The organism is Variovorax beijingensis, from assembly GCF_003951285.1.
Classification (GTDB): domain Bacteria; phylum Pseudomonadota; class Gammaproteobacteria; order Burkholderiales; family Burkholderiaceae_C; genus Variovorax; species Variovorax beijingensis.
Window position 1 is genome coordinate 1 of sequence record NZ_RXFQ01000003.1, and the last position, 55,675, is coordinate 55,675.

53 protein-coding genes, 1 pseudogene and 2 riboswitches (1 of these 56 cut by a window edge) are annotated in these 55,675 nt (G+C 68.4%); of the genes and pseudogenes, 35 read left to right on the forward strand and 19 right to left on the reverse strand.

What is annotated here, in order from left to right; all coding sequences use genetic code 11:
• The 6 genes and pseudogenes from EJO66_RS33450 to EJO66_RS05470 form a co-directional block, all read left to right on the forward strand.
• Nucleotides 1–322: pseudogene (locus EJO66_RS33450) on the forward strand (hypothetical protein); the annotation flags it as partial.
• Between the two features lie 274 nt (nt 323–596).
• The gene (locus EJO66_RS05450) at nt 597–1,100 is read left to right on the forward strand and encodes a pentapeptide repeat-containing protein (RefSeq protein WP_124958297.1); all 504 of its coding nucleotides are present in this window, start codon (nt 597–599) and stop codon (nt 1,098–1,100) included.
• Between the two features lie 196 nt (nt 1,101–1,296).
• Nucleotides 1,297–2,301, forward strand: coding sequence for a sugar ABC transporter substrate-binding protein (locus EJO66_RS05455; protein ID WP_125964732.1), 1,005 nt, complete (start codon nt 1,297–1,299; stop codon nt 2,299–2,301).
• 19 nt (nt 2,302–2,320) lie between these two features.
• Nucleotides 2,321–3,280, forward strand: coding sequence for an ABC transporter permease (locus tag EJO66_RS05460; protein ID WP_124958295.1), 960 nt, complete (start codon nt 2,321–2,323; stop codon nt 3,278–3,280).
• Nucleotides 3,280–4,077 carry an ATP-binding cassette domain-containing protein gene (locus tag EJO66_RS05465; protein ID WP_124958294.1) on the forward strand — a complete coding sequence of 266 codons (798 nt, stop codon included), beginning with the start codon at nt 3,280–3,282 and terminating at the stop codon, nt 4,075–4,077. Before EJO66_RS05460 ends, EJO66_RS05465 begins: the two co-directional genes overlap by 1 nt.
• Nucleotides 4,070–5,299, forward strand: coding sequence for an ROK family transcriptional regulator (locus EJO66_RS05470; protein WP_124958293.1), 1,230 nt, complete (start codon nt 4,070–4,072; stop codon nt 5,297–5,299). Before EJO66_RS05465 ends, EJO66_RS05470 begins: the two co-directional genes overlap by 8 nt.
• A gap of 35 nt (nt 5,300–5,334) precedes the next feature.
• On the opposite strand, the gene EJO66_RS05475 is transcribed toward EJO66_RS05470, so the two are convergent.
• Together EJO66_RS05475 and EJO66_RS05480 are read right to left on the reverse strand one after the other, a co-directional pair.
• The gene (locus EJO66_RS05475; protein ID WP_125964733.1) at nt 5,335–5,781 is read right to left on the reverse strand and encodes a hypothetical protein; all 447 of its coding nucleotides are present in this window, start codon (nt 5,779–5,781) and stop codon (nt 5,335–5,337) included.
• Nucleotides 5,766–6,023 carry a hypothetical protein gene (locus tag EJO66_RS05480; RefSeq protein ID WP_124958291.1) on the reverse strand — a complete coding sequence of 86 codons (258 nt, stop codon included), beginning with the start codon at nt 6,021–6,023 and terminating at the stop codon, nt 5,766–5,768. Before EJO66_RS05480 ends, EJO66_RS05475 begins: the two co-directional genes overlap by 16 nt.
• Before the next feature lie 172 nt (nt 6,024–6,195).
• Between EJO66_RS05480 and EJO66_RS05485 the strand changes: the two genes are divergently transcribed.
• A complete protein-coding gene (locus EJO66_RS05485; RefSeq protein WP_124958290.1) occupies nt 6,196–6,846 on the forward strand; it encodes a hypothetical protein in 651 nt (216 codons plus the stop codon).
• A 27-nt stretch (nt 6,847–6,873) separates the two neighbouring features.
• On the opposite strand, the gene EJO66_RS05490 is transcribed toward EJO66_RS05485, so the two are convergent.
• From EJO66_RS05490 to EJO66_RS05515, 6 genes are all read right to left on the reverse strand, one after another.
• Nucleotides 6,874–7,278 (reverse strand): DUF6194 family protein, encoded by a 405-nt coding sequence (locus tag EJO66_RS05490; protein WP_124958289.1) that lies wholly within the window; start codon nt 7,276–7,278, stop codon nt 6,874–6,876.
• Between the two features lie 17 nt (nt 7,279–7,295).
• Entirely contained in the window at nt 7,296–8,315 is a 1,020-nt protein-coding gene (locus tag EJO66_RS05495) for a tripartite tricarboxylate transporter substrate binding protein (protein WP_125964734.1), read from the reverse strand.
• A gap of 27 nt (nt 8,316–8,342) precedes the next feature.
• A complete protein-coding gene (locus tag EJO66_RS05500; RefSeq protein WP_125964735.1) occupies nt 8,343–9,752 on the reverse strand; it encodes a sensor histidine kinase in 1,410 nt (469 codons plus the stop codon).
• A gap of 9 nt (nt 9,753–9,761) precedes the next feature.
• Nucleotides 9,762–10,427 (reverse strand): response regulator, encoded by a 666-nt coding sequence (locus EJO66_RS05505; RefSeq protein ID WP_124958286.1) that lies wholly within the window; start codon nt 10,425–10,427, stop codon nt 9,762–9,764.
• 25 nt (nt 10,428–10,452) lie between these two features.
• The gene (locus tag EJO66_RS05510; RefSeq protein WP_125964736.1) at nt 10,453–11,460 is read right to left on the reverse strand and encodes a Bug family tripartite tricarboxylate transporter substrate binding protein; all 1,008 of its coding nucleotides are present in this window, start codon (nt 11,458–11,460) and stop codon (nt 10,453–10,455) included.
• 71 nt (nt 11,461–11,531) lie between these two features.
• On the reverse strand, nt 11,532–12,326 hold the full coding sequence (locus EJO66_RS05515) for an IclR family transcriptional regulator domain-containing protein (RefSeq protein ID WP_124958284.1): 795 nt from the start codon (nt 12,324–12,326) through the stop codon (nt 11,532–11,534).
• Between the two features lie 200 nt (nt 12,327–12,526).
• Between EJO66_RS05515 and EJO66_RS05520 the strand changes: the two genes are divergently transcribed.
• The 21 genes from EJO66_RS05520 (at nt 12,527) to EJO66_RS05620 (ending at nt 33,207) form a co-directional block, all read left to right on the forward strand.
• Nucleotides 12,527–13,450 (forward strand): shikimate dehydrogenase family protein, encoded by a 924-nt coding sequence (locus EJO66_RS05520; RefSeq protein WP_124958283.1) that lies wholly within the window; start codon nt 12,527–12,529, stop codon nt 13,448–13,450.
• Between the two features lie 76 nt (nt 13,451–13,526).
• Nucleotides 13,527–14,087: a TRAP transporter small permease gene (locus EJO66_RS05525; RefSeq protein WP_124958282.1), complete on the forward strand. Its 561-nt coding sequence runs from the start codon at nt 13,527–13,529 to the stop codon at nt 14,085–14,087.
• A 15-nt stretch (nt 14,088–14,102) separates the two neighbouring features.
• Entirely contained in the window at nt 14,103–15,383 is a 1,281-nt protein-coding gene (locus EJO66_RS05530) for a TRAP transporter large permease subunit (protein WP_124958281.1), read from the forward strand.
• Between the two features lie 51 nt (nt 15,384–15,434).
• Nucleotides 15,435–16,445, forward strand: coding sequence for a TRAP transporter substrate-binding protein (locus tag EJO66_RS05535; RefSeq protein ID WP_124958280.1), 1,011 nt, complete (start codon nt 15,435–15,437; stop codon nt 16,443–16,445).
• Nucleotides 16,446–16,472: 27 nt separating this feature from the next.
• A complete protein-coding gene (locus EJO66_RS05540) occupies nt 16,473–17,306 on the forward strand; it encodes a shikimate dehydrogenase family protein (protein WP_124958323.1) in 834 nt (277 codons plus the stop codon).
• A 100-nt stretch (nt 17,307–17,406) separates the two neighbouring features.
• Nucleotides 17,407–18,615, forward strand: coding sequence for a 3-carboxy-cis,cis-muconate cycloisomerase (pcaB, locus tag EJO66_RS05545; RefSeq protein ID WP_124958279.1), 1,209 nt, complete (start codon nt 17,407–17,409; stop codon nt 18,613–18,615).
• Nucleotides 18,615–19,043 (forward strand): carboxymuconolactone decarboxylase family protein, encoded by a 429-nt coding sequence (locus EJO66_RS05550; RefSeq protein WP_124958278.1) that lies wholly within the window; start codon nt 18,615–18,617, stop codon nt 19,041–19,043. Before pcaB ends, EJO66_RS05550 begins: the two co-directional genes overlap by 1 nt.
• A complete protein-coding gene (locus EJO66_RS05555; protein WP_124958277.1) occupies nt 19,040–20,260 on the forward strand; it encodes a multidrug effflux MFS transporter in 1,221 nt (406 codons plus the stop codon). The genes EJO66_RS05550 and EJO66_RS05555 overlap by 4 nt, the downstream gene beginning before the upstream one ends.
• Complete coding sequence (locus EJO66_RS05560) at nt 20,257–21,021, forward strand: alpha/beta fold hydrolase (protein WP_124958276.1); 765 nt, start codon at nt 20,257–20,259, stop codon at nt 21,019–21,021. Before EJO66_RS05555 ends, EJO66_RS05560 begins: the two co-directional genes overlap by 4 nt.
• 143 nt (nt 21,022–21,164) lie before the next feature.
• A complete protein-coding gene (locus EJO66_RS05565) occupies nt 21,165–23,057 on the forward strand; it encodes a bifunctional sugar phosphate isomerase/epimerase/4-hydroxyphenylpyruvate dioxygenase family protein (protein WP_124958275.1) in 1,893 nt (630 codons plus the stop codon).
• A gap of 30 nt (nt 23,058–23,087) precedes the next feature.
• Nucleotides 23,088–24,497 carry an MFS transporter gene (locus EJO66_RS05570; RefSeq protein ID WP_124958274.1) on the forward strand — a complete coding sequence of 470 codons (1,410 nt, stop codon included), beginning with the start codon at nt 23,088–23,090 and terminating at the stop codon, nt 24,495–24,497.
• 38 nt (nt 24,498–24,535) lie between these two features.
• A complete protein-coding gene (locus EJO66_RS05575) occupies nt 24,536–25,219 on the forward strand; it encodes a DsbA family oxidoreductase (RefSeq protein WP_124958273.1) in 684 nt (227 codons plus the stop codon).
• A 122-nt stretch (nt 25,220–25,341) separates the two neighbouring features.
• On the forward strand, nt 25,342–25,587 hold the full coding sequence (locus tag EJO66_RS05580; protein ID WP_223262245.1) for a hypothetical protein: 246 nt from the start codon (nt 25,342–25,344) through the stop codon (nt 25,585–25,587).
• A 53-nt stretch (nt 25,588–25,640) separates the two neighbouring features.
• Nucleotides 25,641–27,170 (forward strand): DUF1800 domain-containing protein, encoded by a 1,530-nt coding sequence (locus tag EJO66_RS05585; protein WP_125964845.1) that lies wholly within the window; start codon nt 25,641–25,643, stop codon nt 27,168–27,170.
• A gap of 23 nt (nt 27,171–27,193) precedes the next feature.
• Nucleotides 27,194–28,405, forward strand: a complete 1,212-nt coding sequence (locus EJO66_RS05590) for a DUF1501 domain-containing protein (RefSeq protein WP_124958272.1) — start codon at nt 27,194–27,196, stop codon at nt 28,403–28,405.
• 54 nt (nt 28,406–28,459) lie between these two features.
• Complete coding sequence (locus EJO66_RS05595; protein WP_124958271.1) at nt 28,460–29,206, forward strand: tRNA-uridine aminocarboxypropyltransferase; 747 nt, start codon at nt 28,460–28,462, stop codon at nt 29,204–29,206.
• A 99-nt stretch (nt 29,207–29,305) separates the two neighbouring features.
• Complete coding sequence (locus EJO66_RS05600; RefSeq protein WP_124958270.1) at nt 29,306–29,989, forward strand: Pr6Pr family membrane protein; 684 nt, start codon at nt 29,306–29,308, stop codon at nt 29,987–29,989.
• 71 nt (nt 29,990–30,060) lie between these two features.
• Complete coding sequence (locus EJO66_RS05605) at nt 30,061–31,119, forward strand: NAD(P)H-dependent flavin oxidoreductase (RefSeq protein ID WP_124958269.1); 1,059 nt, start codon at nt 30,061–30,063, stop codon at nt 31,117–31,119.
• A 4-nt stretch (nt 31,120–31,123) separates the two neighbouring features.
• Nucleotides 31,124–31,801 carry an alpha/beta hydrolase gene (locus EJO66_RS05610; protein ID WP_125964737.1) on the forward strand — a complete coding sequence of 226 codons (678 nt, stop codon included), beginning with the start codon at nt 31,124–31,126 and terminating at the stop codon, nt 31,799–31,801.
• A gap of 126 nt (nt 31,802–31,927) precedes the next feature.
• Nucleotides 31,928–32,869: a DUF3014 domain-containing protein gene (locus EJO66_RS05615; RefSeq protein ID WP_124958267.1), complete on the forward strand. Its 942-nt coding sequence runs from the start codon at nt 31,928–31,930 to the stop codon at nt 32,867–32,869.
• Nucleotides 32,870–32,958: 89 nt separating this feature from the next.
• Nucleotides 32,959–33,207, forward strand: coding sequence for a hypothetical protein (locus EJO66_RS05620; protein ID WP_125964738.1), 249 nt, complete (start codon nt 32,959–32,961; stop codon nt 33,205–33,207).
• A gap of 10 nt (nt 33,208–33,217) precedes the next feature.
• Here the strand turns inward: EJO66_RS05620 and gcvP are convergent, their stop codons facing one another.
• From gcvP to denD, 8 genes are all read right to left on the reverse strand, one after another.
• Nucleotides 33,218–36,124 (reverse strand): aminomethyl-transferring glycine dehydrogenase, encoded by a 2,907-nt coding sequence (gcvP, locus tag EJO66_RS05625; RefSeq protein ID WP_125964739.1) that lies wholly within the window; start codon nt 36,122–36,124, stop codon nt 33,218–33,220.
• Nucleotides 36,125–36,174: 50 nt separating this feature from the next.
• Nucleotides 36,175–36,546: a glycine cleavage system protein GcvH gene (gene gcvH / locus EJO66_RS05630; RefSeq protein WP_018905600.1), complete on the reverse strand. Its 372-nt coding sequence runs from the start codon at nt 36,544–36,546 to the stop codon at nt 36,175–36,177.
• A 44-nt stretch (nt 36,547–36,590) separates the two neighbouring features.
• A complete protein-coding gene (gene gcvT / locus EJO66_RS05635; protein WP_124958264.1) occupies nt 36,591–37,769 on the reverse strand; it encodes a glycine cleavage system aminomethyltransferase GcvT in 1,179 nt (392 codons plus the stop codon).
• Nucleotides 37,770–37,814: 45 nt separating this feature from the next.
• Nucleotides 37,815–37,927: riboswitch (glycine riboswitch) on the reverse strand.
• A gap of 12 nt (nt 37,928–37,939) precedes the next feature.
• Nucleotides 37,940–38,030: riboswitch (glycine riboswitch) on the reverse strand.
• A 33-nt stretch (nt 38,031–38,063) separates the two neighbouring features.
• A complete protein-coding gene (locus EJO66_RS05640; RefSeq protein ID WP_124958263.1) occupies nt 38,064–38,612 on the reverse strand; it encodes a hypothetical protein in 549 nt (182 codons plus the stop codon).
• 149 nt (nt 38,613–38,761) lie between these two features.
• On the reverse strand, nt 38,762–40,039 hold the full coding sequence (locus EJO66_RS05645; protein ID WP_124958262.1) for a TRAP transporter large permease: 1,278 nt from the start codon (nt 40,037–40,039) through the stop codon (nt 38,762–38,764).
• Nucleotides 40,036–40,530 carry a TRAP transporter small permease gene (locus EJO66_RS05650; RefSeq protein WP_124958261.1) on the reverse strand — a complete coding sequence of 165 codons (495 nt, stop codon included), beginning with the start codon at nt 40,528–40,530 and terminating at the stop codon, nt 40,036–40,038. Before EJO66_RS05650 ends, EJO66_RS05645 begins: the two co-directional genes overlap by 4 nt.
• Before the next feature lie 86 nt (nt 40,531–40,616).
• Nucleotides 40,617–41,588: a TRAP transporter substrate-binding protein gene (locus EJO66_RS05655; RefSeq protein ID WP_124958260.1), complete on the reverse strand. Its 972-nt coding sequence runs from the start codon at nt 41,586–41,588 to the stop codon at nt 40,617–40,619.
• A gap of 63 nt (nt 41,589–41,651) precedes the next feature.
• A complete protein-coding gene (gene denD / locus EJO66_RS05660) occupies nt 41,652–42,668 on the reverse strand; it encodes a D-erythronate dehydrogenase (protein WP_164547772.1) in 1,017 nt (338 codons plus the stop codon).
• A 68-nt stretch (nt 42,669–42,736) separates the two neighbouring features.
• Between denD and EJO66_RS05665 the strand changes: the two genes are divergently transcribed.
• The 4 genes from EJO66_RS05665 to EJO66_RS05680 all read left to right on the forward strand — a co-directional run bounded on the left by EJO66_RS05665 (nt 42,737) and on the right by EJO66_RS05680 (nt 49,584).
• A complete protein-coding gene (locus EJO66_RS05665; protein ID WP_124958258.1) occupies nt 42,737–43,642 on the forward strand; it encodes a LysR family transcriptional regulator in 906 nt (301 codons plus the stop codon).
• A gap of 91 nt (nt 43,643–43,733) precedes the next feature.
• Nucleotides 43,734–44,549 carry a putative hydro-lyase gene (locus EJO66_RS05670; RefSeq protein ID WP_124958257.1) on the forward strand — a complete coding sequence of 272 codons (816 nt, stop codon included), beginning with the start codon at nt 43,734–43,736 and terminating at the stop codon, nt 44,547–44,549.
• Nucleotides 44,550–44,592: 43 nt separating this feature from the next.
• Nucleotides 44,593–45,885 (forward strand): MFS transporter, encoded by a 1,293-nt coding sequence (locus EJO66_RS05675; protein ID WP_125964740.1) that lies wholly within the window; start codon nt 44,593–44,595, stop codon nt 45,883–45,885.
• Between the two features lie 42 nt (nt 45,886–45,927).
• On the forward strand, nt 45,928–49,584 hold the full coding sequence (locus EJO66_RS05680) for a hydantoinase B/oxoprolinase family protein (RefSeq protein WP_125964741.1): 3,657 nt from the start codon (nt 45,928–45,930) through the stop codon (nt 49,582–49,584).
• A 349-nt stretch (nt 49,585–49,933) separates the two neighbouring features.
• On the opposite strand, the gene EJO66_RS05685 is transcribed toward EJO66_RS05680, so the two are convergent.
• Nucleotides 49,934–51,637, reverse strand: coding sequence for an electron transfer flavoprotein-ubiquinone oxidoreductase (locus EJO66_RS05685; RefSeq protein ID WP_124958254.1), 1,704 nt, complete (start codon nt 51,635–51,637; stop codon nt 49,934–49,936).
• A gap of 117 nt (nt 51,638–51,754) precedes the next feature.
• On the opposite strand from EJO66_RS05685, the gene EJO66_RS05690 reads away from it, so the two are divergent.
• A complete protein-coding gene (locus tag EJO66_RS05690) occupies nt 51,755–52,537 on the forward strand; it encodes an SDR family oxidoreductase (RefSeq protein ID WP_125964742.1) in 783 nt (260 codons plus the stop codon).
• Nucleotides 52,538–52,559: 22 nt separating this feature from the next.
• Entirely contained in the window at nt 52,560–52,982 is a 423-nt protein-coding gene (locus EJO66_RS05695) for an acyl-CoA thioesterase (protein WP_124958252.1), read from the forward strand.
• 9 nt (nt 52,983–52,991) lie between these two features.
• Here the strand turns inward: EJO66_RS05695 and EJO66_RS05700 are convergent, their stop codons facing one another.
• Nucleotides 52,992–54,341 carry a sensor histidine kinase gene (locus EJO66_RS05700; protein ID WP_125964743.1) on the reverse strand — a complete coding sequence of 450 codons (1,350 nt, stop codon included), beginning with the start codon at nt 54,339–54,341 and terminating at the stop codon, nt 52,992–52,994.
• Complete coding sequence (locus tag EJO66_RS05705; protein ID WP_125964744.1) at nt 54,338–55,012, reverse strand: response regulator; 675 nt, start codon at nt 55,010–55,012, stop codon at nt 54,338–54,340. The genes EJO66_RS05700 and EJO66_RS05705 overlap by 4 nt, the downstream gene beginning before the upstream one ends.
• Before the next feature lie 149 nt (nt 55,013–55,161).
• On the opposite strand from EJO66_RS05705, the gene EJO66_RS05710 reads away from it, so the two are divergent.
• Nucleotides 55,162–55,675 carry the 5' portion of a phosphatase PAP2 family protein gene (locus tag EJO66_RS05710; RefSeq protein WP_124958249.1) on the forward strand. The gene runs 212 nt beyond the window's last position, so only the first 514 of its 726 coding nucleotides appear in the window; it begins with the start codon at nt 55,162–55,164; its stop codon lies off the right edge, out of view.

Below are 55,675 nucleotides of genomic sequence, written 5' to 3' on the forward strand. Positions count from 1 at the left end.
GCAGCAGATCTCGCAGACCAGGCCGGGCGCTGTCGAGGCCGTGGGCATCCGCCGCAGCTATGCCTACGACAAGGCCGGCCAGTTGACGGCCATCGGCGACAGCCGCCGCGGCAACCTGAGCTACCGCTACGACCCCGTGGGGCGCCTGCTGGAAGCCCACAGCCGCCTGGGGCGCGAGACCTTCGCGTTCGATCCGGCGGGCAACATCGGCCACCCGTCCGACGACACCGGTGCCAACGCGCAGCCCGCCGGCCGCGTCACCACCCGCGTCGCGGTGCGCCTGGGCGGTGATGGCCGCAGCATGGCCGGCCGGCTGATGGATACCCGGGCATCATCGAACTTGCGAACGATCAAATCATTCAGGGAGTGCAATGCAAGAAGGGGAATCTGGCCAAATTCGAGGTTCCTCCAGATCCTCTTGATGCGATCGCCGAGTTTGGAAAGGAAGCGCCGGACGGCCCCAAAGCGAACTTCTGGCCCAGCCAATGGCGCTTCGTCGGTTGCGCAGACGGCGATCCCATTTTGGAATCGAAGCGTTGATCGGTTGCCGAATGCGACGCGTGCCCAGTGGAAAAAGACTCTACCCGCCATAAACAATGACCGCCCAACAAATCATCCTCGACCACGACAAATGGCGAAAAGGCCTCGGCGGTGCACCCGCGGGCCTGGCCGGCCAAAGCGACGCCAATGCCTACGCGGGGCTCGACCTGGAAACGGCGCAGTTCGCCGCGTCGTCCTTCTCGGGCAGCAGCTTCACGGACACGGTCTTCCGGCGCGCCGGCTGGACCGCCTGCCAGCTCGACGGCTGCAGCTTCACGCGCTGCAATTTCGAGCGCGTCGCCATGGCGGATTGCGTGTTCACGCGCTGCGCCTTCGACCAGGCGCAATTCAGCCAGAGCTCGCTTCGCGGCTGCCGTTTTGTCCAGTGCACCTGGAACGGCATGAATTTCGACGGCAGCGACTGGCGGAACGTGCAGGTGCTGGAGTGCAAGGGAACGGACGTGCATGCCAAAAATCTGCGCGGCGAGCAGGTCGACTTCACGAGCAGCTATTTCGAGCAGCTCGAATTCGAAGGCGCCGTGCTCAACAACAGCCGGTGAAGGGGCAAGGACGGGGACGCGATGCGAGCCCCTTCAACCCCGGGTTTTCGATAACTAAAACCACTTGATTTAGTCGCTCCCCTCATCGATAGTCTCCCTGCGTCCGGCCGCCGCTCCCTTGCACACGGGGCACGCGGCCGGTTATCCAGCCCTGCGGGCGCCTGCCGCCCGCCAAACGAACGTACGGAGACAACCCATGCTCAGCTCCCGCTCCATCCTGGCCATGGCGGCCATGTCCCTGGCTGCATCGTCCGCCGCCTTCGCCGCCGACCAGCCCGTCATCGGTCTGGTCACCAAGACCGAAACCAACCCCTTCTTCGTCAAGATGAAGGAGGGCGCGCAGGAAGAGGCCAAGAGGCTCGGCGCCAAGCTGCTTTCCGGCTCGGGCAAGGCCGACGGCGACAACGCGGGCCAGATCACCGCCATGGAAAACATGATTGCCGCGGGTGCCAAGACCATCCTGATCACGCCGAGCGACGCCAAGGCGATCGTGCCGGCCATCAAGAAGGCGCGCGACAAGGGCGTGATGGTGATCGCGCTCGACAGCCCGGCCGATCCGCCGGATGCGACCGACGCGCTCTTTGCCACCAACAACTACACGGCCGGCGTGCTGATCGGCGAATACGCCAAGGCCGCGATGGCCGGCAAGCCGGCCAAGATCGTCGCGCTGGACCTGCTGCCGGGCCATCCGGTGGGGGCGCAGCGGCACAACGGCTTCATGAAGGGCTTCGGCCTGCCGGCGAACGACGCCAAGTCGAACGAATTGTCGAAGGCGCCCGAGATCGTCTGCATGGCGGACAGCTTCGGCGACCAGGCCAAGGCGCAGACCGCGATGGAAAACTGCCTGCAGAAGGCGCCCGAGGTGAACCTGGTCTACACCATCAACGAGCCCGCCGCGGCCGGTGCCTACAACGCACTGAAGCGCGCTGGCAAGGAGAAGGGCGTTCTGATCGTCTCGGTGGACGGCGGCTGCCAGGGCATCAAGGACACCAACGCCGGCATCATTGCCGCCACGTCGCAGCAGTACCCGCTCAAGATGGCCGCCATGGGCGTGGCAGCGGGCGTGGAGTTTGCCAAGACGGGCAAGAAGGCTTCGGGCTACGTCGATACGGGCGTGACCCTGATCGCGGGCAAGAGCGTGGCCGGCGTCGACAGCAAGGACACCAAGACCGGTGCCGAGCTGTGCTGGGGCAAGAAGTAAGAAAGCCCGGAGCTTGCTGATGGCGAAATCTCCAACGCACCACATTCCGTGGGGCGCCCTGGGGCCGTGGCTGGCCCTGCTTGGCGCATGCATCTTCTTTGCGACCCAGTCCGACCGTTTTCTCACGGGGGACAACCTCTCGCTGATCCTGCAGCAGGTGATGGTGGTCGGCGTGATCGCCATCGGCCAGACGCTGATCATCCTCACGGCGGGCATCGACCTGTCGTGCGGCATGGTGATGGCGCTGGGCGGCATCATCATGAGCAAGTTCGCGACCGAGCTCGGGCTGCCGGTGCCGGTGGCCATTCTTTGCGGCGTGGGCGTGACGACGCTGTTCGGGCTGGTCAACGGCCTGCTGGTCACGCGCATCAAGCTGCCGCCCTTCATCGTGACCTTGGGCACGCTGAACATCGCGTTCGCGATCACGCAGCTGTATTCGTCCTCGCAGACCATCACGGACCTGCCCGCCGGCCTCACGGGGCTGGGCACCACCTTTGCCGTCGGCGGTGCCGCGGTGGCCTGGGGCGCGGTGCTGATGCTGGTGCTCTATGCGCTCGCCTGGTTCGTGCTGCGCGAGACGGCCGCGGGGCGGCACATCTACGCGGTGGGCAACAACGCCGAGGCCACGCGCCTGGTGGGCATTCCGACGCAGCGCGTGCTGCTGGGCGTGTACGTGGCGGCGGGCGCGCTCTACGGCATTGCCTCGCTGCTGTCGGTGGCGCGCACCGGCGTGGGCGACCCGAACGCGGGGCAGACCGAGAACCTCGACGCCATCACGGCCGTGGTGCTCGGCGGCACCAGCCTGTTCGGCGGCCGCGGCGTGGTGCTGGGCTCGCTGATCGGCGTGCTGATCGTGGGCGTGTTCCGCAACGGCCTCACGCTGATGGGCGTGTCGTCGATCTACCAGGTGCTGGTGACGGGCGTGCTCGTGATCCTGGCGGTGGCGGCCGATCAACTCTCGCGCCGGGGAGCCCGCTGATGAACACCGCCGCAAATCCAAAGATCGTGATGCAGGCCAAGGGCCTGGTGAAGCGCTACGGCCAGGTCACGGCGCTCGACGGTGTCGACTTCGAACTGCGCGAAGGGGAAATCCTCGCGGTGATCGGCGACAACGGCGCGGGCAAGTCGTCGCTGATCAAGGCGCTGTCGGGTGCCATCGTGCCGGACGAGGGCGAGATCCTGCTCGACGGCGAGCCGGTGCACTTCCGCAATCCGCTCGACGCGCGGCGCGCGGGCATCGAGACGGTCTACCAGGACCTGGCCGTGGCACCGGCCATGACGATCTACGAGAACCTCTTTCTCGGCCGCGAGCTGCGCCGCCCCGGCTTCCTGGGCAACATGCTGCGCATGCTCGACAAGAAGAAGATGCTGCACGAGAGCGCGGCCCGCATGGCGGACCTGAAAGTCGGCATCCAGTCGATGACGCAGGCCGTGGAAACGCTCTCGGGCGGCCAGCGCCAGTGCGTGGCGGTGGCGCGCAGCGCGGCCTTCGCGCGGCACGTGGTCATCATGGACGAGCCGACCGCGGCGCTGGGCGTGAAGGAGGGCAACATGGTGCTCGAGCTGATCCGCCGCGTGCGCGATCGCGGCCTGCCCGTGGTGCTCATCAGCCACAACATGCCGCATGTGTTCGAGGTGGCCGACCGCATCCACGTGGCGCGCCTGGGCAAGCGCGCGGCGGTGCTCAACCCCAAGAAGATCAGCATGAGCGACACGGTGGCCGTGATGACCGGCGCCATGACCGCCGACCAGCTGCCCGCGGAGGCGCATGCCTGATGCAGAAGCCGCTGCGCGCTCGCCCGACCTGTTGCGCCCGCGCGGCTCCAACCAGGTCGGCATGCGCCAGTTCAACGAGCGCGTGGTGCTGCAGGCGCTGCGCGTTCACACCAGCCTGCCCAAGGCCGACCTCGCGCGGCTCACCGGGCTGAGTGCGCAGACCATCGGGCTCATCACCGCGCGGCTCGAGGAAGACCAGCTGATCGTGAAGCAGAGCCGGGTGCGCGGCCGCGTCGGGCAGCCCTCGGTGCCGCTGGCGCTCAACCCGGACGGCGCCTTTGCGATCGGCATCAAGGTGGGCCGGCGCGGCGCCGAATGGCTGCTGATCGACTTCACGGCGCAGGTGCGCGAGCGCCATGCCATCAGCTACGACTTTCCGGATGCGGACGAACTGCTGCCCGCGATCGCCCGGCACATCCACCGGCTGCGCGACGGACTGGGGCCGCTGGCCGCGCGCAATGTCGGCGCCGGCCTGGCCGCGCCGTTCCTGCTTGGCGGCTGGCACCGCACGCTGGGCTTGTCGAAGGCGCAGTCGGATCTCTGGAACCAGATGAACCTGCTGGACGAGGTCAAGGCGCGCACCGATGTGCCGGTGAGCTTTGCGCGCGACACAGTGGCGGCCTGCGTGGCCGAGCTGGTCGGCGGGCGCGGCCATGACCTCAAGAGCTTTCTCTACATCTTCGTCGACACCTTCGTGGGGGGCGGGCTGGTCATCGATTCGCACCTGCACACCGGCGCGCACGGCAATGCGGGCGCGCTGGCCTCGCTGCCGATGCAGCCGGCGCAGGCCGGCCGGGGCGCGGCACTGCCGCCGCAGGTGATGGCCGAGGCCTCGCTGTGGGAGTTGGAGCAGCGCCTGCAAGGCGAGGGGCTCGACCCCACTGCCGCCTACGACGACCGCGCCCTGCAGGCGCCGTTCGCCGCCGCGACGCAGGCCTGGCTCGGCTCCGCATCGCTGGCGCTGGCGCACGCCATCGTCAGCAGCACGGCGGTGCTCGACCTCGCCGACGTGGTGATGGATGGATCGATGTCGCGCTCGCTGCTGCAAGCCTTGCTCGAGCAGACCCGCGCCGCGCTGGCCCGGTGCAACTGGGAAGGCCTGTGGCCGCCGCAGCTGCATGGGGGCAGGGTGGGTGCGCAGGCCTGCGCGCTCGGTGGTGCGATGCTGCCGCTGCACGCCAACTTCGCGCCGGACCACGACGTGTTCCTGAAGGCAGCCTGAGGGGCCGCCCGGGTGCGCCGACCGACTTCAGGCGCTCACGGCCTCGCCGCTGCGTGCAGGTTGCGCGGCAATCGCAGCGTGCTCGCGCTTGCGCCCTCGGGGCAGGGCCCATCGGAATAGACAGCATCGCCTTCGGGCATGACGCACTTTTGCACCTCGACGAAGGCTGGCGCGGCCTTTGCGGGCGGCTCTGCCGGGGCCGCCACGGGGGCGATCGCCGGGGCCTCGGAAGTTGCGTTCGCCGGCGGCGCGACGGGTTCTTCGGACGCGCGTGCCGTCGCACGCGGGGCCTCGACGGAGGCTGGCATGACCGCAGGGGGCAAGGCGGGCGCGCGCGCCGCGCTCTCGTGCACGAGGTCATTCAATGTCACGTAGAAGAGAGACACCGCCAGCAGCGCCACGCCAAGACACGGCGCCCAGTACCGTTCGGAGCCGGAACTGGATCGGGGCGCGGCGGCCCGCGACTTCAGCGCCGCAGCCATGACCAGCCCCCGGCTTGCAGTGTCCCGGCGAGCTTCGCGATGCCACCGGTGCCGCTCGCAGCCCGCGCGATCAGCGCGCCGCCGGCCGCGCCGGCAGCGATGCGCATGAGGAACGAGCGGCTGCGGCCCGCCGCCAGCAGAAGCAGCACGCCGGCGCCGAGCACGACGAGGTGCTCCCCGGGGTAGTCGGCGCGCGCGGCATCCACTTGCTTGAACTTGTCGATCGTCTGTTCCAGGCTCATGACCGAAACTCCTGGTTGGTGTCCGGCCATTCTTGGTGGCAGGCGCCGGGCATCGCTGTAGGCCTGCGCCATGTGCCGTGACGGAATCCGCCTCGAAAACGCCGCGGATAGAACCGCGCCTTGGGGGCAGGTGTCTCGATAATGCGTTCCCCTTGTCGAGAACCGGGAAAAAATGAGTGCCGCAGATTTCCTTTTCGCCCCCGAGGTGCAAAAGCTCTTGAGGGTCGCCTACGCGGCGCCCGACCAACCGTTTTCTTCCAGCGAGCTGGCCCGGCGATCGAAGCTCGCCCCCGACGACGTGGCGCGCACCCTGGAGCACCTGGTCGGCAGCGGCATCCTGAAGCGGCAAAAGCCGAAGGCGGACCAGGCCGATACCGTCTCTGTCGACCGCACGTTCATCTTTCACGACGAACTGCGCAGCATCGCGCTGAAGTCGTTCGCCGCCGCCGAACCGGTGCGCTCGATGCTGCGCACCAAGTTCAAGGATTCGGTCCTGCGCGCCTTCGTCCTGGGAGAGGACCAGGACGGCACCGTGGAGCTCCTCGTCGTGCACGGCCAGCTGACGCCCGACGAAGCCGCCATGACGGCCGCCTGTCAGAAACTGTCGAAGAGCATCCACCGCCACCTGAAGATGCACGTCATCTCGAACGCCAGGTTCAACAGCCTGACGCCGCGCGACCCGCTCGCGTCGAAGCTTGCGGCGCCCTCCGCGCTGGAGATCATTGCGCTCGGGGATACGAAGGCCCGACCGCCCGTCGAAAGGGCCGGCCTCCTGCAAAGCGCGAAGAAGAAGCTGGCCGCTCTGTCCCGCCCATCGGCGTGAGCGCGCCCCGGCCAGGCGGCCGCCGGGCTACTTGCCCTTGTCTCTCGCGGCCGCAAGGCCGCGGGCTTCGGCGATCAGCGGCTTCACGGTCTCGAAGGTCCTGTCGCCCGGGTTGATCACGCTGACCCAATACATCTTTGCGTACACCGGATGCGGCATCAGCCTGTCGATCGCGGTGAAGTCGACGCCGGCCGTCTCCTGCTCGCCGAACAGCGCGCGGAAGGTCTCCTTGCCGACGCCCACGTTGAGGCGGAAGACGCCGGGGCGATCGAGCTTCGAGGCGCTGTCGAACGCGCTGTCTTTCGTGACGATGGTGGCGAAGGGAAACTTGTTGTCCGCGCCGTGAAAGAAGAAGGTGTTGTCGTCGGCCACTTCGAAATGGCCGCCGCCGAGCGAGTCGATGATGTGTTGGGTGATGTCGTCTTCGGTCATGGAGATGCTTCGTGTGCTCAGGGCTTCCAGCGGCGCAGGCCGAGCTCGTCCGCGAGCGCCTGGTAGGTCTTGATGCGGGCCTGCACGTAGTCGTCGAGCGCAGCGCCGGTCAGCGCGAAAGGATAAAGGCTGTGCCGTTCGCGCAGTGCCGCGTAGCCGGGTGCGGCCGTGGCTTCGGCGAATGCGACGGTCCATGCGCGCACGGCCGCCTCGGGCACGCTGGCGCTGAGGTACAGGCCGCGCACGGTGGGCCAGACGATGTCCACGCCTTGCTCGCGCGCGGTCGGCACGCCGGCGAGCGCGCCGCCCAGCCTCGCCTCCGACAGCACCGCCAGCAGCCGCACCGCCGCGCCGCCCGCGATGGCCTGCAGCGCCTCGGCCGCATCGCCGGGGAACACGTCCACGTGCTTGCCCTGCAGCGCGCCGAGTGCATCGCCGCCGCCTTCGAAGGACACGAAGCGCATCGCCTTGTGATCGCGCCCCGCGGCGCGCACCAGCAGCGCGGCCTTCACCCAGTCCTGGCTGCCGACCGTGCCGCCCGCGCCGAAGGCCACGCGCGAGGGGCCTTGCCGCAGGACGGCGATCAGGTCCTGCAGCTGCCTGTAGGGCGAGTCGCGGTGTACGGCGATCACGCCGTAGTCGGTGCCGAGCGTGGCGATCCAGCGCACGGCCGACGGCGGATGGGGCCCGAAGCGGCCCTGTGCCAGGTTGAGCAACGAGCCGCTCGAGAACGCCACCAGCGTGCCCGGCCCGCCGAGCCGCCCGGTGGCGATGCGGTCGAAGGCCACGGCACCGATGCCGCCCGGCAGGTAGCGCTGGCCGAGCGGCGGGCGCGCCGGGCGCACCGCCTGCAGCGCGTCGCGCGCGAGGGCGCAGGTGAGGTCGAAGCCTCCGCCCGCCTTGGCGGGAATGATGCAGTCCGCCGCTGCTTCGGACGGATCGCCGGCGGATGCCTCGGCGGCGCGAAGGCTTGCGAGCAGCAGCAATGCCGACAATGCGCGAAGCGCATGGCGGCGGGTGGCAGTGGGGATCGGCATGGGCTGTGTGCGCAACGCGGGCAGTGGCTAGCCGGCGGCCGGCCGGGGCCACCAGATGATCGCATGCAGGCCCGTGCCCGCCTCGCGTGCTTCGAGCCGCAACTCGCCCCGGTGCCGCTGCGCGATGGAGCGCGCAATGGCCAGCCCCAGGCCGAAGCCGCCCTTGCCGGCGCGCGCGCCGCGGCGAAAGCGCTGGCCCAGCGCGGTGCGTTCTTCTTCGCTCAGGCCGGGGCCGTCGTCCTCGACGTTGAGGCTCCATCCGGCTGCGTCGCCCGCGGCAAAGAGCGTGATCGTTCCCTCGGCAGGGGTGTAGGCGATGGCGTTCGCCACCAGGTTGCCCAGCGCCTCGCGCATGAGCCCCCGGTCCGCGACCGCGAAGAACTCTGGCGCCGGCGCATGAATGCCCAGGTCGATGCGCTTGGCGCGCGCCAGCGGCAGCAGGTCGACGGCCACTTCGCGCAGCAGCGCCGCGAGGTCGAACTCGGCGGGCTCGACCGCCACGGTGTCGCTGCGGCCCAGCGCGAGCAGCTGCTGCGCGCTGCGCGTCGCGCGGCCGATCTCGGTGCCGAGGGCGTCGAGCGCGGCCTGTACCTGCACCGGGTCCTGTTCGCGCTTCGCGTAGTCGGCCTGCATCTGCAGCGTGGTCAGGTGGGTGCGCAGTTGGTGCGAGGCGTCGTCGAGAAACTGGCGCTGCTGCGTCACCAGGTCTTGCGTGCGCGACATCTGCTGGTTGACCGCAGCGACGAGCGGGCGCACTTCGGCCGGCAGGTCGGTCTCCGCGATGCGCGTCAGGTCGTCGGGCGTGCGGGCCTGCACCTCGCGCGCGAGCCGCGACAGCGGGCGCAGCGCCGCGGCGAGCGCGATCGCGGTGCCGCACAGCAGCAACGCGAGCACCAACCCGTCGCGCAACGCGGCGCTGCGCACGAAGCGCGCGCTGAACTCCTGCCGCGAGCGCGTGCTCTCGCCCACCTGGATCAGCACACTGCGCCCGCTGCTGCCGGCGGGCGCGCGGTCCAGGTCGCGCCGGTAGGCCGCAAGCCGCACGGCCTCGCCGAAATAGGTCGCGTCGTAGAAGGCCGGCACGCCCATCTTCAGTTCGGCGGGCGGCGCGGGCAGGTCGGCGCTGCCGAGCTCGACCAGCCCGTCGGAAGTCGCCACCCGAAAGAACACCTGACCGCTCGCCGTGAGCTCGAAGAACTCGAACATCGTGTACGGCAGCTCGACGGAGAGGCCGCCCGAGGCGGTCGAGATATTGGCGTCGATGGATTTGAGCGCGCCCAGCAGTGAGCGGTCGTAGGCCGCATTGGCCGCGGCCAGCGCGTCGTGCCGCGTCATCCACAGCTCGAGGCCGGTCACCACCAGCAGGGCGGGGAACAGCAGCAGCGCGAGCCGCTGCCAGAGACTCGCGCGCCTGAGCCGGTCGGCGATGCCCTGCATCACGCGTACTCAGTCCGCTTCCAGCACATAGCCGAGCCCGCGCAGCGTAACGATGCGGACCCCGCTGCCGTCGAGCCGCTTGCGCAGCCGGTAGACGAACACTTCGACCGCCTCGGGGTGCACCTCTTCGTCATCGGAAAACACCCGCTCGAGAATCTGCTGCTTCGAGAGCGGCTCGCCGCTGCGCTGCACCAGCACGCGCAGCACCGCCAGTTCGCGCGGCGACAGCGCCAGCGTTTCGCCGTTCAGCACGAACTGCCGGCGCGCGCCGTCGTACACCAGCGGGCCGCAGGCCAGGCGCGGATGCTCCACGCCCCGCGCACGCCGCACCAGCGCATGCAGCCGCGCCTCGAGCTCGGCCAGCGCGAAGGGCTTGGCCAGAAAATCGTCGGCGCCCGCGTTGAGCGAGGCGACGCGCTCGTTCAGCGAATCGCGCGCCGTGAGGATCAGCGCCGGCAGCCGCTGGTCGCGTTCGCGCAGCCGCTGCAACACCGTGTGGCCGTCCATGCCCGGCAGGCCCAGGTCGAGCACCAGCGCATCGTGGTCGCGCTGCTGCAGCGCCCGGTCTGCGAGCCGGCCGTCGTCCACCCATTCGACCTGGATGCCCGCATACTCCAGCGCCTTGCAGAGCCAGGTGCCCAGGGTGTGTTCGTCTTCGGCCAGCAGGATGCGCATGGCGCGATGCTAGGGCCTGGAACGCTCAATCCGGCTTGATGTTTGCCCTTGCGATCACCTTCTGCCAGCGCGCTTGTTCCGCGGCGATGAACTGCGTGAACTGCTCGGGCGTGCCGCCGATGGCTTCGGCCGCGTCGCCGGTCAGCCGCTGCATCGATTCGGGCGACTTCACGGCCTTCATCGTCTCGGCCGAGAGCTTGGCCAGGTTCGCCGGCTCGATGTTGGCCGGCGCGAGCATGCCGTACCACTGCGTCATCTCGAAGCCCGGGAAGCCTTGCTCGGCCACGGTGGCCACGTCGGGCAGCTGCGGCAGCCGCTTGGCCGAGCCGGTGGCGATGCAGCGCACCTTGCCGGCCTTGATGAAGGGAATGATCGCCGCGGCGCCGATGGCCGACGCGTCGAGGCGGCCGGAGAGCAGGTCGGTCACCATCGGACCCGTGCCGCGGTAGGGCACGTGCAGCATGAACACCTCCGCCGTCATCTTCAGGTACTCGAAGGCCAGGTGGCCCGCGCTGCCGTTGCCCGCGGAGCCGTAGCTCAGCTTCCCCGGCTTCGACTTGGCATAGGCGATGAACTCCTTGAGGTTCTTCGCCGGCACGTCCGGGTGCACCACGTAGAGGCTCGGCACCTTGGCCAGCAGGCTCACCGGCTTGAAGTCCTTGTTCGCGTCGTAGGGCAGCTTGGCGAAGATGTACGGGTTGACCGCCAGCGTGCCGATGTGCCCGAGGATCAGCGTGTGCTGGTCGGTGCTGCGCGCCACCTCGCTCATCGCGATGTTGCCGGCCGCACCCGGCTTGTTGTCGACGAAGACGCTCTGGCCCAGCGTGCGCGAAAGCTCGGCGGCGGTGGAGCGCGCGACGATCTCCGAACTGCCGCCCGGTGCGAAGGGCACGACGAAGCGGATCGACTTGCTGGGCCAGCCGGATTGGGCCGCGGCCAGCGAGGGGAGCAGGCCACCGAGGGCGAGCGCGGAGCCGCCCTGCAGCCATTGGCGGCGCGTGGGCTGCGGGTCGTTCAGGAAGTCGTCGAACATGGTGCTTGTCTCCATCGCTTGTTTGGGAAAGCCCGCATCCTGCCCGACGGATGCTGTCGGAAAGCTGTCAGTCAGATCAGGTTGCGCATGGCCTGCGCCGTTTCGCGCAGCACCGGCAGCACGCGCGCCACCGCATCCTCGGAGCTTTCATGGCCCATCGGCATCGTGATGTTGAGCGCCCCCACCAGCGTGCCGTGCCGGTCGCGCAGCGGCACCGCAATGCCGCGCGAGTTGAGGTCCAGCTGCTGTTCCGACAGCGCCCAGCCCTGTGCACGGATGCGCGCGAGCTCCAGCTTCATGCGCTCCATGCTTGCGATGGTGTGCGAGGTGAACACCTGCAGCTGCCGCGTGGCGAGCCAGTCGGCCAGCTCGGCGTCGCCGCGCAGCGCGAGCATCAGCATGCCCGCGGCCGTGACCTGTGCCGGCACCCGCGCGCCCAGCACGTAGCCGGTGCTCATGCTGCGGTTGGGGCCGTTGCGCGCGATGTAGACCACCTCGTCGCCGTCCATCACGCTGAGGTAGGCGATCTCGCTGGTGCCCGCGGCCACGCGCTGCAGAAAGGGCTGGACGATGCGCGGCAGCCGCGCCGAGTCGAGGTACGACTGGCCGAGCCGCAGCACGCGCGGCGTGAGCCAGAACAGCTTGCCGTCGCTGGCCACGTAGCCCATGTGCTGCAGTGTCAGCAGGTAGCGCCGCGCGGCCGTGCGCGTCATGCCGGTGCGTTCGCCGGCCTGGCTGGCGGTAAGGCGCGGATGGGCGTCGTCGAAGGCCTCGATGATGCTCACGCCGCGTTCCAGGCCGGCGATCCAGTCGCGCTTGTCGAGGCCGGCGGGCGCGGGAGAAAGATCGGTGGCATCGGTGCTCATGGCCCGGAGTGTGCCGTGCGGCGGGCGGTGCGGCGGCCCGGCCAGATCAGGACAAACCCTGTTTATGTACGATCATCGAACGAATAAGGACGATTGTCGATCGATCTGGACTTGATTCCTGAGCGAAATCCGCAGCGAGGTGGCTAAAGTTCGCCTTGGCAATGGCCCTGGAGCGATTGCCGTACAAAAAGAGGCAAGACATGACCACCTCCATCAGCGGCAGCACCCTGGCGTACCTGATTCCCGGCGACCCTGTGCGCAACGTGCGCCTGCCCCGGATGTTCAACGCCGCCTTCGAGCGCTTCGGCATCGACGCGGTGCTGGTGCCCGTGCAGGTGCCGCTGCGCGATTTCGCGGTGTTCTTCAAGTCGGCGTTCCTCGCGCGCAACGTGCGCGGCATGGTGATTGCGCCGCCGCACAAGCCGCTGGCGGTCGACCTGCTCGACGGCTGCGGCCTGTTCGGCCGCGTGGCGGGCTCGGTCAACGTGGTGCGCCGCATCGAGAACAGCGAGCTGGAGGGCGACCTGTTCGACGGCGAAGGCCTGCTGGGCGCGCTCGATCACTTCAATATTCCGTTCCGCGGCAAGCGGGTGCTGATCCTGGGCGCCGGCGTGAGCGCCGCGGCCATCGGCGTGGCGCTGGCCGAAGGCGGCACGGTCGACGGCGCCGAACACATCGCGTTCTACGACACCTCGGCCGGCAGGGCGGCCGGCGTGGCGGCCAAGCTCGACGCCTTCTTCGATGCCAACGTGGTGGCGGTCGACAGCAATGCGCCCGAAGGCTACGACCTGGTGATCAACGCCACGCCGCTGGGCCTGGACGAGGCCGACGCGCTGCCCGTCGATGTCGCGCGCATGGACTCCCATGCCGCGCTGTTCGACATCCTGCTGCGCAACCAGCCGACGCCGCTGGTGCGTGCCGCACGCGCGCGCGGCCTCAATGCGCAGGCCGGCTTCGAGATGCTGATCCAGCAGATGCCGCACTACTTCGGGTACTTCGGCCACAAGGATGCGGCCGAAGCGCTGCGCAAGGATGCGGATTTCCTGCGCGAACTGATCTATCCGCCGGCCATGCACGCCGAGATCACCCAGCCCCTGCGCTACCAGTCCCCGAGCGTGGCTTGACAGAGGGACCGCGGCCCGGTGGGCTGCCGGGCTCGAAGCGATCGGCATGGGAACCAATTTTCAAGGAGGAGACGCAATGACAAGGATTTTCGACGGCTACTGCAAGTTGCTCGATGCGCTGATCGCGCTGGCGCTTGCCATCATGGTCGTGCTGGTGTTCGGCAACGTGGTGCTTCGCTACGCCTTCAATTCGGGCATTACCGTGTCGGAGGAAGTGTCGCGATGGCTCTTCGTGTGGGTCACGTTCCTGGGGGCGGTGGTCGCGGTCAAGGAGCGCGCGCACCTGGGCACTGACTTCCTGGTGGCCCGCCTGCCGGTGCTGGGCAAGAAGATCTGCCTTGTCGTGAGCCATCTGCTCATGCTGTATGCGACCTGGCTGCTGTTCAGCGGCAGCCTGGCGCAGGCGAGGATCAACTGGGACGTGGAGGCGCCGGTGACCGGCGCATCGACCGCGATCTTCTACGCCTCGGGCATCGTGTTCGCGGCCTCGGCGGCGGTGTTCCTGCTGAGCGACCTGGTGCGTGCGCTCACCGGCCGGCTGAGCGAAGAGGAGCTCGTGATGGTGCAGGAGTCGGAAGACCTTGCGCAGCTCCAGCGCGACGAAGCGGCCGAGCGGGCCGCGCACGACAAACGCTGAGCGCCGGAGACCACCATGACCGTATTCATCTTCCTCGGCTCCCTGCTCGGCGCAATGGCGCTGGGCATTCCGATCGCGTATTCGCTGCTGCTTTCGGGCATGGCGCTGATGGTGCACCTCGACCTGTTCGACGCGCAGATCCTGGCGCAGAACGTGGTGAATGGCGCCGACAGCTTCCCGCTGCTTGCCGTGCCGTTCTTCATGCTGGCCGGCGAGATCATGAACGTCGGCGGCCTCTCCAAGCGCATCGTCAACCTCGCCTTGACGCTCGTCGGCCATCGCCGCGGCGGGCTCGGCTTCGTCGCCATCCTGGCGGCCTGCCTGCTGGCCGCGCTCTCGGGCTCGGCAGTGGCGGACACGGCCGCGCTCGCGGCACTGCTGCTGCCGATGATGGTGCGTGCGGGCCACGACAAGGCGCGCGCGGCGGGCCTCATCGCCTCGGCCGGCATCATCGCTCCGGTCATTCCGCCCTCGATCGGCTTCGTGATCTTCGGCGTGGCCGCCAATGTGTCGATCAGCAAGCTGTTCCTCGCGGGCATCGTGCCCGGCATCATGCTGGGAGCAGGCATCGCCCTTGCGTGGTGGTGGGTTGCCAAGCGCGAGAACATCCAGCCGGCGCCCAAGGCCACCGGCGCCGAGCGCGCGAAGGCGTTGAAGGAGTCGCTCTGGGCCCTGTTCCTGCCGGTGATCGTGCTGGTGGGTCTCAAGATGGGCGTGTTCACCCCCACCGAGGCGGCCGTGGTCGCGGCAGTCTACGCGCTGTTCGTTGCGATGGTGGTCTACCGCGAGATGAGCTTCGCGCAGCTCTATCGGGTCTTCGTGAGCGCGGCCAAGACCACGGCCGTGATCATGTTCCTGGTGGCGGCGGCCATGGTTTCCGCCTGGCTCATCACGGTGGCCGACCTGCCGAGCAAGCTCATCAGCCTGCTGGAGCCCTTCATGGGCAACCAGACCCTGCTGCTGATCGCGATCATGGTGCTCGTGATGGCGGTCGGCACGGCCATGGACATGACGCCCACCATCCTGATCCTCACGCCGGTCCTGATGCCGGTGGTCAAGGCCGCGGGCATCGACCCGGTCTACTTCGGCGTGCTGTTCATCATCAACAATGCCATCGGGCTGATCACGCCGCCGGTGGGCACCGTGCTCAACGTCGTGGCAGGCGTCGGCAGGATGAAGATGGACGAGGTGACGCGCGGCGTGCTGCCGTTCATGACGGCGCAGTTCATCGTGATGTTCCTGCTCGTATTTTTCCCCTCGCTGGTGCTGGTGCCCATGCGCTGGTTCGCCGGCTGACCCTGCGTTTCACGTTCCCTGTTTTTGACTCAACCCCCAAGGAGACAATCCATGAAGAAGACCATCACCCGGGCGCTTTGCCTCGGCATCGCGATGCTGCTGCCCGTGGCTGCTGCCGTTGCGCAGGACATCAAGGAGCGTTCGATCAAGTTCGCGTTCCAGAATCAGGGCGATCATCCGCAGGCCCTGGGCGCGAAGAAGTTCGGCGAACTCGTCGCGCAGAAGTCGGGCAACAAGATGCAGGTCAAGCTGTTCCCGGGCGGCACGCTCGGCGGCGACGTGCAGACCGTGTCGGCGATCCAGGGCGGCACCGTCGAGATGACGGTGCTCAACGCCGGTATCCTTTCCAACCAGGTCAAGGCCTTCGCGGTCTTCGATTTCCCGTTCCTGTTCGCCAATCCGCAGGAAGCCGATGCGGTGACCGACGGGCCTTTCGGCAAGAAGCTGTTCTCGGAACTCGCGGCCAAGAACCTCATCGGGCTTGGCTACTGGGACCTGGGCTTTCGCAACGTGACCAACAGCAAGCGCCCGATCAACAAGGTGGAAGACCTGGCCGGCCTGAAGATCCGCGTGATCCAGTCGCCGATCTACATCGATCTTTTCAATACGCTCGGCGCCAATGCCACGCCCATGCCTTTTCCGGAACTCTATCCGGCGCTCGAACAGAAGGCGGTCGACGGCCAGGAGAATCCGAACACGGTCATCCGCACGTCGAAGTTCGCCGAAGTGCAAAAGCACCTGGCGCTCACGCAGCACGTCTACAACCCGCAGGCGCTGATCGTCGGCAAGAAGCTCTGGGATTCGCTCAGCGATGCCGAAAAGAAAATCATGACCGAAGCGGCCGCAGAAGCCACCAGGTTCGAGCGCGAAGTGTCGCGTGGCCAGGCGCAGGCCGCGCTGGAGGATCTCAAGAAGGCCGGCATGCAGGTGACCGAATTCAGCCCCGCCGAAATGCAGCGCCTTCGCGACAAGGTCAAGCCGGTGGTGGACAAGCACAGCGCACTGGTGGGCGAGGCCGTGGTCAAGGAGCTGTACGCCGAGATCGCCAAGGTTCGCAAGTAATCCAGGAAGGGGCGAGTGAAGAACACCATGATCACCGGCAAGACCACCCTCGTCGCGCACCTGGGCTTTCCCACCGAAAGCTTCAAGGCGCCGATGATCTACAACCCCTGGTTCGAGAAGCAGGGCATCGACGCCGTCGTGGTGCCGATGGGCGTGAAGCCCGAGGACTATCCGGCGGCCTTCGCCGCGCTGTTCCGGCTCACCAACATCCGGGGCGCGCTGGTGACCATGCCGCACAAGATCACGACCATGGGCCTGGTCGACGAGGTCACGCCCACCGCAAAGATTGCCGGCGCCTGCAACGCCGTGCTCAAGCGCGCCGACGGCACGCTGGTGGGCGACCAGTTCGACGGCGCCGGCTTCGTGCGCGGCGTGCTGCGCAAGGGCTGCGCGCTCGAGGGCGCGCGCGTGCTGGTCTCCGGAAGCGGCGGCGTGGGCTCGGCAATTGCGGCCTCGCTGGCTGCGGCCGGCGTTGCGGAAATTGCGCTCTTCGATGCCTACGCGGCTTCGGCCGAAGCGTTGGCCGGGCGCCTGCGCACGCACTATCCGGCGCTGGCCGTATCCACCGGCTCCAGCGATCCGGCCGGCTTCGACCTCATCGTCAATGCCACGCCGCTGGGCATGAAGGAAGGCGATCCGCTGCCTTTCGACGTGGACCGCATCGCGGCCTCGACCTTCGTCGGCGAAGTGGTCATGAAGTCCGAATACACGCCGCTGCTGCGTGCCGCCCGCGACAAGGGCTGCGCCGTGCAGGTGGGCACCGACATGCTGTTCGAGATGATTCCCGCATACCTCGAGTTCTTCGGCTTCGGCACCGCCACGGCCGACGCGCTGCGTGCCGAGGCGAAGATCAGCTACTGAGCAGTGTGCAACGCCGGCCCTGCGCCGTGCGGCGCGAGGGAAGACGCGGTGTAATGCTGTTGCGCTCACTCGATTTTTTTGACGCAAGAAGACATTCACCATGAGCATTTTCGAAGGCTTCCTTTCCACGTCCGAGACGCTTTCCGCCTTCAGCGACCACAATTTCGTCGGCGCGATGCTGCGTTTCGAGGCCGCATTGACCCGCGCGCAGGCCGCGCTCGGGCTGGTGCCGGAGACGGCCGCGCATTCGATCGTCGGCAGCTGCAAGGTCGAGCTGTTCGACGTGGCCAAGATCGTGCGCGACAGCGGCCGTGCGGGCAGCGTCGCGATTCCCCTGGTCAAGGCCTTGAAGGAGGCCGTGGGCCTGTTCAATCCCGCCGCCGTGCCCTTCGTGCATTTCGGCAGCACCAGCCAGGACGTGATCGACACCGCGATGGCGCTGGTCACGCGCGAAGGCATTGCGCTGATCGAAGCCGATGTCGACCGCGCCATCGAGGCGCTGCTGCAGCACGCCGCGCAGCATGCCGCCACGCCGATCCTTGCGCGCACGCTGATGCAGCCCGCCTCGGTCACGAGCTTCGGCCTCAAGTGCGCCGGCTGGGCCGCGCCGCTGGTGCGCAGCCGCGCACGCCTGCGCGAGGCCGCACGCCATGCGCTGAGCGTGCAGCTCGGCGGCGCCGTCGGCACGCTCGCGCAGATGAAGGGACAGGGCCCGGCCGTCGTGCAGCGCGTGGCGGACGAGCTCGGCCTCGGCAATGCCGGCGCCACCTGGCACACGCAGCGCGACGAATGGGTCGCGCTCGGCTGCGAACTGGGGCTGCTCACGGGCAGCCTCGGCAAGATCGCGCGCGACATCGCGCTCATGGGCCAGTACGAGGTCGGCGAGGTGGCCGAGCCCACCGAGCCGGGCCGCGGCGGCTCCTCCGCGATGCCGCACAAGCGCAACCCGGTGGCGGCGATGGTTGCGCTGGCCGCGGCCCAGCGCGCGCCGCAGCGCGTGGCCGCGCTGTTGGCCGCGATGCCGCAGGAACACGAGCGCGCGCTCGGCGGCTGGCAGGCCGAGCTGGCCGAATGGCCGCAGCTGCTGATGTCGGCGCACGGCAGCGCGCGTGCGCTGGCCAGTGCGCTGCCGGGCCTGCAGATCGACGCGGCGCGCATGCGTGCCAACATCGACACCCTGCGCTCGGAACTGCCGCGCGAGGCGGCGGACGAATGGTTCGACCCCGCGCTGGCCGGCCCCGCAGGCGAAACCGCGCTGCGGCAAGTCGCGGCACTGCGCGCCCAACTGACTGCGAAAGACACCCCCTGATGACCGACGAAGCAAGCACCCCACCTTCCAACGACTACGAAGCCGGCCTCGTCAACCGCCGCCGCGTGCTCGGCGACGCCTGGGTCGACAAGTCGCTCGCCAACCGCAATGCGTTCAACGCCGAGTTCCAGGAGCTCATCACCCGCCATGCCTGGAACGACATCTGGGGCCGGTCCGCGCTCGGCGACAAGACGCGCCGCTACATGGTGCTGTCGATGATGCTGGGCATCCATGCCTATGAAGAATTCGCGATGCATGTGCGCGCGGCGCTCGACGGCCCGCTCGAGTCGCGCCTCACGCCGGAGGACATCAAGGAAGTCATCATGATGGCGGCCATCTACTGCGGCGTACCGGTGGCGAACCACGCCTTTGGCATCGCAACCGGCATCCTGCGCGAGAAGGGCCTGCTGGCCGCGGCTTCCCAGTGACCGGGCCGAGCCTGCGCAAGGCCCGGTTCGAACCCGGCTTCGGCCTGCTGCTGCCGCTGCTGCTGGCGGCGCAGCCGGTGGCCACCGACAGCTACCTGCCCGCGCTGCCCGCCATCGCGAAGGAGCTTGGATCGGCCAGCACCAGCCTCACGCTGTTCGTGCTGGCCTTCGGCTTTGCGCAATTGCTGTGCGGCCCGCTGGCCGACCGCTTCGGCCGCCGGCCGGTGCTGCTGGCGGGGCTCGGCTGCTACGCGATCGCGGCGCTGGGCGGTGCCTTCGCCGGCAGCGTGGCGGTGCTCGCGGGCTGGCGCACGCTGCAGGGCTTTTCGATGGCGGCCATCCTGGTGTGCGCGCGCGCCGCGGTGCGCGACCTCTATCCCGCGCACGAAGGTCCGCACGTCATGGCGCGCGGGCTCACGGGCCTGGGCGTGGTGGGGCTGCTGGCGCCGCTCCTGGGCGCATGGCTGGTGCAGGGCGCCGGCTGGCGCTGGGTGATGGCCTCGATGGCGTTCTACGCGCTGGTGCTGCTTGCCCTCTGCTGGCGCTCGTTCGCGGAGACGCGGCGGCCGCTGGCCGGGGAGCTTTCGGCGCCGCGCGGCAGCGCCCGCGCCGTGTTCGCGAGCCGCAGCTTCCGGGCCTGGGCCTCGGTGGCCGCAACCACCTACGGCGGCCTTTTCTGCTTTCTGCTGCTGTCGCCGATGGTCTACATCGGCTACCTGGGCTGGTCGCCCGCAATGTACGGCTGGATCCCGGCCGGCGGTTCGCTCGTCTACATCTTCAGCACCACCCTGTGCCGGCGCCTGCTGCGCAGGCACGGGCCGGTGGGCACAGTGCAGCTGGGCGCCACGCTGAGCATGGCCGGCGCGGCGATCCAGGCGCTGGGCTGCTGGCTGGCGCCGTACAGCGCGCTGCCGCTGCTCGCGGGCCACGCGGTCTACTGCCTGGGCCACGGCATCCACCAGCCCTGCGGCCAGGCCGGCGCCGTGGGCGACCTGCCGCACCTCGCGGGGCGGGCCGTGTCGTGGTCGGGTTTCGGCATGATGATGGTGGCGTTCAGCGTCGGGCAGGTGGCCGCGCAGTTCGTCGACACCGATTTTTCGAACGGCGCCTGGCCGATGGTCGTTCCGATGCTGCTCGCGGGCTGCGGGTTGCTGGCCATCGCGTTCCTCTGGCTGCCGCGTCTTCAACATCCGATCAAAGAAAAGGAATCACCATGACCCGTTTGAATGTCGTCCGCGAAGGCAGCGGTCCTTTTGTCGTGCTGAGCCATGCGCTGGGCTGCGACCTGCACATGTGGGACGGCGTGGCCGAGCAGCTTGCGCGCGCCCACACCGTGATCCGCTACGACCACCGCAACCATGGCGGCTCGCAGGTGGTGCCGGGCGCGCTGCGCGTGGAGACGCTGGCGCAGGACGCGGCCGAGCTCATCCAGCGCGAGGCGGGCGGGGAGCCGGTGCACTTCGTCGGCCTGTCGATGGGCGGCATGACCGCGCAGGCGCTGGCGGTGCGCCATCCCGAGCTGCTGCGCAGCGTGGTCATCGCGAATTCATCGGCCCACTACCCGGACCAGTCGCCGTGGCGCGCGCGCGCCGAGACGGTGGCCGCCAAGGGCGTGGCCGCCATTGCACCGGGCGCGGTGGCGCGCTGGCTCACGCACGGCTATGTCACCACGCAGGAGGGCAAGGCTGCGGCCGAGGTGCTGCACGACGTGCTGGTGCGCACCGATGCACAGGGCTACATCGAAAGCTGCAACGCGGTGGCAGCCATCGATTTTCGCGAGAGCAATCGCCGCATCGCCGTGCCCACGCTGGTGATCGCGGGGCTGCAGGACGAGGCCACGCCGCTGGTGATGTCCGAAGCCATCGCGGCTGCCATTCCCGGCGCGCGCCTGGCCACCATCGATGCGGCGCACCTGAGCGCGGTGGAGCGGCCGGTCGAGTTCACCCAGCTGCTGATCGATTACTGGCGCAGTCTTTGAGGAATGCGGCCTTCGGACCACGGGGTCGGGCCTAGGTCTAACCCCTATTTCGTGCGAATAATGCACGCATGCGTTCGATGATCGAACACTGAGCCTGTGTGGAGCGTTGTGGGCAGCAGCGGCTGTTCCTACAGTCACCTCCCATGCATCGCTCCATCGCCACCGTCTCCCTCAGCGGCACGCTTCGCCAGAAGCTCGAAGCCGTTTCGGCCGCAGGCTTCGACGGCATCGAGCTGTTCGAGGCCGACTTCGTCAACTTCAAGGGCAGCGCCCCCGAGCTGCGCCGCATTGCCTCGGACCTCGGCCTCTCGATCGACCTGTACCAGCCGTTCCGCGATTTCGAGGGCATGCCCGAGGCGCAGTTCCGCCGCAGCCTGGAGCGTGCCGAGCGCAAGTTCGACCTGATGGAGGCCATGGGTGCGCCGCTGATGCTGTGCTGCTCCAACACCTCGCCGCTCTCGGTGAACGACCCGGCGCTGGCCGCCGCCCAGCTGCATGAGCTCGCGGAACGCGCCGCGCGCCGCAACCTTCGCGTGGGCTTCGAGGCGCTGGCCTGGGGCCGCCACACTTCGCTGTACGGCCAGGCCTGGAACATCGTGAAGCAGGCCGACCACCCGCAGCTCGGCCTGATCCTCGACAGCTTCCACACGCTGTCGCTGAAGGACGATGCCACGGGCATTGCCGCCATCCCCGGCGACAAGATCTTCTTCCTGCAGATGGCCGATGCGCCGCTGCTGTCGATGGACGTGCTGCAGTGGGCGCGCCACCACCGCTCGTTCCCGGGGCAGGGTGATTTCGACGTGATCGGCTTCTTCGAACAGGTGCTGCGCGCGGGCTACACCGGCCCGCTGTCGCTGGAAATCTTCAACGACCTGTTCCGCGAAACGCCCAACCGCCGCACCGCGGTGGACGCCATGCGCTCGCTGCTGTATCTCGAAAGCGAGGCGAAGCGGCGGCTGGCTTCCTCGGCCGATGCGCCAGCGCTGAAACCGCAGATCGAACTGTTCAGCCCGCCGCCCGTGCCGGCGCTCTCGGGCCTGTCCTTCATCGAGTTCGCGGCCGATGAGGCCTCGGCCGGCACGCTCGGCGCGCTGCTGGAGCAACTCGGCTTCCGCCGCGTCGGCCGGCACCGCTCCAAGGCCGTGGCGCTGTACCGCCAGGGCGGGGTCAACCTGATCGTCAATGCGCAACCGGATTCGTTCGCGCGCAGCCGCTTCGAGGCGCACGGCACCTCGGTGTGCGCGCTGGGCGTGCGCTGCGCCGATCCGCTGGCCGCCGTCGAGCGTGCCACGGCCATGCGCTCGCAGCGGCACGACAGCCCGCTCGGCCCGAACGAATTGCGCGTGCCGGCCATCGTGGCGCCGGGCGGCAACCTGATCCACTTCGTGCCCGAGGCCCTGGGCACCAACGGCCTGTACGAGGCCGACTTCATCCTCGAGGAAGACGCCGCGGCCGATGTCCGCGGCGCCGGCCTCGCGCAGGTCGACCACGTGGCGCTCGGCCTCGCGCTCGACCAGCTCGACACCTGGGTGCTGTTCACGCGCGCCGTGCTGGGGCTGGAGCCGGGCGAAAGCCTGGAGCTGGCCGACCCCTTCGGCCTGATCCGCAGCCGCGGCGTGGCCAACGCCGATCGCAGCGTGCGGCTGGTGCTCAACGTGTCGCTGAGCCAGCGCACCCGTACCGCGCGCACGCTGAGCCTGACCGGCGGCGGCGCGGTGCACCACATCGCGCTGCGCTGCGACGACATCTTCGAGAGCGTGGAGCGGCTGCGCGCCGGCGGCACGCGCTTCGTGCCCATTTCGGACAACTACTACGACGACCTGGCCACGCGCATCGACCTGGACCCGGCGCTGCTCGCACGGCTGCGCGCGGCGGGCGTGCTGTTCGACCGTTCGCCCGCGGGCGACTACCTGCACATCTACACCGAGAACATCGAAGGCGGACTCTTCTTCGAACTGGCACAGCGCACCGCGGGCTACGACGCCTACGGCGCGCTCAACGCACCCGCGCGCATGGCATCGCAGGCGCAGCAATAAAGATTCTTTTCGTCAACCCGGAGACAAACCATGGCAACCATCACGGCCCACGAGCCGAAAGGCAAGCACCAGTCGAAGAAAGCCACCGCGAGCGGCTGGATCGGCTCGGCGCTGGAGTACTACGACTTCTTCATCTACGCCACCGCGGCGGCGCTGATCTTCCCGCAGATCTTCTTTCCCAAGGGTGACCCGCAGATCGCGATCATCGCGTCGCTCGCAACCTATGGCGTGGGCTACGTCGCACGGCCGATCGGCGCACTGCTGCTGGGCCACTGGGGCGACACGCACGGCCGCAAGACGGTGCTGATCCTGTGCATGTTCCTGATGGGCTTTTCCACCATCGCCGTCGGCCTGCTGCCGACCTATGACCAGGTCGGCCTGTGGGCACCCGCGCTGTTGGTGGTGCTGCGCCTGATCCAGGGCTTCGCGGTGGCCGGCGAGATTTCGGGCGCAAGCTCGATGATCCTGGAGCACGCGCCGTTCGGGCGCCGCGGCTTCTTCGCGAGCTTCACGCTGCAGGGCGTGCAGGCCGGCCAGATCATGGCGGCCGCCGTGTTCCTGCCGCTCGCGCACTACATGGACAAGGACGCCTTCAATTCCTGGGGCTGGCGCATTCCGTTCCTGCTGAGCTTCATCGTCATCGTGGCCGGCTACATCATCCGCAAGGAAGTGAACGAGACCCCCGCCTTTGCCGAAGTCGAGAAGAGCACGAAGCCGAAGGCGCCGGTGATCCAGGCCGTGACCGAGAGCTGGGGCGACATGCTGCGCGTGCTGCTGTGCTCGCTGATGAACGTGATCCCGGTGGTCGCGACCATCTTCGGCGCCGCCTATGCAGTGCAGCCGGGCTACGGCATCAACTTCGAGAAGGACATCTACCTCTGGATTCCGGTGATGGGCAACATCGTGGCCGTGATCGTGATCCCGTTCGTGGGCAACCTGTCGGACAAGGTCGGCCGTCGCCTGCCGATCGCCGTCGGCGCCATCGGTTCGGGCCTGCTGTCGTTCGGCTACCTGTACGCCATCAGCATCCACAACGTGCCGCTGGCCATCGTGATGTCGCTGCTGATGTGGGGCGTGGTCTACCAGGGCTACAACGCCGTGTTCCCGAGCTTCTATCCGGAGATGTTCCCCACCCGCACCCGCGTCTCGGGCATGGCGATCTCGCAGAACATCGGCACCGCGATCACCGCGCTGCTGCCGGCGCTGTTCGTGGCGGTCGCGCCCCCCGGCGCCGCCAACATCCCGCTGACCGTCGGAGCCATCACGCTGGCGATCTGCGCCATTGCCGCGATCTCGGCCCTGAGCGCGCGCGAAACCTACCGCGTGCACATGAACGACCTGGGCAATCCCGATGCGGTGCCGGTCGACAAGCTCGAATACGACCGGCTGCGCGAAGAGACGCTCGCCACCGCACGCATGGCAGCCAAGGCCGCGGCCTGAAGACCTTGCGCGCACCAAGGGCGTCGGGGCGATGAAGAATGGCGGGCATGACCTCCCATCTCAAGATCGATTTCGTTTCCGATGTCTCCTGCCCCTGGTGCGCCGTCGGCCTGGGCTCGCTCGAGGCGGCGCTGCGGCGCGTCGCGCCCGATGTCACGGCGGAGCTGCATTTCCAGCCCTTCGAGCTGAACCCGCAGATGCCGCCCGAAGGCCAGGACACCTTCGAGCACCTGAGCCAGAAATACGGCTCCACGCGTGAACAGCAGGCGCAATCGCGCGAGATGATCCGCCAGCGCGGGGCCGAGGTGGGCTTCGAGTTCAGCCCCGAGGGCCGGCCGCGCATCTACAACACCTTCGACGCCCACCGCCTGCTGCACTGGGCCGAGCTCGAAAGCCCGGCCCGGCAGGCGGCGCTCAAGAAGCTGCTCTTGAAGGCCTACTTCACCGATCGCCAGAATCCCTCCGACCACGAGGTGCTGGTGCGCCTGGCCGCCGAGGCCGGGCTCGATGCGGCGCGGGCCCGCGAGATTCTTGCGAGCGACGAGTTCGCCCGCGAAACCCGCGAGCGTGAACGCATGTACACCGACGCCGGCATCCATTCGGTGCCCGCGATCATCATCAACGACCAGCACCTGATCTCGGGCGGCCAGCCGGTCGAGGTGTTCGAGCGCGCCTTGCGCCAGATTGCCGGCGCCGCACCCGCCAGCGTGGCGGTTGCCTGACTTAGCCGGGGCTTACGCACTGCCTTGCGCGGCGCTGCGAAGGTAAAGTGCGTCAACGCGGAGCGGGGCACGGCGGTTGAGGAAGCGTCCTCGAACCGTCGTCACTCACAGGAACTCCGAAGATGAAGAAGAAACGCCTCATCGCCGCATTCGTTCTCATGGCCGCGGCCTCGCTGCCCGCGTTGGCCGACGAATACGGCAGGCACCCGTTCTACCTGCACGCCCTGTCCGACCTGCGCACGGCCGCCTGGAAAGTGGAGCACCGCCGCCCCGAAGACGGGCAGGTCTCGCGCGACGAGCAGGTGGTGGTCGACGAGATCCATGCCGCCATCGGCGACGTGCGCCGCCACGACCTGCGCACGGAGTGAATGGGGTGGCGGCCGCCGCATCGCCGTGGTTGTTCTTCCCGCGCCGCGTGCCGATGGCGCTCGCTGCATGCGTGCTGGCGCTGCTCGCGGCCTGCGCGGGCGCGCCGGGGGACCGTCGGCCGCTGGTGTCGGTGTCCTTGCCTTCTGCACCCATGAACGAAGCCGCGCGGCTGCGCTGGCTCGACCGCGTGGGCTGGGGTGCCAATGCGAGCAGCGAGGCGCAACTGGCGCGGCGCGGCCTGTCGCTGTGGATGCGCGACCAGCTCAATCCGCGGTCCGCGCCGCTGCCACCCGCTGCGCAGGCGCAGATCGATGCCATGGCCATTTCGCGCACGCCGCTCGACCAGCTCGTCACCGGACTCGACGCGCTGCCCGACGAAGACCAGAAGAAGGCCGCGCGCCAGGCCTACCAGCGGCGGCTCAACGAGCTGGCGCGCGAGGCGCAGCAGCGCTTCGTGCTGCGCGCGCTCTATTCGCCCAACCAGCTGCAGGAGCAGATGACCTGGTTCTGGATGAACCACTTCAACGTCAACCTGCGCAAGGACAACATCCGCGCGATGTTGGGCGACTACGAAGAGAACGCGATCCGCCCGCATGCGCTCGGCAGGTTCCGCGACCTGCTCGGCGCCACGCTGCACCACCCCGCGATGCTGCGCTACCTGGACAACGCGCAGAACGCCGCCAACCGCATCAACGAGAACCATGCGCGCGAGCTAATGGAGCTGCACACCATGGGCGTGGGCGGCGGCTATTCGCAAGCGGACGTGCAGGAGCTGGCGCGCGTGCTCACCGGCGTGGGCGTGAGCTACCAGCCGCTCGATGCGCCGCCGCCGAACGTGCGGCCGGCCCTGCGCGCCGACTATGTGCGCCGGGGCCTGTTCGAGTTCAACCCCAACCGGCATGACTACGGGCCGAAAACGCTGCTGGGCCAGCCCATCCAGAGCCGCGGGTTGGCCGAGGCCGACGAGGCGCTCGACCGCCTGGCGCGCGCGCCGGCCACCGCGCGCTTCGTCTCGCGCAAGCTCGCCGTGTACTTCGTCTCCGACGAACCGCCGCAGGCACTGGTCGAGCGCATGGCCGCGGCCTTCACGCGCAGCGACGGCGACATCGCCGTCACGCTCAAGGCGATGTTCGAGTCGCCCGAGTTCGCCGCCTCGCTCGGGCGCAAGTTCCGCGATCCGGTGCACTACGTGATCGCCGGCGTGCGGCTCGCGTACGACGAGCGCGTGGTCTCGAACGTGGGTCCGATGCTCGGCTGGATCAACCGCATGGGCCAGCAGCTGTACGGCCACGAGACGCCCGATGGCTATCCGCTCAACGAAGCCGCCTGGGCCAGCGCGGGGCAGATGAACACGCGCTTCGAGATCGCGCGCGCCATCGGCGCGAACGGCGCCGTGCTGTTCCGCACGGACGACAAGGCGCCGCTGGAGAAACCCGCATTCCCGCCACTGGCCGACTCGCACGCGGTGCGCGCCATGCAGGCGGGCCTGGGCGCGGACACGCGCGAGGCGCTGGCGCAGGCGAGGAACCCGCAGGAGTGGAACACCTTCCTGCTGGCGTCGCCGGAGCTGATGCGCCGCTGATGATGAGAAGAGGACACACCGCCATGCAACGTCGAGAACTGCTCAAGCTCATGGCCGCCGTTCCGTTTGCGGGCGCCGCCGGCCGGCTGATGGCCGCGCCCGCAGCCGAAGGCACCAAGCTGCTGGTCGTGTTCCTGCGCGGCGCGTACGACTGCGCCAGCCTGCTCGTGCCCACGGGCAGCGACTTCTACTACGCCTCGCGCCCCAACATCGCCATCGCCAGGCCCGGCATGCCCGGCGGCGCGCTGCCGCTGGACGGCAACTGGGGCCTGCACCCCGTGCTGGCACAAACTGTGATGCCGATGTTTCAGCAAAAACAGGCCGCCTTCATCGCCTTCGCCGGCACCGACGATCTCTCGCGCAGCCACTTCGAAACGCAGGACTCGATCGAACTGGGCCAGGCGCTCGACAAGCGCCGCGACTATGGCTCGGGCTTTCTCAACCGCCTGGCCTCCGTGCTCGGCGCCGGGCCGCTGGCCGGCGTGTCGCCCATGGCGTTCACCAACCAACTGCCGATCGCGATGCGCGGCAGCGCCAAGGCCGCCAACATGGCGCTCGCGGGCAGTGCGCGCCCCTCGATCGATGCGCGCCAGAGCGAGGTGATTTCGGCGATGTACCGCAACACGGCGCTGGCACAACCGGTGGCCGAGGGCTTTCAGGTGCGCGACGAGGTGGTGCGCGCCATGCAGGCCGAGATGGACGCGGCCAGCCGCAACGCAATGACGGCCAAGGGCTTCGAACTCGTCGCGCGCCGCATGGCGCGGCTCATGCGCGAGCGCTTCGATATCGGCTTCGTCGATGTCGGCGGCTGGGACACGCATGTAGGGCAGGGCGGTGCCATCGGCTACCTCGCCAACCGTTTCGAGGAACTGGGCCGCGGCGTGGCCGGTTTCGCAGAGGAGATGGGCGACGACGCCTGGCGCCAGACCGTGGTCGTGGTTATCAGCGAATTCGGCCGCACCTTCCGCGAGAACGGCAACCGCGGCACCGACCATGGACACGGCAGCGTGTACTGGGTGCTCGGCGGCGGCCTCTCGGCGCAGGCCGGCGGGCGCATCGTGGGCGAGCAGCAGGAAGTGGCGCAGGCCACGCTGTTCCAGAACCGCGACTACCCGGTGCTCAACGAATACCGCGCGGTGTTCGGCGGGCTGTTCAGGCGGATGTACGGCCTCTCGCCGGCACAGCTTGGGCGGGTGTTCGAGGGAGTGGCGCCGAAGGATCTGGAGTTGGTTTAGCCGCCCGGCGCATTCCTGCGCACCGGGCGCCCAGGAGCCGCCGAGAATCGGTGCATGCCTCACGCCGTCTCCTTCCTTCGCGCCGCGCGCCTGGCGCGAAGCGCCAAACCCTTTCTCGCCCGCGGCGGCTTCAAGCGCGAGCGCTGCGCGGGCTGCCGCCTGGTGCCCAGCCATTGCATGTGCGCCGTGCGCCCTTCGGTGGCAACGCGCGCGGGGGTGTGCCTGCTCATGGCCGACATCGAGCCGCTCAAGCCCACCAACACCGGGTGGCTGGTCGCCGACGTGGTGGCCGATACCTTCGCCTTCGGCTGGGCCCGCACCGAGACCGATCCCGCGCTGCTGGCACTGCTGAACGATCCGCAATGGCAGCCCTACGTGGTGTTCCCGGGGCAATATGCGGCGCCCGAGCGCGTGGTCCTGGCCGTTCCGGCGCCTGGACCGGACGGCAATGGCAGCGCGAAACGCCCGCTCTTCATCCTGTTCGACGCGACATGGGCCGAGGCGCGCAAGATGTTCCGCAGAAGCCCTTACCTCGACCGGCTGCCGGTGTTGAGCCTGCAGCCGGAGCGGATCACGCAATACAGGCTGCGCAACTCCGGTCGCGACGACCACTTCTGCACCAGCGAGGTGGCCGCGATGTGCATGAGCCTGGCGGGCGAGCCTGTTGCCGAACAGACGCTGGAGGCGTACCTGGCGGTGTTCACGCAGCACTATCTGCGTGCGAAGAACCAGCAGCCCATTGCCTGGGACGATGCGGCGCATCGGCGGCTGCGCGAGGTGTCCGCCCGGCTGCCGGCCTGATGTCGTCGAACTTGCCCGCGATCGTCCTTGGGCCGCGGCTTGCGGCATGGCGGTCCGGCGTTCGGCATACTCTCGGTGCGCCAAGCTTCGGAGGTTCATATGCCGCCACAACCGTATATCGCCAAGACCGCACCGCAAGCCGCATGGGGCCCTATTGCGCTCGCGCGCCTTCTGCACGGCGTGGTGGCGCTGGCCGCGGCCGGGGGAATCGGCCTCGAGCTGAGCGCGGCGATCAGCGGCGGCCCCGGTATCGCGCCCACGCATCTCGAGCGCTTCGTGCGGCTGTTCAGCTACTTCACTATCGATTCGAACCTGCTCGTCGGCGGTGTCTGCGCGCTGCTTGCCTTTCGTCCGGCGCACGACGGGCGGCTGTTCCGGGTGCTGCGGCTCACGGCGGTGCTTTGCATCGCGGTCACGGGCATCGTGTTCCACACGGTGCTCACGGGGCTGCGAGAGCTCACGCCCTCGGGACAGCTCGCGAACTTCCTGCTTCACACGGCGGCGCCGGTGTTCGCGGTGCTCGGCTGGTTCCTGGTCGGGCCACGGCCGCGCACCGGCCGCGGCACCATCGCGTGGGCGGTGCTGCTGCCGCTCGCGTGGATCGTCTACACCTTCGTGCGCGGCGCGTTCACCGGCTGGTATCCGTATCCGTTCATGGACGTGGGCACATTGGGACTGGCACGCGCAGCGCTCAATTCGGCTTTCGTTGCCGCCGTCTTCATCGTGATGGCTATCGGCCTGCGCCTGCTCGAGAAGCAGCTTCCCGCAGCGCCTGCCGGCTGAGCGCAGGGGCTTTGGGCTTCGCCGCAAAATAGCCGCTGACGCGCACGGCGCATCCAGAAGGAATATCCGAAATGACCACTCCCTTGCAGCAACTCCTCGGCATCGAGCTGCCGTTGATCCAGGCGCCCATGGCGGGCGTGCAGGGTAGCGCCATGGCCATCGCGGTCAGCAACGCCGGCGGGCTCGGCTCGCTGCCCTGTGCCATGCTGAGCCCCGATGCCATGCGCAGCGAGCTCGCCGCGATCCGCGCCGGCACCGGCAAGCCCTTCAACGTCAACTTCTTCTGCCACACGCCGCCGGAGCCGAGCGCCGAGCGCGAGGCGGCATGGCGCAGCGCGCTGGCGCCGTACTACGCCGAGTTCGGTATCGATGCCGCGAGCATCCCCACCGGCCCGGGGCGCAACCCGTTCAGTGCCGAAGTGGCCGATCTGCTGGCCGAGTTCCGTCCTACGGTGGTGAGCTTTCATTTCGGGCTGCCTTCAGAGGCACTGATGGCGCAGGTGCGCGGATGGGGCGCGAAGGTGCTGGCCTCGGCCACCACGGTCGACGAGGCGCGGTGGCTCGAAGCGCATGGCGTCGATGCGGTCATTGCGCAGGGGCTGGAGGCCGGCGGGCATCGCGGCCATTTCCTGTCGCACGACCTGACGATGCAGCTCGGCACCTTTGCGCTGCTGCCGCAACTGGTGCACGCCGTGAAGGTGCCGGTGATCGCGGCCGGCGGCATTGCCGATGCGAACGGCGTGGCCGCCGCCATGGCGCTGGGCGCCGCGGGCGTACAGGTGGGCACCGCCTACCTGCTGGCGCCCGAAGCCACCACCAGCGCCGTGCACCGCGCGGCGCTGAAGAGCGAGGCCGCGCGCCACACGGCGTTGACCAATCTCTTCACGGGCCGGCCCGCGCGCGGCATCGTCAACCGCGTGATGCGCGAACTGGGCCCGATCGGCCCGGCGGCGCCCGAGTTTCCGCTGGCCACCTCGGGCATTGCGCCGCTGCGCGCCAAGGCCGAGGCGCAGGGCAGCGGAGATTTTTCTCCGCTGTGGTCGGGCCAGAACGCAACCGGCTGCCGCGAGCTGCCGGCGGCCGAGATCACGCGCGCCCTGGCGCAGGGTTTTCAGTCTCTTGCGGCCTGACGCCATGACGCAACTCCACCTGCCTTTCAAGTTTCTCGAGCAGGCCGCGGGGCCGAACGTGCGCGAGCCCTGGCTGCTGGTGCTGATGCACGGCGTCGGCAGCAACGAGCAGGACCTGTTCGGCCTGGCGCGGCTCATGCCGCCGCAGTTTCATGTGTTGAGCCTGCGCGCGCCGTATGTGCTGTCGCCCGATGCCTATGCGTGGTTCGAGTTCCAGGTGCTGGCCGATGGCGAGCGGCGCATCAACGAGGAGCAGGAGCGCGAAAGCCGCTTCCTGCTGGGCGAGATGGTGGCCTCCGCGGCGCAGCAACTCGGCGTGCCGCCCGAGCGCGTGGTGGTCGGCGGCTTCAGCCAGGGCGGCATCATGGCGCTGTCGCTGCTGCTGACGCAGCCCGCGAAAGTGCGCGCTGCCATGGTGTGGCACGGCCGGCTGCTGCAACAGGTGGCGGCGCACATCGCAGCGCCCGAGGCTTTCGTCGGCAAAGCGCTGTGGGTGAGTCACGGCAGCGCCGACAACGTGATCCCGCCAAGCGCTGCGCAGGCCACGCGCGCACTGGCGCGCAGCCTGCCGCTGGCCCTGTCGGGCGCCGATTTTCCGGGCGGCCACGAGATCCGCCCGGCCGAGCTGCAGGGCGCGCTGGCGTGGCTGCAGTCGCTCGGTTCGGCGGCGGGCGCGTCCTAGCGGGCGAACTTTCGCGCCGGGAGCGCGTCACAGGGCGTTACGGGACGAAGCCGCGGCCGGGCGCCGATCTGGTGCACCATAGCCGCTCGTCTCCCATTGCCATCCTCGAAAAAGGAAACCGCAGACATGCCCGACCGAGACATCCCCGAAATCCCCGACGTGCGCGATCCGCGCGATGCGCCCGCGTACAGGCCGCGGCGCGAGACGTCGACCGGAACCATCGTCGTGATCGTGCTGCTGGCGATCGCAGCCGCATTCCTGGGCTGGCGCTGGTACCAGCAGCAACAGCCGCTGCCGGTTGAACCGCCGGTGGCCGCGGCCCCGAACGACGGGCTTGCGCCCGCACCGCCCCCGTCCCTGCCCGAATCCCCGGAGCCGCAGAACCCCATTGACGCAATCGCACTGCCCGAGTCGGGTCTGCCCAAGGTCGCCGATTCCGATTCGCGCGTGATGAAGGCGCTCGTCGACCTGATGGGCAGCAAGAACGTGGCGGACTTCCTGCAGTTCGAAGGCATCGTGCGCCGCTTCGTGGCCACCGTCGACAACCTCGCGCGCGAGCAGTCGCCCGCGAGCACCTGGCCGGTGCAGCCGACGAAGCAGCGCTTCACCACCCAGGGCAAGGGCGAGAAGGAGACCATTTCGCCCAACAATGCCGCGCGCTACAGCCCCATCGTGATGCTGGCCGAGTCGATCGATCCGGCCAAGGCGGCCAAGGTGTATGCGCGGCTCTATCCGCTGTTCCAGCAGGCCTATGAAGAGCTCGGCTATCCGGGGCGCTATTTCAACGACCGGCTCGTTGCCGTGATCGACCATCTGCTGCAGGCGCCCGAGCCCGCCGGGCCGGTGCAGGTGCGCCTCGTCGAGGTGAAAGGCAACGTGCCATCGCAGCGGCCCTGGGTGCGCTACGAGTACGCCGATCCGCAGCTCGAATCGCTCTCGTCGGGCCAGAAGATCATGGTGCGCGTGGGGCTGGAGAACGAGCGCAAGCTCAAGGCCAGCCTGCGCGGCTTCCGCGAGCAGATCGCCACGGGCGAGCTGATGAAAAAGAACGCGCAGCAGCCGCGCTGACCGGGTGCGCCGTGTAGGCGCGGGCCGATTGCACGCGGCGCGGATGCCGGGGATGATTCGCGGGATCCCAAGATTTCGAGGACACCCGTATGAACCTGATGAGCGTCGACCTCTACCAGAGTGCCACCGATCCCGAGAAATTCCTGGCGCTTCCCGCGGGCACCGACCCCGCCGAGCTCATGGGCCCGATGACCTTCGACCGCGATTTCGCGCATGTCAGGCTCTACAAGGAAGGCTTCGAATTCGATCCGTCCGAAAGCTACGCGGGCGTCAACGCCGCGAAGATCGCCGCGGACATCCTCACCGTGAAGTGGGCGATCTACCACCGCGAAGCCTGAGCGGCTTTTTTCAGGCCTCTTCGGTTTCCTTGTAGTCGCCCACCGGCACGCAGCTGCAGAACAGGTTGCGGTCGCCGTAGACGTTGTCGACGCGGCCGATCGGCGGCCAGTACTTGGCTTGCTTGAGTTGGGCCAGCGGAAACGCGCCGAGTTCGCGCGAATAGGGATGCGGCCACTCCGTTCCGAGCAGGCTGGCCGCAGTGTGCGGCGCATGCTTGAGCGGGTTGTTGTCCTTCGGCCAGACGCCTTCCTCGACGCGGCGGATCTCGCCGCGGATCGCGATCATCGCGTCGATGAAGCGGTCCAGCTCGGCCAGCGGCTCGCTTTCGGTGGGTTCCACCATCAGCGTGCCCGGCACCGGAAAACTCAGCGTGGGCGCATGAAAGCCGTAGTCGATCAGCCGCTTGGCCACGTCCTCGGCGGTGACGCCGCTGGTGTCCTTGAGCGGACGCAGGTCGAGGATGCACTCGTGCGCGACGTGGCCGTTGGGGCTCGCGTAGAGCGTGGGGTAATGGTCCTTGAGGCGCGCGCTGATGTAGTTGGCGCTCAGGATCGCGATTTCGGTCGCTGCCTGCAGGCCCTTGGCGCCCATCATGCGGCAGTACATCCAGCTGATCGGCAGCACCGCCGCATTGCCCAGCGGCGCCGCCGAGACAGCGCCGACGCCGTTCGATGCCACGCCGGCCGTCGCATGGCCCGGCAGGTAGGGCACGAGGTCTTCGACCACGCACACCGGGCCCACGCCCGGCCCGCCGCCGCCGTGCGGAATGCAGAAGGTCTTGTGCAGGTTCAGGTGGCTCACGTCGCCGCCGAACTCGCCCGGCGCGGCCACGCCGACCAGCGCATTCATGTTGGCGCCATCGACGTACACGCGGCCGCCGTGCTCGTGCACGAGCTCGCAGAGTTCCTTCACGCGGGTTTCGAACACGCCGTGCGTGCTCGGGTAGGTGATCATCACGGCCGCGAGCTTGTCGCTGTGCTTCTCGCAGGCGCGCTTCAGGTCGTCCATGTCGACGTTGCCCTGCGCGTCGCAGGCCGTCACCACCACCTGCAGGCCCACCATCTGCGCGCTCGCGGGATTGGTGCCGTGCGCCGACGAAGGAATGAGGCAGATGTTGCGGTGCCCCTGGCCGTTGGCCTCATGGAAGGAGCGGATGGCCAGCAGGCCCGCGTATTCGCCCTGCGAGCCCGCGTTGGGCTGCAGGCTGATGCCCGCGTAGCCGGTGGCTTCGCAGAGCCAGGCGCGCAGCTGCGCGTCGAGCTGGGCGTAGCCCACCAGCTGCTCGGCCGGCGCAAAGGGATGGATGTTGGCGAACTCGGGCCAGGTGATCGGGATCATCTCGCTGGTCGCGTTGAGCTTCATGGTGCAGCTGCCGAGCGGGATCATGCTGCGGTCGAGTGCCAGGTCCTTGTCCGACAGGCTGCGGATGTAGCGCAGCATCGCGGTTTCGCTCTTGTGGGTGTTGAACACCGGGTGCGTGAGAAAGGCGCTGGTGCGGCGCAGATCCTCGGGCAGGCGCGGCGCGGTGCCGGCCACGTCGTCGAAGCGCGGCATCGGCGTGCCGGCCGGCACGAACAGCGCCCAGAGCGTCTCGACGTCGGCGCGCGTGGTGGTCTCGTCGAGCGAAATGCCCAGGTGCTGCTGCAGCCGCTGGCGCAGGTTGACGCCCGCGGCCTGGGCGCGCTCGATGATCTTCGGCGTGTCGTCGCCGGTGCGGATGGTCAGCGAATCGAAGGCGGTGGCGTTGACCGGCTCGCGGCCCATTTGCGCGAGGCCCTGCGCGAGGATGGCCGTGAGCGCGGCCACGCGCTGCGCGATGCGCGTGAGGCCGTCGGGGCCGTGGTACACGGCGTACATGCTGGCCACCACGGCCGGCAGCACTTGCGCGGTGCAGATGTTGGAGGTGGCCTTCTCGCGGCGGATGTGCTGCTCGCGCGTCTGCAGCGCAAGGCGGTAGGCGGGCTGGCCGTGGGTGTCGACGCTCACGCCCACCAGGCGGCCCGGCAGCGAGCGCTTGAACTCGTCGCGGCAGGCCAGGTAGGCCGCGTGCGGTCCGCCGTTGCAGAGCGGCATGCCGAAGCGCTGCGTGGTGCCGCAGACGATGTCGGCGTCCCATTCGCCCGGAGGCGCGAGCAGTGTCAGCGCCAGCAGGTCGGCGGCCACGCAGAAGGCGGCGTCGCACTGGTGCGCATGGCCTGCGAGCGGGCGCAGGTCGTGCACATGGCCGGTGGTCGCTGGGTACTGCGCAAGCACGCCGAAGAATTCGCCGCTCACCATCAGGTGCGGCAGCGTCTCGGACACGGTGCTCACCTTGATCTCGATGCCCAGCGGCGCGGCGCGCGTCTTGATGACCTCGATGGTCTGCGGATGGCAGTCGCCCGACACCAGGAACACGTTGCTCTTGCTCTTGACGCTGCGCTTGGCGAGCGTCATGGCCTCGGCCGCGGCCGTGGCTTCGTCGAGCATCGAGGCGTTGGCGATGGCCATGCCCGTGAGGTCGCACACCATGGTCTGGAAATTGAGCAGCGCCTCCATGCGGCCCTGCGAAATCTCGGCCTGGTAGGGCGTGTAGGCCGTGTACCAGGCGGGGTTCTCGAGCACGTTGCGCAGGATGACGCCCGGCGTGTGCGTGCCGTAGTAGCCCTGGCCGATGAAGCTTTTGAAGACCTTGTTCTTCGCCGCGATCGCCTTCAGCTCGGCCAGCGCATCGGCCTCCGTGGCCGGCGCCGGCAGCCGCATCGGCTTGGCGCGGCGGATGGCCGCGGGCACGATGCCGTCGATGAGCTCGGCGCGCGTTTCCGAGCCGATCACCGGCAGCATGCGCGCCTCGTCCGCCGCATCGATGCCGATGTGGCGGGCGAGAAACTCTTCGGCGTTCTCCAGTTGTTGCAAAGAGGGAAGGGCGGGAATCGGCATGGCGGTGAAGGCTCGGAGATGAGGAAAAGGCGGCTTGCGAACTCGGCGGATCAGGACTCGGCAGCGAACTTGTCGTAGCTGGCGGCGTCGAGCAGCGCGTCGAGCTGCGCGGGCTCGCTGAGCTTGACCTTGAAGAACCAGCCGGCGGCCAGCGGATCGGTGTTGGCGAGCGAGGGATCGGCGCGCAGGGCTTCGTTCACTTCGGTGATTTCGCCCGACACGGGCATGAACACATCGGCCGCGGCCTTGACCGATTCGACGACACCGGCCACCTCCCCCTGGGCAAAGCTCTTGCCGACTTCGGGCAGGTCGACAAAGACCACGTCGCCGAGCGCGTCCTGCGCATGCACGGTGATGCCGACGGTGGCTGCGCTGCCTTCGGCCGAGACCCATTCGTGGTCCTTGGTGTACTTGATGCTCATGGTGAAAACTCCTCGTGGAAAAAATGATGATGAGGGCGAAGCGCCTAGCCGCGGTAGTAGCGGGTGGGCACGAAAGGCAGGGTCGAGACTTCCATCGGCACCGGCTTGCCGCGCACGATGGCCTGCACGCGCGTGCCGGGCTCGGAAAACGCGGTGGCGACGTAGCCCATGGCAATCGGGCGGTCGGCCGTCGGGCCGAGCAGGCCGCTCGTGACAAAGCCGATGTCCTTGCCTTCGAAGGATTGCAGCACGGTGCCATCGCGCACCGGAATGCGTTCCAGTGCCACGAGGCCGACGCGCTTGCGCTTCAGCGTGTCGTGGTCGGTGTGGCCCGCGGCGCCGGCCGTGGCGGCGGCGAGCTGGGCCAGCACCCTGGCTGCGCCCGGAAAGCCGCCTTCGCGCGCGCCACCTGTGCGGCGCACCTTCTGGATCGCCCAGTTGAGCGAGGCCTCGACCGGCGTGGTGGTGGTGTCGATGTCGTTGCCGTAGAGGCACAGCCCCGCTTCCAGCCGCAGCGAATTGCGCGCGCCCAGGCCGATGGGCTTGACGTCGGGCTGCGCCAGCAGCAGGCGGGCGAGCGCGTCGGCGTTCTGGGCGGCCACCGAGATCTCGAAGCCGTCTTCGCCGGTGTAGCCGCTGCGCGTGGCGAAGGCCGGAACGCCGCCGATCTGCACCGCGCCGCCGGTCATGAACACGAAGCGCTCGATGCCGGGCGACAGCCGCGCCAGCACCGCGGCCGCCTGCGGCCCCTGCAGCGCGAGCAGCGCGTGGTCGGGCATGGGCTGCACATCGCAGCGTGCGCCGATCTTCTGCCGGATGTGGGCGATGTCCGCCACCTTGCAGGCGCCGTTCACGATCACGAAGATCGAGCCGTGGCCTTCGTTGAAGAACATCAGGTCGTCGAGGATGCCGCCCTGGTCGTTCAGCAGCAGGCCGTAGCGCTGCTTGCCGGCGGCCAGGTCGATCACGTCGACCGGCATCAGGGTTTCGAAGGCGGCCGCGGCGTCCGGGCCGACCAGGCGCAACTGGCCCATGTGCGAGATGTCGAACAGGCCGGCGGCATTGCGCGTGTGCCTGTGCTCGGCCATGAGGCCCGCGGGGTACTGCACCGGCATCGAATAGCCCGCAAACGGCACCATGCGGGCGCCGAGCTCCACATGCAGGTCGTACAGCGGGGTCTTCAGGAGTTGTTCGGCGGAAGAGGAGTCGGAGGAAGCAGCCACGGGGCACTCCAAAGGGGCAGACGAATTCCATGGCGCGAGCCATGGGCCACCCCTGCTGTCCGCTTTACCTGAGAGATTCGCCCCACGATCGGGGTTTGCTCCTTCGGTGGGCCGGTGCATGGTTGCGGATGCAGCGGCCTCTCTCCAGCAAGGAAGCGCCGGCATGCGCCAGCGCTGTGTCAGTCCTTTTGCCTGAGCGTTCGGGAAACCCCTGCGCCTTCGGCGGCCCCGGCTGGCGGGGCTCTCTCCTGACCATGGGGAGTGTAGTGGATCGCGGGCCCGGGGTCCGCAGGCTCAGTGCACGGTCTCGGCCGGCGGCAGCAGCCGGCCGATGCGCTCGCGCAGCGATTCGGCCCGCTCGGCGCCGGCGGTTTTCTCGACTTCGGTGAGCATCAGCGCGGCAATGGTCAGCATGGCGCCGCGGTCGCGCGCCTCGCGCAGGGCGTCGCGCATCTGCAGCGCGAACTTGGGGTCGCGCCGCACGAACATTCGCTCGCAGATGTCGAACAGGAACATGCGCGTGGTGGCCAGCGAGCGCTTGCCGTCGAAGTTGTCGGCCGAGGTGGCGAGCCGTATCGGATCTGCCGCGGGGACCGGGGCGGGCGGCTGGGCCGCAGCCTGCGCCGCAGCGGCAGCCGCCGCCTGCGCGTCCTGCAGGTAGCCCTGGCGCATCAGCGCCTGGATCGCCTGCTCGGCTTCGGTCCGGCTTGCGAACAGCGGGCTGAAATCGGTCAGCGAACGCCGGCCGTCGGCCATCAGCAGCAAGGCGCGTTCGCGCTGGCTCAGCGTGCGCTCGCGGCCTTGGAGTTCGTCGCGTGCCTTGTCGGTCTTGGTGGGAAACATGGCGCCACAGCTTTGGGAGGATCGAGGGCTGAAGCATCGTTGCAAGCGGTGACATCTTCATGAAACGTTTGCATTACAGCGGCCCGGCCGCGCAAAAAAAAAGCAGCCTGCGAACAGGCTGCCGTTTCTTCTTTTTCGCGCTGTTTCCGCTACTTGGCGTACACCAGGTCGCGCAGCGCGAGCGATATCCACGGCAGGTAGGTGATCACCAGCAGGCAGGCCAGGATCACGAGCACGAAGGGCACCAGGTACTTCACGATCCGGTCGAGCGAGATGCGCGCCACCGTGCAGGCCGCGAACAGGTTCACGCCGAAAGGCGGGGTGATCATGCCGAGCGCCAGGTTCACCACCATGATCAGCCCGAAGTGCACCGGGTCGACGCCGAAGTGCATCGCGACCGGCGCGAGGATGGGGGCAAGCACGATGATGGCCGCGCTGGTCTCGATGAACATGCCGATGACGAACAGCGCCGCGTTCACGCCCAAAAGGAACATCGTGGGCGACTTCAGCACTTCCTGCAGCCAGTGCCCGATGGCGTCGGGTACCCCTGCGCGCGTGATCAGGAACGCGAACAGGCCCGCGTTGGCGATGATGAACATGATCACCGCCGAGGACAGCACCGACTTGCGCAAGATGACGTACAGGTCCGTGGGCTTGATCTCGCGGTAGATCACCACGCCCACCACCAGCGCATAGAGCACCGCCACGGCCGAGGCTTCGGTGGGCGTGAAGATGCCGCCGTAGATGCCGCCCAGGATGATGACGGGCATCAGCAGCGCCCAGCCGGCCTGCCACGTCGCCTTGAAGAAAGGCATGCGGCCGTCGCCGTCGTTCTTGCCCCAGCCGTTCCACTTGCAGAAGGCCCAAACAAACAGCATCAGCGCCAGGCTGATCAGGATGCCCGGCCCGAAGCCCGCGATGAACAGCTCGCCGATCGACACCTCGGCGCTCACGCCGTAGAGGATCAGGGGAATGGAGGGCGGGATGATCACGCCAAGCTCGGCGCTCGTGGCCTGCAGCGCGGCCGCGTACGCGGTGGGATAGCCGTGCTTGATGAGCGCCGGAATCAGGATCGCGCCAATGGCGAAGGTGGTGGCCACCGACGAGCCTGACACCGCCGCAAAGATCATGCAGGTGAGCACGCAGGTCATCGGCAGGCCGCCCTGCACGCCGCCCACGATGCTCTTGGCAAACTCGACCAGCCGCCGCGAGATGCCGCCGGTTTCCATCAGGTTGCCGGCCAGGATGAAGAACGGGATCGCGGCCAGCGGAAACTTGTTGATGGAATTGAACATCTCCTTCACGGAGATCAGCATGTTGACGTTGGCCACCTGGATGCCCAGGATCGACGCGAGCCCGATGGACACCGCCACCGAAACCGACAGTGCAAAGCACAGCACCATCGTTGCAACCATGACTGGTGTCATTGCGCGGTCTCCAGCTCAAGCCGCTTGGGATCGAGAAAATTGCCAACAATGCCAAAAAGGCAGAAAACGGAGCCGACCGGCAGTGCCAGGTACGACCACATCATCGAAAGGCTTTCGAGCCCGGCCATCGACTGCACCCGGCCGCGCATCGCGTAGTCCCAGCCCCACCAGAGAATGACCAGCATCAGCGCCAGCGCCGCAATGCTGACCACGGCGTCGAGCACGCGCTTGATGCGCGGCGGGCTCCAGCGGTAGAGCACATCGACGCTGACCATCGCGCCCTGGCGAAAGGCCATCGGGATGCCGAGGAACACCATCCAGATCAGGCTCACGCGGATCAGGATCTCGCTCCATTCGGCGGGTTGCTCGAGCACGAAACGCGTGACGATCTGGAACACGCCCAGGCCCGAGGCGATGACCAGCATCACGCAGGCGGCGATCATCGAGAAGCCGGTGGTCCAGCGCTCGATGCCGAGAAATTTTTCTTTCATCTGCAGTTGTGATCTTGAAAACAAAAAAGCCCGTCAGATGCAACTGAACGGGCGGATGATGCTACCTAAAAGATAGCATCGAGGGTTCACTTGAAGTTGCGGATCTTGTCGAGGTTGGCCTTGCCGAAATCTTTTTCGAACTGCGCGTTCACCGGCGACAGGGCGGCAACGAACTTGGCCTTGTCGACGTTGTCGATCACGGTCATGCCCTTGGCGCGCAGGTCGGCCACGCCCTTGGCATCGTCTTCGTCCACGCGGGCGCGGTTGGCCTTGGTGCCTTCCTTGGCTGCTTCCAGGAAGGCCTGCTTGTCGGCCGCGCTGAGCTTGTCGAACGACGCCTTGTTCATCAGGAAGATGCAGGGCGAGTAGACGTGGCCCGTGAGCGAAAGGTGCTTTTGCACCTGGTCGAACTTGGCGGAAATGATCACCGGCAGCGGGTTCTCCTGGCCGTCGACCGTGCCCTGCTGGAGCGCGGTGAACACCTCGGGGAAGGCCATGGGCGTGGTGATGATGCCGAAGCCCTTGTATGCGGCGATGTGCACCGGGTTTTCCATGGTGCGCATCTTCAGGCCCTTGAGGTCTTCGGGTGCCTTCACGTCGCGCTTGCTGTTGGTCATGTGCCGGAAGCCGTTCTCGGCCCAGGCCAGCGCCTTGAAACCCTTGGCGTCGAACTTGGTCAGGAGCTCCTGGCCGATCGGGCCGTCGAGCACGGCGCGCGCATGGGCCTTGTCGCGGAACAGGAAAGGCACGTCGAGGATCTTGGTCTCGGGCACGAAGTTGGGCACCGGACCGGTCGAGGAGAAAGCGAGCTCCTGCGTGCCCAGCTGCACTGCCTCGATCGATTCGCGTTCGCCGCCGAGCGAGCCGTTGTAGAAGGTCTGCACCTTGTAGCGGCCGCCTGTGCGCTTTTCGACTTCCTTGGCGAAGGTGTCGATGGCCACGCCCTGGTGCGAGTTCTGCGCGGTCGAGATGCTGATTTTCATGGTCGTCTGCGCAAAGGCCGCGCAGGCCATGCCCATGCCCAGAACCAGGCCAGCGGCCAGTCGGGTCAATTTCATTCTTCTGTCTCCTGAGATGGAAAGGGGGTGTCGCAAAGCGTCGGCTTTGCGTGCAACCGATGACTATGCCGCAATAACCAGTTTGACTGCGTCGGGATTTTCACGGACGTAATCGCGAATGACTTCCTCGAAGCTGGCATCGGCCGAGAGGCCCAGCCCCTTGGCGCGTACGGTTTCGATGCGCCCGGGCCAGGTTTTCACGATGCGCTGGATGGCTGGATCGGGCGTGCGGTCGAGCAGGGCGGTGGCGGCCTTGCCGGCCACGCGTTCGAGTGCCGCGGCCATTTCGCCCACGGTGGTGGAAAGCGAGGGCAGGTTGAGCGCGGTGCGCGGACCCCATTCGGCGTCGCCGGCCTGGGCGGCGCGAATGATGCCTTCGACCGTGCGCGCCGGCGACGCGATGGCCACCGGCGTCTCGTCGGGCACCGGGCAGGCGGCGCGGATGCCCGCGAGCGGCTCGCGGATCATGCCGCTGAAAAAGCCCGATGCCGCGCCGTTGGGCCGGCCGGGGCGCACGCTCACCGTCATCAGCCGCACGCTGCGCCCGCGCACGAAGCCCTTGCGCGTGTAGTCGGCCACCAGCTGCTCGCCGATGAATTTCTGGATGCCGTAGCTGGTCTGCGGCGTCGGCAGCGTGTGGTCCTCGATCACCGGCGGCAGCGGCTGCCCGGGCGAATCGCCGAACACCGCGAGCGAGCTGGCAAACACCAGCAGCGGCCGGGTGGCCACGGCGCGTGCCTTTTCGAGCAGCGCATGCGTGGCGGCGAAGTTGCTGCGCATGCCCAGGTCGAAATCGGCCTCGCATTCGCCGCTGACCGCGGCGGCCAGGTGAAAGATGGCGTCGGCCCCGGTCCAGAGCGAGGCGTCGGGCGAGGCCAGCTGTTCGTTCAGGTCGCCGAGCGCGGTGCCGATGCGCGGGTCGGCTGCCAGGTCGGCCGGCGGCGCGGCGCGGTCGACCAGCGTGATGCGGGAAATGGTGCGTGCCGGCGCACCCGCCAGCGAAAGCTCGCCCTGCTTGAGCAGGGTGCGGGCAAGGCGTGCGCCCAGGAAGCCGGCGCCGCCCGTGATGACGATCTGCATGATGGTCTTGTCTCCTTTGCCAACGAGCATAGCGCAGCGGAATGCGCGGCTCAGGCGACACTTGCACGATGAACCTGCGATTCGTCGAAGCCTTCCATTGGGCCGTGGCGCTCAAGAGCGTCACCCGTGCGGCCGAGAAGCTGCACATCACGCAGTCGGCGCTGTCCAGCCGCATCGCCGCGCTCGAGCGCGAGCTGGGCGTGCTGCTGCTCGACCGGCGCGACAAGCAGTTCCGCCTCACGGTGGCGGGGCAGCGCTTCCATGCCTTCGCGCAGAAGCTGCTCGAGATGCAGATGCACATCAAGGCCGAGATGGGTTCGGGCACGGTGCGCGAGGCCGTGCTGCGCGTGGGCGCCATCGAATCGGTGGTGCACAGCTGGCTCACCGGCTGGCTCAAGCACATGCAGGCCACGCATCCGGATTTCGAGCTGGAGCTCACCGTCGAAACCACGCCCGTGCTGGTCGACCAGCTGCAGCGCGGCAAGCAGGACCTGGTGTTTGCCGCGCTGCCGGCCACCGGCGACGGGGTGCGCACCCGCGCCGTGCCGCCGATGCCCATGTGCTTCGTCGGCCACCGCGAGCTGCACCTGAAGCGGCGCTACCGCCTGCCGGACCTGCTCTCGCTCGACCTGCTGACCTTCCAGCGCGGATCGCAGCCGCACGTGGCGCTGCTCGAGCTGTTCCGCGAGGCCGGCAGCCCGCCACCGCGCGTGCACGCGATCTCGTCGATCTCGGCGATGGCGCAATTGGTGGAGGCGGGCTTCGGCGTGGCCGCGCTGCCGCGCGCGGTGGTCGAGCCGCTGGCGCGGCGCCTGCCGCTGCGCGTGCTGCCTTGCGACGTGGCGCTGGAGCCGCTGCCCATCTACGCGAGCTATCGCGACGATCCGTCGTCGCCGCTGCCCGAGGCCGCGCTCGGCTCCGCCGTGGTGCACGCTTCGCACCGCATGGGGTCATCGAAAAAATCGATGAGTTGAGCGAGAAAATTTGCGTTGGCGTTCGTGAGCGCGGATTCCCACAATCCGGCGCATCACACCACAGCGATGCCTCGGGCATCGGAAACGCCAAATGTCGAACCGTCCATCCTTCGCAGAACAGCCCGGCGCAGGCAGCAGCGCGCTGGCCGTGCGCCAAGCCTGCCGCAGCGGCGCGCTGAGCTCCCACACCAGCGGGCTCGCGAGCGCCCATGTGCAGGGCAACCTCGTGATCCTGCCGCGGGCGCACGCGGCCGACTTCCTGCGCTTCTGCCAGGCCAACCCCAAGCCGTGCCCATTGCTCGGCGTTTCGGAAGCCGGTGACCCGGCGCTGCCGGCGCTCGGCGAGGACATCGACATCCGCACCGACCTCCCGCGCTACCGCGTGTGGCAGGACGGCGTGCTGGTGGACGAACCCACCGACGTGCGCGCACTCTGGAGCGATGACCTGGTGAGCTTCGTCATCGGCTGCTCCTTCACCTTCGAGCATGCGCTGATGGCCGAGGGCATCGCGCTGCGCCATGTGGCGCAGGGCCGCAACGTGGCGATGTACCGAACCTCGATGGCCACCGTGCCGGCCGGCGCCTTCCATGGGCCGATGGTGGTGTCGATGCGTCCGCTGCGCGCGGCCGCTGCCATTCGCGCCGTGCAGATCACCTCGCGCTTTCCGGCCGTGCACGGCGCGCCGGTGCACATCGGCGACCCGGCGCTGATCGGCATCCGCTCGATCGCCGATCCCGACTACGGCGACGCGGTCGAGGTGATGCCCGGCGAGCTGCCCGTGTTCTGGGCCTGCGGCGTCACGCCCCAGGCCGCGCTGGCCGCCGCCAGGCTGCCGTTCGCGATCACGCACGCGCCGGGCTCGATGCTCGTGACCGACCTGCTGCATCACCAGTTGGCCGCGTTCTAGACGCGGCGCTGTCCACCCATTCAAAACGCAAGGAGACAACCACATGAAGACCACCCTCGACGCCGCCCAGGCGGGCGACGACACGCCAGCCGGAGGCAGCTGGCTGCGCACGCTCAACCCGAACGAGAAGCGCACGCTCACCGCATCCTTCAGCGGCTACGCGGTCGATGCCTTCGACTACTACACGCTGCCGCTGGTCACGCCCATCCTGCTGTCGCTGTGGGGCATGAGCAAGACCGAGGTGGGGCTGATCGGCACCGCCACGCTGGTGGCCTCGGCCATCGGCGGCTGGGCGGCCGGCATCCTGGCCGACAGGTACGGCCGCGTGCGCATCCTGCAGCTCACCATCCTGGTGTTCGCGATCTTCACCTTTGCCTGCGGCCTGGCGCAAACGCCCGAGCAGCTGCTGGTCGCACGCACGCTGCAGGGCCTGGGCTTCGGCGGCGAATGGGCGGTGGGCTCGGTGCTCATCGCCGAGATGATCCGGCCCGGCTACCGGGGCAAGGCGGTGGGGCTGGTGCAGAGCAGCTGGGCCGTCGGATGGGGCGCGGCAGTGCTGGTGTCGATGGCGCTGTTCTCGTTCCTGCCGCCGGAGTATTCATGGCGCGTGATGTTCATGCTGGGCCTGCTGCCGGCGCTCCTGATCGTGTTCATCCGCCGCTCGATCCGCGATCCGGAGATCTATGTGCAGAGCCGCGCCGCCGTGGCGCGCGGCGAGCGCAGCGGCAATTTCCTCGCGATCTTCAAGCCCGGCATGCTGAGCACCACGGTGCTCGCGAGCCTGCTGTTCACCGGCATGCAGGGCGGCTACTACGCGATCGGCGTCTGGCTGCCCACCTTCCTGAAGAACGAACGCCATCTCACGGTGCTGGGCTCGGGCGGCTACCAGTTCATGTTCATCGTCGGGGCCTTCATCGGCTACCTGTGCGGGGCCTACCTGTCGGACCGGCTCGGACGCCGCCGCGCCTTCATCCTGTTCGCGGTGGGCGCCGGATCGCTGGTCTATGCCTACACGCTGCTGCCCATCACCGACGGCCTGATGCTGCTGCTGGGCTTTCCGCTCGGCTTCTTCATGTCGGGCATCTTCAGCGGCGCGGGCGCTTTCCTGGCCGAGCTTTTCCCCAATGAGCTGCGCGGCTCCGGGCAGGGCTTTTGCTACAACTTCGGGCGCGGCATCGGCGCCACCTTTCCGGCACTGGTCGGGGTGCTGAGCGACCGCATGCACCTTCCGCTGGGCACCGCCATCGGCGTGTGCGCCGCGGTGGCCTATGCCATGGTGGTGATCGTGGCGCTCTGCCTGCCCGAGACGCGCGGACGCGACCTGCGCCAGAACTGATCCGGACCTCTTTCCCTTTCTCGTGAAGACTCTTCCTTTCTCATGACCACGCATTCCCTTCTCCCGTCCCGCTGGCAGTTCTGGATCGACCGCGGCGGCACCTTCACCGACCTGGTCGGCCGCGACCCCGAGGGCGGCCTGCACACGCTCAAGCTGCTGTCGGAGAACCCCGAGCAGTACAAGGACGCCGCCGTCGAAGGCATCCGCCGCCTGCTGAAGCTCGCGCCCGGCGAGGCCGTGACTCCCGAGCGCGTCGAGTGCGTGAAGATGGGCACCACCGTGGCCACCAACGCGCTGTTGGAGCGCAAGGGCGAGCCGACGGTGCTGGTCACCACCGCGGGCTTTCGCGATGCGCTGCGCATCGCCACGCAGGCGCGGCCGCGGCTGTTCGACCGCCGCATCGTGCCGCCCGAGTTGCTCTACCAGCGCGTGATCGAGGCCGGCGAGCGCATGGATGCGCAGGGCGGCGTCGTGCAGCCTCTGGACGAGCCTGCGCTGCGCGCCGCGCTGCAGGAAGCCTTCGATGCCGGCCTGCGCGCCTGCGCCATCGCTTTCATGCACGGCTGGCGCTACGCCGCGCACGAGCTGGCGGCCGAGCGCATCGCGCGCGCCATCGGCTTCACGCAGGTGTCGGTGTCGCACAAGACCAGCCCGCTCATGAAGCTGGTGCCGCGCGGCGACACCACGGTGGTGGATGCTTACCTGAGCCCGATCCTGCGGCGCTACGTGGAGCAGGTGTCGTGCCAGATGCCGGGCGTGCCGCTGTTCTTCATGCAGAGCTCGGGCGGGCTCACGCAGGCCGACCGCTTCCAGGGCAAGGACGCGATTCTTTCGGGCCCGGCCGGCGGCATCGTCGGCATGGTGCGCACTGCACTCGACGCGGGCCATCCGCGCGTGATCGGCTTCGACATGGGCGGCACCTCCACCGACGTGTCGCACTACGCCGGCGAATTCGAACGCTCCTTCGAAACCCAGGTGGCGGGCGTGCGCATGCGCGCGCCGATGATGAGCATCCACACGGTGGCCGCGGGCGGCGGCTCGGTCATCGCCTTCGACGGCGCGCGGCTGCGCGTGGGGCCGGAGTCGGCCGGCGCCAACCCCGGACCGGCCAGCTATCGGCGCGGCGGGCCGCTGACCACCACCGATGCGAACGTGCTGCTCGGCAAGATCCAGCCCTCGCACTTTCCGCATGTGTTCGGGCCGAACGCCGATGAACCGCTCGACCTGGCGGCGGCGCGGCGCGGCTTCGAAGCCATGGCGCACCGCATGTCGGAAGCCACGGGCCGCAGCGTGGACGCCGAGGAAGTGGCGAGCGGTGCCCTGCGCATCGCGGTGGCCAGCATGGCCAATGCCATCAAGCGCATCTCGGTGGCGCGCGGCTACGACGTCACGCAGTACACGCTGCAGTGCTTCGGCGGCGCGGGCGGCCAGCACGCCTGCCTGGTGGCCGATGCGCTCGGCATGCGCAGCGTCTATTTGCATCCGCTGGCAGGCGTGCTCTCGGCCTTCGGCATGGGGCTGGCCGACCAGCTCGCGATGCGCGAGCTGGCGCTGGAGCGCCGGCTCGATGGGCAGGGGCTGGCGGCGGCGCGCGATGCCGCAGGCTCGCTTGCGGCGCAGGCGAGAGGAGAACTGCGCGAGCAGGGCGTGGCCGATGCGGCCATTGCCGCGGTGCACCGCGCGCAGCTGCGCTACGAGGGCACCGACACCGCGCTGGGCTGCGCGCTGCCCATGGCGGGTTCGGCCGACGAGGCGATCGCCGCGATGCGGGGTGAGTTCGAAGCCGGGTATCGCCGCCGCTTCGCCTTCCTGATGGCCGAGCGGGCGCTCGTGATCGAGGCCGTGACGGTCGAAGCCGTGGGGGCCGGCGAGCGCGCGGCACCGCCGGCCGCGCAGGCCGACACCGCTCCTCATGCACCCGAGCCGCTGGCCGCGGTCCGCATGTACTGCGAGGCCGACGAAGAAGCTGCAGGCTGGCGCAACGCCGCGCTGTTCGACGAAGCGGCCCTGAAGCCCGGCGCCTCCGTCGACGGTCCCGCCATCCTCGCGGGCCGCAACGCCACCACGGTGATCGAGCCCGGCTGGCAGGCGCGCGCCACTGCGGCCGGCATCGAGCTGCACCGCGTGCGCCCGCGCGTCGCCACGCAGGCCCTGGGCACCAGCGCCGACCCGGTGATGCTCGAGGTGTTCAACAACCTCTTCATGAACATCGCCGAGCAGATGGGCCTGCGGCTGCAGAACACGGCCTATTCGGTGAACATCAAGGAACGGCTCGACTTCTCCTGCGCGCTGTTCGATGTGCAGGGCAACCTGATCGCCAATGCGCCGCACATGCCGGTGCACCTGGGCTCGATGAGCGAGTCGATCAAGACCGTGATCGACGGCAATCCCGGCATGAAGCGCGGCGACGTCTTCGTGCTGAACGACCCCTACCACGGCGGCACGCACCTGCCCGACATCACGGTGGTCACGCCGGTGTACCTGGCGGCGGGCGATGCGCGGCCGTCGTTCTACGTGGCTTCGCGCGGCCACCACGCCGACGTGGGCGGCATCACGCCGGGCTCGATGCCGCCGTTCTCGGGCACCATCGGCGACGAGGGCGTGCTGATCGACAACTTCAAGCTGGTGGAGGGCGGTCGCCTGCGCGAGGCCGAACTGCGCGCGCTGCTCGGAAGCGGCGCGCATCCGTCGCGCAACATCGAGCAGAACCTGGCCGACCTGCGCGCGCAGATCGCCGCCAACGAAAAGGGCGTGCAGGAACTGCAGGCCATGGTCGCGCAGTTCGGCCGCGAGACCGTGGCGGCCTACATGGGCCACGTGCAGGACAACGCCGAGGAGTCGGTTCGCCGCGTCATCACGGCGCTGAAGAACGGCGAGTTCACGCTGCCGCTGGACAACGGCGCGCAGATCCGCGTGCGGGTCACGGTCGACGCCGTCGCGCGCTCGGCCACGGTCGACTTCACCGGCACCAGCGCGCAGTTGTCCAACAATTTCAACGCGCCGCGCGCCATCACCATGGCGGCCGTGCTGTATGTGTTCCGTACGCTGGTGGACGATGACATTCCGCTCAACGCGGGCTGCCTGAAGCCCATCGAGGTGATCGTGCCGGAAGGCTGCATGCTCAACCCGCTGCCGCCGGCCGCGGTGGTGGCGGGCAACGTCGAAACCTCGAGCTGCGTGACCAACGCGCTCTATGGCGCGCTGGGCGTGATGGCCGCGAGCCAGTGCACGATGAACAACTTCACCTTTGGCGATGGCGAGCACCAGTACTACGAAACCATCTCGGGCGGCTCGGGCGCGGGTCCGGGCTTCGACGGCACGAGCGTGGTGCAGACCCACATGACCAACTCGCGCCTGACGGACCCCGAGGTGCTGGAGTTCCGCTACCCGGTGCGCCTTGAAAGCTACCGCCTGCGCACCGGCTCGGGCGGAGCGGGGCGTTGGCGCGGCGGCGACGGTGGCGTGCGGCGCGTGCGCTTCCTGGCCCCGATGACGGCCTCGATCCTCAGCAACGGCCGCCGCCACGGCGCGTTCGGTGGTGCGGGCGGCGAGGCCGGTGCGGTGGGTATCAACCGTGTCGAACGGGCCGACGGCAGCGCCCTGGAACTGGACCACATCGGGCAGATTCAGATGGCGCCGGGGGACGTGTTCGTGATCGAGACACCCGGTGGGGGAGGGTGGGGCGAGGCCGGCTCTTGAGCTGTGTTTTGTCGGCGGGGGTGCGCTCCCGCCGACGGGGTACCTTGCTCCGCGAATGTCCTCCGGCCTGCGGCCTCCCCCTTGATTTCGCTGCGCAAGGCACCCCATCGGCGGGAGCGTTATTCAGAGCGGTCGTTGATCGGCCGGCACAAGCGCTGCGCCCATCGTGCACAGGGCATCGGGTGCTCCCCGCAGCGAAATAAAGGAGGAGCCGAAGGCGGGGGACATTCGCGGAGGGGAGTACCCGGTGGCCTGGGCACGCGCCCTGAACAAGCGCACAGATGTCCCCGGCACCATGTCTGAAAGAAGGCCAGAAATGAAAAGGGCCTCCAAAGAGGCCCCGAGAGAACTACATCCCCACGTAGTTCGGCCCGCCGCCCCCTTCAGGCGTGACCCACACGATGTTCTGCGTCGGGTCCTTGATGTCGCAGGTCTTGCAGTGCACGCAGTTCTGCGCGTTGATCTGCAGGCGCTCCTTGCCGGCATTGGCCTCGTCGGGCACGAACTCGTACACGCCGGCCGGGCAGTAGCGGCTTTCGGGGCCCGCGAACTTCGACAGGTTGATGTTCACCGGCACCGACGCATCCTTGAGCGTCAGGTGCGCCGGCTGCTGCTCCTCGTGGTTGGTGTTGCTGATGAACACGCTCGAGAGGCGGTCGAAAGTCAGCTTGCCGTCCGGCTTCGGATAGGCGATGGGCTTGCACTCCGCCGCGGGCTTGAGGTACAGGTGGTCGGGCTTGTGGCGGTGCAGGGTCCATGGAATGTGGCCCTTGAGCAGCCACTGCTCGATGCCGTTCATGAAGGTGGCAATGCCCAGCCCCTTCTTGAACCAGGCCTTGAAGTTGCGTGCCTTGTTCAGCTCCGTGTAGAGCCAGCTCTTCTCGAACGCGGCCGGGTAGGCCGTGAGCTCGTCGTGCTGGCGGCCGGCCTGAACCGCGTCGAAGGCCGCTTCGGCGGCCAGCATGCCGGTCTTGATGGCGGCGTGGCTGCCCTTGATGCGGCTCACATTGAGGTAGCCGGCCTCGCAGCCGACCAGCGCGCCGCCCGGGAACACCGTCTTGGGCAGCGACATCAGGCCGCCGGCCGTGATGGCGCGCGCGCCGTAGCCGATGCGCTTGGCCGGCTTGATGCCCTGGGCCTCGTCGCCTTCGAGGTACCAGCGGATGTTGGGGTGCAGCTTCCAGCGCTGCATTTCCTCGAACGGGCTCAGGTAGGGGTTGCTGTAGTCCAGGCCGGTGATGAAGCCCATCGTGACCTTGTTGTCCTCCATGTGATAGAGGAAGGCGCCGCCATAGGTGTCGCTCTTCATCGGCCAGCCGGCGGTGTGCAGCACGAAGCCGGGCTGGTGGCGCTTGGGGTCGATTTCCCACACTTCCTTCACGCCCAGGCCGTAGGTCTGCGGGTCCTTGCCTTCGTCGAGCTTGAACCTGCTGATGAGCTGGCGGCCCAGGTGGCCGCGCGCGCCTTCGGCAAACACCGTGTACTTGCCCAGCAGCTCCATGCCGAGCTGGAAGTTCTCGGTGGGTTCACCGTCCTTGCCCACGCCCATGTTGCCGGTGGCTACGCCGCGCACAGAGCCGTTCTCGTTGTAGAGCACCTCGGCCGCCGGAAAGCCCGGGAAGATCTCCACGCCCAGGTTCTCGGCCTGCTGCGCCAGCCACTTGGTGAAGGCGCCCAGGCTGATGATGTAGTTGCCGTGGTTCTGGAAGCAGGCCGGAAGGAACACATTGGGCGTGCGCAGGCCCGACTTCTCGCCGAGGAACACCATGGCGTCGTCGGTGACGGGCTGGTTGAGCGGGGCGCCCTGTTCCTTCCAGTCGGGCAGCAGCTCGTTGAGCGCGCGCGGGTCCATGATGGCGCCCGAGAGAATGTGCGCGCCGGGCTCGGAGCCCTTTTCGAGCACCACCACCGAGATTTCCTTGTCGTGCTGGGCTGCCAGCTGCTTGAGCCGGATGGCGGTCGAGAGGCCGGCCGGGCCGCCGCCGACGACCACCACGTCATATTCCATGGATTCGCGGGGGCCGAACTGGGCGAGGATTTCGTCGTGGGTCATGTGGGTCTCGTCGATAATGATTTGAGGCTCGGACGCTTCGAGGGCGCGAAACATTTTATGTGGAGTGCCGGGCGTCGCCTCGGCGACTCGGCAACGGCTCAACAGGACCCCCTTCCCATGGCTTACAGCATCGATCTTTCGGGCCGCGTGGCCTTCATCACCGGCGCCTCCAGCGGGCTGGGCGCGCAGTTTGCCAAGACGCTGGCGCGCGCCGGTGCCGCGGTGGTGCTCGCGAGCCGCCGGCTCGAGAAATTGAAGGAGCTGCGCGCCCGCATCGAGGGCGAGGGCGGCGACGCGCACGCGGTCGAGCTCGACGTCACCGACATCGGCAGCATCAAGGCCGCCGTGGCGCGCGCCGAAACCGAGGTCGGACCCATCGACATCCTGGTCAACAACTCGGGCGTGAGCACGACTCAGCGCCTTTCGGACGTCACGCCCGACGACTACGACTACATCTTCGACACCAACGTGAGGGGCTCCTTCTTCGTCGCGCAGGAAGTGGGCAAGCGCATGCTGGCACGCGCCGACGGTTCGGCGCCGGGCACCTACATCGGCGGGCGCATCATCAACATCGCCTCGGTGGCGGCGCTCAAGGTGCTGCCGCAGATCGGCACCTACTGCATGAGCAAGGCCGCGGTGGTGCAGATGACCAAGGCCATGGCGCTCGAATGGGGCCGCTTCGGCATCAACGTGAACGCGCTGTGCCCGGGCTACATCACGACCGAGCTCAACGAGGATCACTGGGCTTCCGAAGCCGGCGCCAAGCTCGTGAACATGCTGCCGCGCAAGCGCGTGGGCAAGCCCGAAGACCTCGACGGCCTGATCGTGCTGCTGGCCAGCGGCCAGAGCCATTTCGTGAACGGCGCGGTCATTGCGGCCGACGACGGGTTCGCGCTCTGATCCTCCCCATCAAAGCCCTCCGATGAGAATCGAAATCCCCGAGAAGAAGAAGTTCGTGTTCGAGATGTCCATCCCCATCCGCTGGGGCGACATGGACGCCATGGGCCACCTCAACAACGGCACCTACTTCCGCTATCTGGAAACCGCGCGCATCGACTGGATCCATTCGCTCGGCATTGCGCCCGAACCGGGCGGCGAAGGCATGGTGATCGTCAACGCCTTCTGCAATTTCTACCGCCAGATCGAATACCCCGGCGACGTGCTGCTCAGGATGTACGTGAGCGACCCGGCACGCACCACTTTCGAGAGCTGGGCCACCATGGCGCGCGCCGAAGCGCCCGACGTGATCTGCGCGGCCGGCGGGGCGACCACGATCTGGGTCGATTTTCCGAAGCAGAAGGCGCTGCCCTTGCCCGACTGGCTGCGCGCTGTGGTGAGCGAATAGGGCGGGCCGCTAGGCCGGCCGCAGCACGATGCGCGCCTCGAAGCCGCTGGCGGCGCCTGGCGGCGGCGATGCCAGTTCGAGTCTGGCGTTGTGCTTCTCGACGATGGTGCCCACGATCGACAGCCCCAGGCCATAGCCCGCGCGATCGGAGCTGTGGCGCACATGGCGCTGCTGCAGCGTGGCGAGCTGTTCGGCGCTGACGCCCGCGCCGAAGTCGCGCACCGCGAGCGTGCAGGGCGCCATCACCTCGATCACCACCCGGCCGCCGCCATAGCGCAGCGCGTTCTCCACCAGGTTGCGCAGCGCGATCGCCAGTGCGTCGACATCGCCCGAGGCAACGGGCGCGGCGTCGTCGGGCACCTTGAGCGCGAGCCGCTCGCTGATCTGCGGGTCGTTCCAGAAGTCTTGCGCCACGGTGCCTGCCAGCTGCACCAGGTCGACTCGCGCGCGCGCGAGCGATGCTGCCGATTCCGCGCGCGAGAGCTGCAGCAGCTTCTCGGTGCGGTGGCTGAGCATCTGCAGCGCGTCGAGCGCCGCCTGCACGTCGTTGCGCTGCAGGTCGTGCTCGAGCGCGGTCTGCAGCCGCAGCCGCGCCGCGGCCAGCGGTGTTCGCAGCTCGTGCGCCGCATTGGCGGCCAGCGCGCGTTCGACGTCGAGCGAGTGCGACAGGCGCTCCAGCAGGCTGTTGACGTGGTCGCCGACCGAGCGCAGCTCGCGCGGCAGGCCGGGCAGCCTGATGGGGCGCAGGTCGGAGCCGCTGCGCTTCTCGATCTCGCCCGCGAGCTGCTGCAGCACGCGCAGCTCGTTGCGCGCCACCTTGCGCAGCACCAGCGCCAGCAGCGGCAGCACGGCGCCCAGCGGAATGATCAGCCCGAACAGCGTGCGGTTGAGCGCCGAGCGCCGCTCGTCGAGCGGATCGGCCACCTGGAAATACAGGCCCAGCGTGGGATGCCGCACGGTATAGATGCGCCAGGTCTGGTTGTTGGCGAAGCCCGCGGCCAGCGGCACGTCGAAGGCATCGGTGGGCGCCTCGGCCGAGCGCAGCAGCACCTGCTCGTGGATGTCCACCACCTGGTACATCACCGCGTCTTCCGAGAACAATTGCTTGGGCGCGATCAATGGCGTGTCCGGTGCCGCGCCCGGATGCTGCAGCTTGCCGAGCTCCTGCAGCGCCATGTCGAACATGCGGTGCGACACCTCGACCAGCTCACTGTCGAAGTTGTGGTTGATCTCGCGGTCCACATACCAGACCACGGCCAGCACGCACAGCAGCCACACGCCGCCGACCCAGAGGATCAGGGTGCGAGTCAGGCGGCCGGCCAGCGTGTCGCGGCTGTCCTTCGGGCGTGCCGCGGTCATTCGTCGTCGTCCGCCGAGGTCGACAGCCGATAGCCCAGGCCGCGCAACGTCTGGATGTGGCTCCTGCCCAGCTTGCGCCGCAGGCGGCTGATGAACACCTCGAGCGTGTTGCTGTCGGCCTCGTCGCCGAAGCCATAGAGCGCGTCGGCCAGGTTCTCGCGGGTGTGGATGCGCTCGGGCCGCGTGGCCATCACGCGCAGCAGGGCCCATTCCTTCTGGGTGAGGACGACCGGGTTGCCGTCCTTGCGGACCCGGTCCTGCGCCAGGTCGATCTCCAGCGTGCCCAGATGCAGCACCGGCGAGCTGCCCGCGCTGCGCCGCCGCTCCACCGCGCGCAGCCGCGCCAGCAGTTCGGCCGGGTCGTAGGGCTTGATGAGGTAGTCGTCGGCGCCGGCGTCGAGCCCGCGGATGCGGTCGGTGACCTGGTCGCGCGCCGTCAGCACGATGACGATGGGCGGCTCGCGCAGCGCGCGCACCTGGGGAAGCAGCGAAAGGCCGTCGCCGTCGCTCAGGTGCAGGTCGAGCAGCACGGCGGCGTACTGCACCGAAAGCAGGGCGGCGCGCGCCTCGGCGAGGCTGGGCGCCACGTCGACCACGAAAGCCTTTGCAACAAGGTAGCTGCAGACGGCGTCTGCCAACGCTCTGTCATCTTCGACAAGCAATATGCGCACGCGATGTGGACTTTCCAAAAAACGCAGTCTAGCGCCGACTGTCGCGGGGCCGGGCGGCGTCAGCTCCCGTTCAGGGCCGCTTCAGGCTCGGTTCAGGCCACGAACGTAGGCTCAGGGGGTTTTCAGGCTTGCTGGTTTCTCTTCTGCTCATGACGCGTGTCCCGAATCTTCCGAATCCCTCGAATCTTCGCCTGGGAGGGCTGACCCTCCTCGCCCTGGCCTTGCTGCTGGCGTGGGACGCCACCGGAGGCGATCTCGCCCTGGCGCGCCTGGCGGGCACGCCGATGGGTTTTCCGTGGCGCGACAACGCCTTCCTGGTGCACGTGATGCACGAGGGCGCGAAGAACCTGAGTTGGCTGTTCGTGATTGCGCTGTTCGCCGGCATCCGCTGGCCGCTCGGCATCCTGCGGCGGCTGCCCGCGCGCGCCCGGGCGCAATTGGCATTCACGGTGCTGCTCTCGGTCATTGCCATCAGCCTGCTCAAGCATGCGAGCCACACGAGCTGCCCCTGGGACCTGAAAGAGTTCGGCGGCGTCGCAAGCCATGTATCGCATTGGGCGTGGAAGGTCTACGACGGCGGCTCGGGCGGATGTTTTCCGGCGGGCCATGCGTCCGCGGCCTTTGCCTACGCAGGCGGCTATTTCGTGCTGCGCCGGGTGTCGC

Coding starts and splice junctions, on each gene's coding strand:
- EJO66_RS05450 (WP_124958297.1), top strand. CDS start 597: ATGACCGCCCAACAAATCATCCTCGACCACGACAAATGGCGAAAAGGC.
- EJO66_RS05455 (WP_125964732.1), top strand. CDS start 1,297: ATGCTCAGCTCCCGCTCCATCCTGGCCATGGCGGCCATGTCCCTGGCT.
- EJO66_RS05460 (WP_124958295.1), top strand. CDS start 2,321: ATGGCGAAATCTCCAACGCACCACATTCCGTGGGGCGCCCTGGGGCCG.
- EJO66_RS05465 (WP_124958294.1), top strand. CDS start 3,280: ATGAACACCGCCGCAAATCCAAAGATCGTGATGCAGGCCAAGGGCCTG.
- EJO66_RS05470 (WP_124958293.1), top strand. CDS start 4,070: ATGCCTGATGCAGAAGCCGCTGCGCGCTCGCCCGACCTGTTGCGCCCG.
- EJO66_RS05475 (WP_125964733.1), bottom strand. CDS start 5,781: ATGGCTGCGGCGCTGAAGTCGCGGGCCGCCGCGCCCCGATCCAGTTCC.
- EJO66_RS05480 (WP_124958291.1), bottom strand. CDS start 6,023: ATGAGCCTGGAACAGACGATCGACAAGTTCAAGCAAGTGGATGCCGCG.
- EJO66_RS05485 (WP_124958290.1), top strand. CDS start 6,196: ATGAGTGCCGCAGATTTCCTTTTCGCCCCCGAGGTGCAAAAGCTCTTG.
- EJO66_RS05490 (WP_124958289.1), bottom strand. CDS start 7,278: ATGACCGAAGACGACATCACCCAACACATCATCGACTCGCTCGGCGGC.
- EJO66_RS05495 (WP_125964734.1), bottom strand. CDS start 8,315: ATGCCGATCCCCACTGCCACCCGCCGCCATGCGCTTCGCGCATTGTCG.
- EJO66_RS05500 (WP_125964735.1), bottom strand. CDS start 9,752: ATGCAGGGCATCGCCGACCGGCTCAGGCGCGCGAGTCTCTGGCAGCGG.
- EJO66_RS05505 (WP_124958286.1), bottom strand. CDS start 10,427: ATGCGCATCCTGCTGGCCGAAGACGAACACACCCTGGGCACCTGGCTC.
- EJO66_RS05510 (WP_125964736.1), bottom strand. CDS start 11,460: ATGTTCGACGACTTCCTGAACGACCCGCAGCCCACGCGCCGCCAATGG.
- EJO66_RS05515 (WP_124958284.1), bottom strand. CDS start 12,326: ATGAGCACCGATGCCACCGATCTTTCTCCCGCGCCCGCCGGCCTCGAC.
- EJO66_RS05520 (WP_124958283.1), top strand. CDS start 12,527: ATGACCACCTCCATCAGCGGCAGCACCCTGGCGTACCTGATTCCCGGC.
- EJO66_RS05525 (WP_124958282.1), top strand. CDS start 13,527: ATGACAAGGATTTTCGACGGCTACTGCAAGTTGCTCGATGCGCTGATC.
- EJO66_RS05530 (WP_124958281.1), top strand. CDS start 14,103: ATGACCGTATTCATCTTCCTCGGCTCCCTGCTCGGCGCAATGGCGCTG.
- EJO66_RS05535 (WP_124958280.1), top strand. CDS start 15,435: ATGAAGAAGACCATCACCCGGGCGCTTTGCCTCGGCATCGCGATGCTG.
- EJO66_RS05540 (WP_124958323.1), top strand. CDS start 16,473: ATGATCACCGGCAAGACCACCCTCGTCGCGCACCTGGGCTTTCCCACC.
- pcaB (WP_124958279.1), top strand. CDS start 17,407: ATGAGCATTTTCGAAGGCTTCCTTTCCACGTCCGAGACGCTTTCCGCC.
- EJO66_RS05550 (WP_124958278.1), top strand. CDS start 18,615: ATGACCGACGAAGCAAGCACCCCACCTTCCAACGACTACGAAGCCGGC.
- EJO66_RS05560 (WP_124958276.1), top strand. CDS start 20,257: ATGACCCGTTTGAATGTCGTCCGCGAAGGCAGCGGTCCTTTTGTCGTG.
- EJO66_RS05565 (WP_124958275.1), top strand. CDS start 21,165: ATGCATCGCTCCATCGCCACCGTCTCCCTCAGCGGCACGCTTCGCCAG.
- EJO66_RS05570 (WP_124958274.1), top strand. CDS start 23,088: ATGGCAACCATCACGGCCCACGAGCCGAAAGGCAAGCACCAGTCGAAG.
- EJO66_RS05575 (WP_124958273.1), top strand. CDS start 24,536: ATGGCGGGCATGACCTCCCATCTCAAGATCGATTTCGTTTCCGATGTC.
- EJO66_RS05580 (WP_223262245.1), top strand. CDS start 25,342: ATGAAGAAGAAACGCCTCATCGCCGCATTCGTTCTCATGGCCGCGGCC.
- EJO66_RS05585 (WP_125964845.1), top strand. CDS start 25,641: ATGGCGCTCGCTGCATGCGTGCTGGCGCTGCTCGCGGCCTGCGCGGGC.
- EJO66_RS05590 (WP_124958272.1), top strand. CDS start 27,194: ATGCAACGTCGAGAACTGCTCAAGCTCATGGCCGCCGTTCCGTTTGCG.
- EJO66_RS05595 (WP_124958271.1), top strand. CDS start 28,460: ATGCCTCACGCCGTCTCCTTCCTTCGCGCCGCGCGCCTGGCGCGAAGC.
- EJO66_RS05600 (WP_124958270.1), top strand. CDS start 29,306: ATGCCGCCACAACCGTATATCGCCAAGACCGCACCGCAAGCCGCATGG.
- EJO66_RS05605 (WP_124958269.1), top strand. CDS start 30,061: ATGACCACTCCCTTGCAGCAACTCCTCGGCATCGAGCTGCCGTTGATC.
- EJO66_RS05610 (WP_125964737.1), top strand. CDS start 31,124: ATGACGCAACTCCACCTGCCTTTCAAGTTTCTCGAGCAGGCCGCGGGG.
- EJO66_RS05615 (WP_124958267.1), top strand. CDS start 31,928: ATGCCCGACCGAGACATCCCCGAAATCCCCGACGTGCGCGATCCGCGC.
- EJO66_RS05620 (WP_125964738.1), top strand. CDS start 32,959: ATGAACCTGATGAGCGTCGACCTCTACCAGAGTGCCACCGATCCCGAG.
- gcvP (WP_125964739.1), bottom strand. CDS start 36,124: ATGCCGATTCCCGCCCTTCCCTCTTTGCAACAACTGGAGAACGCCGAA.
- gcvH (WP_018905600.1), bottom strand. CDS start 36,546: ATGAGCATCAAGTACACCAAGGACCACGAATGGGTCTCGGCCGAAGGC.
- EJO66_RS05640 (WP_124958263.1), bottom strand. CDS start 38,612: ATGTTTCCCACCAAGACCGACAAGGCACGCGACGAACTCCAAGGCCGC.
- EJO66_RS05645 (WP_124958262.1), bottom strand. CDS start 40,039: ATGACACCAGTCATGGTTGCAACGATGGTGCTGTGCTTTGCACTGTCG.
- EJO66_RS05650 (WP_124958261.1), bottom strand. CDS start 40,530: ATGAAAGAAAAATTTCTCGGCATCGAGCGCTGGACCACCGGCTTCTCG.
- EJO66_RS05655 (WP_124958260.1), bottom strand. CDS start 41,588: ATGAAATTGACCCGACTGGCCGCTGGCCTGGTTCTGGGCATGGGCATG.
- denD (WP_164547772.1), bottom strand. CDS start 42,668: ATGCAGATCGTCATCACGGGCGGCGCCGGCTTCCTGGGCGCACGCCTT.
- EJO66_RS05665 (WP_124958258.1), top strand. CDS start 42,737: ATGAACCTGCGATTCGTCGAAGCCTTCCATTGGGCCGTGGCGCTCAAG.
- EJO66_RS05670 (WP_124958257.1), top strand. CDS start 43,734: ATGTCGAACCGTCCATCCTTCGCAGAACAGCCCGGCGCAGGCAGCAGC.
- EJO66_RS05675 (WP_125964740.1), top strand. CDS start 44,593: ATGAAGACCACCCTCGACGCCGCCCAGGCGGGCGACGACACGCCAGCC.
- EJO66_RS05680 (WP_125964741.1), top strand. CDS start 45,928: ATGACCACGCATTCCCTTCTCCCGTCCCGCTGGCAGTTCTGGATCGAC.
- EJO66_RS05685 (WP_124958254.1), bottom strand. CDS start 51,637: ATGACCCACGACGAAATCCTCGCCCAGTTCGGCCCCCGCGAATCCATG.
- EJO66_RS05690 (WP_125964742.1), top strand. CDS start 51,755: ATGGCTTACAGCATCGATCTTTCGGGCCGCGTGGCCTTCATCACCGGC.
- EJO66_RS05695 (WP_124958252.1), top strand. CDS start 52,560: ATGAGAATCGAAATCCCCGAGAAGAAGAAGTTCGTGTTCGAGATGTCC.
- EJO66_RS05700 (WP_125964743.1), bottom strand. CDS start 54,341: ATGACCGCGGCACGCCCGAAGGACAGCCGCGACACGCTGGCCGGCCGC.